The sequence below is a fragment of the Methylosinus sp. shoA genome (assembly GCF_059718125.1).
The window spans coordinates 1,304,218-1,360,881 of record NZ_AP046091.1; the positions used below are offsets into that span (position 1 = coordinate 1,304,218).

General features: G+C 66.2%; 52 protein-coding genes and 2 tRNA genes (2 of these 54 cut by a window edge). 24 read left to right on the forward strand and 30 right to left on the reverse strand.

The genetic code is table 11. The features are described from left to right. From AC6IW9_RS05885 to AC6IW9_RS05910, 6 genes are all read right to left on the reverse strand, one after another. Positions 1-982 carry the 5' portion of a patatin-like phospholipase family protein gene (locus AC6IW9_RS05885; RefSeq protein WP_497770149.1) on the reverse strand. It extends 911 nt beyond the left edge of the window, so the window shows 982 of its 1,893 coding nt (coding positions 1-982); its start codon is at positions 980-982; its stop codon lies beyond the left edge, outside the window. Between the two features lie 113 nt (positions 983-1,095). Then, positions 1,096-2,919, reverse strand: coding sequence for a translational GTPase TypA (gene typA / locus AC6IW9_RS05890; RefSeq protein WP_497770152.1), 1,824 nt, complete (start codon positions 2,917-2,919; stop codon positions 1,096-1,098). Positions 2,920-3,056: 137 nt separating this feature from the next. Next, positions 3,057-3,428 (reverse strand): VOC family protein, encoded by a 372-nt coding sequence (locus AC6IW9_RS05895; protein ID WP_497770155.1) that lies wholly within the window; start codon positions 3,426-3,428, stop codon positions 3,057-3,059. Between the two features lie 111 nt (positions 3,429-3,539). After that, positions 3,540-3,624, reverse strand: a tRNA-Leu gene (locus AC6IW9_RS05900). Between the two features lie 140 nt (positions 3,625-3,764). Then, positions 3,765-4,559: a DUF1217 domain-containing protein gene (locus AC6IW9_RS05905; RefSeq protein ID WP_497770158.1), complete on the reverse strand. Its 795-nt coding sequence runs from the start codon at positions 4,557-4,559 to the stop codon at positions 3,765-3,767. Between the two features lie 54 nt (positions 4,560-4,613). Continuing rightward, a complete protein-coding gene (locus AC6IW9_RS05910) occupies positions 4,614-5,921 on the reverse strand; it encodes a TIGR03808 family TAT-translocated repetitive protein (RefSeq protein WP_497770160.1) in 1,308 nt (435 codons plus the stop codon). A gap of 243 nt (positions 5,922-6,164) precedes the next feature. On the opposite strand from AC6IW9_RS05910, the gene AC6IW9_RS05915 reads away from it, so the two are divergent. Next, positions 6,165-6,653, forward strand: a complete 489-nt coding sequence (locus AC6IW9_RS05915) for a GIY-YIG nuclease family protein (RefSeq protein ID WP_497770162.1) — start codon at positions 6,165-6,167, stop codon at positions 6,651-6,653. A 28-nt stretch (positions 6,654-6,681) separates the two neighbouring features. Continuing rightward, positions 6,682-8,175 (forward strand): histidine--tRNA ligase, encoded by a 1,494-nt coding sequence (gene hisS, locus AC6IW9_RS05920; protein WP_497770165.1) that lies wholly within the window; start codon positions 6,682-6,684, stop codon positions 8,173-8,175. 65 nt (positions 8,176-8,240) lie between these two features. Here hisS and AC6IW9_RS05925 read toward each other — a convergent pair whose 3' ends face one another. From AC6IW9_RS05925 to AC6IW9_RS05935, 3 genes are read right to left on the reverse strand one after another with little or no spacing between them, the layout of a single operon-like run. Further along, a complete protein-coding gene (locus AC6IW9_RS05925) occupies positions 8,241-9,200 on the reverse strand; it encodes an Hsp33 family molecular chaperone (protein ID WP_497770168.1) in 960 nt (319 codons plus the stop codon). After that, positions 9,197-10,150 carry an ornithine carbamoyltransferase gene (gene argF / locus AC6IW9_RS05930; RefSeq protein ID WP_497770171.1) on the reverse strand — a complete coding sequence of 318 codons (954 nt, stop codon included), beginning with the start codon at positions 10,148-10,150 and terminating at the stop codon, positions 9,197-9,199. Before argF ends, AC6IW9_RS05925 begins: the two co-directional genes overlap by 4 nt. Then, positions 10,147-11,343 carry an aspartate aminotransferase family protein gene (locus AC6IW9_RS05935; RefSeq protein WP_497770174.1) on the reverse strand — a complete coding sequence of 399 codons (1,197 nt, stop codon included), beginning with the start codon at positions 11,341-11,343 and terminating at the stop codon, positions 10,147-10,149. The genes argF and AC6IW9_RS05935 overlap by 4 nt, the downstream gene beginning before the upstream one ends. Before the next feature lie 476 nt (positions 11,344-11,819). Between AC6IW9_RS05935 and AC6IW9_RS05940 the strand changes: the two genes are divergently transcribed. The 5 genes from AC6IW9_RS05940 to hemH all read left to right on the forward strand — a co-directional run bounded on the left by AC6IW9_RS05940 (position 11,820) and on the right by hemH (position 15,309). Beyond that, complete coding sequence (locus AC6IW9_RS05940) at positions 11,820-12,362, forward strand: GcrA family cell cycle regulator (RefSeq protein WP_497770177.1); 543 nt, start codon at positions 11,820-11,822, stop codon at positions 12,360-12,362. 232 nt (positions 12,363-12,594) lie between these two features. Continuing rightward, a complete protein-coding gene (locus AC6IW9_RS05945) occupies positions 12,595-13,167 on the forward strand; it encodes a L,D-transpeptidase (protein WP_497770180.1) in 573 nt (190 codons plus the stop codon). A gap of 166 nt (positions 13,168-13,333) precedes the next feature. Further along, a complete protein-coding gene (locus tag AC6IW9_RS05950; protein WP_497770182.1) occupies positions 13,334-13,462 on the forward strand; it encodes a hypothetical protein in 129 nt (42 codons plus the stop codon). Between the two features lie 36 nt (positions 13,463-13,498). Then, the gene (panB, locus tag AC6IW9_RS05955; RefSeq protein ID WP_497770185.1) at positions 13,499-14,311 is read left to right on the forward strand and encodes a 3-methyl-2-oxobutanoate hydroxymethyltransferase; all 813 of its coding nucleotides are present in this window, start codon (positions 13,499-13,501) and stop codon (positions 14,309-14,311) included. Then, on the forward strand, positions 14,308-15,309 hold the full coding sequence (gene hemH / locus AC6IW9_RS05960; RefSeq protein ID WP_497770188.1) for a ferrochelatase: 1,002 nt from the start codon (positions 14,308-14,310) through the stop codon (positions 15,307-15,309). Before panB ends, hemH begins: the two co-directional genes overlap by 4 nt. Positions 15,310-15,318: 9 nt before the next feature. Here the strand turns inward: hemH and AC6IW9_RS05965 are convergent, their stop codons facing one another. After that, positions 15,319-16,119 carry a uracil-DNA glycosylase gene (locus AC6IW9_RS05965; protein ID WP_497770191.1) on the reverse strand — a complete coding sequence of 267 codons (801 nt, stop codon included), beginning with the start codon at positions 16,117-16,119 and terminating at the stop codon, positions 15,319-15,321. 142 nt (positions 16,120-16,261) lie between these two features. Between AC6IW9_RS05965 and AC6IW9_RS05970 the strand changes: the two genes are divergently transcribed. Genes AC6IW9_RS05970 through AC6IW9_RS05985 form a run of 4 tightly spaced genes read left to right on the forward strand, consistent with a single transcriptional unit; the run spans position 16,262 to position 20,008 of the window. Next, on the forward strand, positions 16,262-17,011 hold the full coding sequence (locus tag AC6IW9_RS05970) for an ABC transporter ATP-binding protein (protein ID WP_497770194.1): 750 nt from the start codon (positions 16,262-16,264) through the stop codon (positions 17,009-17,011). Further along, entirely contained in the window at positions 17,008-17,835 is an 828-nt protein-coding gene (locus AC6IW9_RS05975; RefSeq protein ID WP_497770197.1) for an ABC transporter permease, read from the forward strand. Before AC6IW9_RS05970 ends, AC6IW9_RS05975 begins: the two co-directional genes overlap by 4 nt. Positions 17,836-17,857: 22 nt before the next feature. Then, a complete protein-coding gene (locus AC6IW9_RS05980; RefSeq protein WP_497770201.1) occupies positions 17,858-19,291 on the forward strand; it encodes a cryptochrome/photolyase family protein in 1,434 nt (477 codons plus the stop codon). Positions 19,292-19,330: 39 nt separating this feature from the next. Beyond that, complete coding sequence (locus AC6IW9_RS05985) at positions 19,331-20,008, forward strand: hypothetical protein (RefSeq protein ID WP_497770204.1); 678 nt, start codon at positions 19,331-19,333, stop codon at positions 20,006-20,008. A 214-nt stretch (positions 20,009-20,222) separates the two neighbouring features. Here AC6IW9_RS05985 and AC6IW9_RS05990 read toward each other — a convergent pair whose 3' ends face one another. From AC6IW9_RS05990 to AC6IW9_RS06000, 3 genes are all read right to left on the reverse strand, one after another. Then, positions 20,223-21,458: a TCR/Tet family MFS transporter gene (locus AC6IW9_RS05990; RefSeq protein ID WP_497770208.1), complete on the reverse strand. Its 1,236-nt coding sequence runs from the start codon at positions 21,456-21,458 to the stop codon at positions 20,223-20,225. 216 nt (positions 21,459-21,674) lie between these two features. Beyond that, positions 21,675-22,658, reverse strand: coding sequence for a molybdate ABC transporter substrate-binding protein (locus tag AC6IW9_RS05995; protein WP_497770211.1), 984 nt, complete (start codon positions 22,656-22,658; stop codon positions 21,675-21,677). Positions 22,659-22,784: 126 nt separating this feature from the next. Next, positions 22,785-23,702, reverse strand: a complete 918-nt coding sequence (locus tag AC6IW9_RS06000) for a molybdate ABC transporter substrate-binding protein (protein WP_497770214.1) — start codon at positions 23,700-23,702, stop codon at positions 22,785-22,787. A gap of 429 nt (positions 23,703-24,131) precedes the next feature. Between AC6IW9_RS06000 and AC6IW9_RS06005 the strand changes: the two genes are divergently transcribed. The 6 genes from AC6IW9_RS06005 to AC6IW9_RS06030 all read left to right on the forward strand — a co-directional run bounded on the left by AC6IW9_RS06005 (position 24,132) and on the right by AC6IW9_RS06030 (position 32,921). Next, positions 24,132-26,321, forward strand: coding sequence for an O-linked N-acetylglucosamine transferase, SPINDLY family protein (locus AC6IW9_RS06005; protein ID WP_497770217.1), 2,190 nt, complete (start codon positions 24,132-24,134; stop codon positions 26,319-26,321). 303 nt (positions 26,322-26,624) lie between these two features. Continuing rightward, the gene (locus tag AC6IW9_RS06010; RefSeq protein WP_497770220.1) at positions 26,625-29,813 is read left to right on the forward strand and encodes a two-partner secretion domain-containing protein; all 3,189 of its coding nucleotides are present in this window, start codon (positions 26,625-26,627) and stop codon (positions 29,811-29,813) included. A 79-nt stretch (positions 29,814-29,892) separates the two neighbouring features. Continuing rightward, entirely contained in the window at positions 29,893-31,563 is a 1,671-nt protein-coding gene (locus AC6IW9_RS06015) for a ShlB/FhaC/HecB family hemolysin secretion/activation protein (protein ID WP_497770222.1), read from the forward strand. Positions 31,564-31,689: 126 nt separating this feature from the next. Then, entirely contained in the window at positions 31,690-31,872 is a 183-nt protein-coding gene (locus AC6IW9_RS06020; RefSeq protein WP_497770225.1) for a hypothetical protein, read from the forward strand. Between the two features lie 46 nt (positions 31,873-31,918). After that, positions 31,919-32,638 (forward strand): cell envelope integrity protein TolA, encoded by a 720-nt coding sequence (gene tolA, locus AC6IW9_RS06025; protein WP_497770228.1) that lies wholly within the window; start codon positions 31,919-31,921, stop codon positions 32,636-32,638. Positions 32,639-32,744: 106 nt separating this feature from the next. Continuing rightward, positions 32,745-32,921 carry a DUF2239 family protein gene (locus AC6IW9_RS06030; RefSeq protein WP_497772452.1) on the forward strand — a complete coding sequence of 59 codons (177 nt, stop codon included), beginning with the start codon at positions 32,745-32,747 and terminating at the stop codon, positions 32,919-32,921. Positions 32,922-32,974: 53 nt separating this feature from the next. On the opposite strand, the gene AC6IW9_RS06035 is transcribed toward AC6IW9_RS06030, so the two are convergent. Next, positions 32,975-33,484: a DUF2852 domain-containing protein gene (locus AC6IW9_RS06035; RefSeq protein WP_497770232.1), complete on the reverse strand. Its 510-nt coding sequence runs from the start codon at positions 33,482-33,484 to the stop codon at positions 32,975-32,977. A gap of 193 nt (positions 33,485-33,677) precedes the next feature. Between AC6IW9_RS06035 and clcA the strand changes: the two genes are divergently transcribed. Further along, positions 33,678-35,273, forward strand: coding sequence for a H(+)/Cl(-) exchange transporter ClcA (gene clcA, locus AC6IW9_RS06040; RefSeq protein WP_497770235.1), 1,596 nt, complete (start codon positions 33,678-33,680; stop codon positions 35,271-35,273). Positions 35,274-35,288: 15 nt separating this feature from the next. Here clcA and AC6IW9_RS06045 read toward each other — a convergent pair whose 3' ends face one another. After that, positions 35,289-35,780: a hypothetical protein gene (locus AC6IW9_RS06045; RefSeq protein WP_497770238.1), complete on the reverse strand. Its 492-nt coding sequence runs from the start codon at positions 35,778-35,780 to the stop codon at positions 35,289-35,291. Positions 35,781-36,092: 312 nt separating this feature from the next. Between AC6IW9_RS06045 and acs the strand changes: the two genes are divergently transcribed. The 3 genes from acs to AC6IW9_RS06060 all read left to right on the forward strand — a co-directional run bounded on the left by acs (position 36,093) and on the right by AC6IW9_RS06060 (position 40,277). After that, positions 36,093-38,027 carry an acetate--CoA ligase gene (gene acs, locus AC6IW9_RS06050; RefSeq protein ID WP_497770240.1) on the forward strand — a complete coding sequence of 645 codons (1,935 nt, stop codon included), beginning with the start codon at positions 36,093-36,095 and terminating at the stop codon, positions 38,025-38,027. 187 nt (positions 38,028-38,214) lie between these two features. Next, a complete protein-coding gene (locus AC6IW9_RS06055; RefSeq protein WP_497770243.1) occupies positions 38,215-39,105 on the forward strand; it encodes an NAD(P)-dependent methylenetetrahydromethanopterin dehydrogenase in 891 nt (296 codons plus the stop codon). A gap of 143 nt (positions 39,106-39,248) precedes the next feature. Beyond that, positions 39,249-40,277 (forward strand): hydantoinase/oxoprolinase family protein, encoded by a 1,029-nt coding sequence (locus AC6IW9_RS06060; protein ID WP_497770247.1) that lies wholly within the window; start codon positions 39,249-39,251, stop codon positions 40,275-40,277. 12 nt (positions 40,278-40,289) lie between these two features. Here AC6IW9_RS06060 and AC6IW9_RS06065 read toward each other — a convergent pair whose 3' ends face one another. Then, positions 40,290-41,684 (reverse strand): ATP-binding protein, encoded by a 1,395-nt coding sequence (locus AC6IW9_RS06065; RefSeq protein WP_497770249.1) that lies wholly within the window; start codon positions 41,682-41,684, stop codon positions 40,290-40,292. A gap of 186 nt (positions 41,685-41,870) precedes the next feature. Between AC6IW9_RS06065 and AC6IW9_RS06070 the strand changes: the two genes are divergently transcribed. Further along, positions 41,871-42,500 (forward strand): response regulator, encoded by a 630-nt coding sequence (locus AC6IW9_RS06070; protein ID WP_497772453.1) that lies wholly within the window; start codon positions 41,871-41,873, stop codon positions 42,498-42,500. 14 nt (positions 42,501-42,514) lie between these two features. Here the strand turns inward: AC6IW9_RS06070 and AC6IW9_RS06075 are convergent, their stop codons facing one another. From AC6IW9_RS06075 to AC6IW9_RS06135, 13 genes are all read right to left on the reverse strand, one after another. Continuing rightward, positions 42,515-43,009, reverse strand: a complete 495-nt coding sequence (locus AC6IW9_RS06075; protein WP_497770253.1) for a hypothetical protein — start codon at positions 43,007-43,009, stop codon at positions 42,515-42,517. Between the two features lie 311 nt (positions 43,010-43,320). Continuing rightward, positions 43,321-44,352 carry an IS110 family RNA-guided transposase gene (locus AC6IW9_RS06080; protein WP_497764843.1) on the reverse strand — a complete coding sequence of 344 codons (1,032 nt, stop codon included), beginning with the start codon at positions 44,350-44,352 and terminating at the stop codon, positions 43,321-43,323. A 187-nt stretch (positions 44,353-44,539) separates the two neighbouring features. Then, on the reverse strand, positions 44,540-45,064 hold the full coding sequence (locus AC6IW9_RS06085; protein ID WP_497770255.1) for an SRPBCC family protein: 525 nt from the start codon (positions 45,062-45,064) through the stop codon (positions 44,540-44,542). Beyond that, the gene (locus AC6IW9_RS06090) at positions 45,061-46,050 is read right to left on the reverse strand and encodes a vWA domain-containing protein (protein WP_497770259.1); all 990 of its coding nucleotides are present in this window, start codon (positions 46,048-46,050) and stop codon (positions 45,061-45,063) included. Before AC6IW9_RS06090 ends, AC6IW9_RS06085 begins: the two co-directional genes overlap by 4 nt. Beyond that, complete coding sequence (locus AC6IW9_RS06095; protein WP_497770261.1) at positions 46,050-46,664, reverse strand: MxaK protein; 615 nt, start codon at positions 46,662-46,664, stop codon at positions 46,050-46,052. Before AC6IW9_RS06095 ends, AC6IW9_RS06090 begins: the two co-directional genes overlap by 1 nt. After that, on the reverse strand, positions 46,661-47,662 hold the full coding sequence (locus AC6IW9_RS06100; RefSeq protein ID WP_497770264.1) for a vWA domain-containing protein: 1,002 nt from the start codon (positions 47,660-47,662) through the stop codon (positions 46,661-46,663). Before AC6IW9_RS06100 ends, AC6IW9_RS06095 begins: the two co-directional genes overlap by 4 nt. Further along, on the reverse strand, positions 47,659-48,564 hold the full coding sequence (locus AC6IW9_RS06105; protein WP_497770267.1) for a nonribosomal peptide synthetase MxaA: 906 nt from the start codon (positions 48,562-48,564) through the stop codon (positions 47,659-47,661). The genes AC6IW9_RS06100 and AC6IW9_RS06105 overlap by 4 nt, the downstream gene beginning before the upstream one ends. Continuing rightward, on the reverse strand, positions 48,561-49,397 hold the full coding sequence (locus AC6IW9_RS06110; RefSeq protein WP_497770269.1) for a DUF58 domain-containing protein: 837 nt from the start codon (positions 49,395-49,397) through the stop codon (positions 48,561-48,563). Before AC6IW9_RS06110 ends, AC6IW9_RS06105 begins: the two co-directional genes overlap by 4 nt. Then, positions 49,394-50,425 carry an AAA family ATPase gene (locus AC6IW9_RS06115; RefSeq protein ID WP_497770271.1) on the reverse strand — a complete coding sequence of 344 codons (1,032 nt, stop codon included), beginning with the start codon at positions 50,423-50,425 and terminating at the stop codon, positions 49,394-49,396. The genes AC6IW9_RS06110 and AC6IW9_RS06115 overlap by 4 nt, the downstream gene beginning before the upstream one ends. A gap of 126 nt (positions 50,426-50,551) precedes the next feature. Then, on the reverse strand, positions 50,552-50,854 hold the full coding sequence (locus AC6IW9_RS06120; RefSeq protein WP_497770272.1) for a methanol dehydrogenase: 303 nt from the start codon (positions 50,852-50,854) through the stop codon (positions 50,552-50,554). A gap of 63 nt (positions 50,855-50,917) precedes the next feature. Further along, a complete protein-coding gene (moxG, locus tag AC6IW9_RS06125; protein WP_497770273.1) occupies positions 50,918-51,496 on the reverse strand; it encodes a cytochrome c(L), periplasmic in 579 nt (192 codons plus the stop codon). 41 nt (positions 51,497-51,537) lie between these two features. Beyond that, a complete protein-coding gene (gene moxJ, locus AC6IW9_RS06130; protein WP_497770275.1) occupies positions 51,538-52,443 on the reverse strand; it encodes a methanol oxidation system protein MoxJ in 906 nt (301 codons plus the stop codon). A 107-nt stretch (positions 52,444-52,550) separates the two neighbouring features. After that, a complete protein-coding gene (locus tag AC6IW9_RS06135; RefSeq protein ID WP_497770278.1) occupies positions 52,551-54,425 on the reverse strand; it encodes a methanol/ethanol family PQQ-dependent dehydrogenase in 1,875 nt (624 codons plus the stop codon). Positions 54,426-54,768: 343 nt separating this feature from the next. On the opposite strand from AC6IW9_RS06135, the gene AC6IW9_RS06140 reads away from it, so the two are divergent. Beyond that, positions 54,769-55,638, forward strand: a complete 870-nt coding sequence (locus AC6IW9_RS06140) for a serine protease (protein ID WP_497770280.1) — start codon at positions 54,769-54,771, stop codon at positions 55,636-55,638. Positions 55,639-55,654: 16 nt separating this feature from the next. Here AC6IW9_RS06140 and AC6IW9_RS06145 read toward each other — a convergent pair. After that, positions 55,655-55,729 (reverse strand) — tRNA-Val (locus tag AC6IW9_RS06145). 374 nt (positions 55,730-56,103) lie between these two features. Between AC6IW9_RS06145 and AC6IW9_RS06150 the strand changes: the two genes are divergently transcribed. Next, positions 56,104-56,664, forward strand: partial view of a TonB-dependent receptor gene (locus AC6IW9_RS06150; RefSeq protein ID WP_497770283.1) — the start only. Its footprint extends 1,923 nt past the window's final position; the window shows 561 of its 2,484 coding nt (coding positions 1-561); its start codon is at positions 56,104-56,106; its stop codon lies off the right edge, out of view.

Consider the following 56,664-nt stretch of genomic DNA (forward strand, 5'->3'; position numbering starts at 1 on the left):
CTATTTGCCCGGAGGCGTCGCTGCAGATGACATGCGTGCACGGCCTTTGCTCTCCCGGAAGCTCCAGCAGAGCGTCGACGCCCTGATTGTCGAAGACGCCTCCGTCGACCAGCTCGACGACGATCTCTTCACCCCGGCTGTTCCAGCAGATGTCGTGAATGGCGAGCGGCGCGAAGATCCCCGGCACGCAGGCCGAGGCCGCGACCGCATCGGCGAGCGTGAGCGAATCGAGCTTCTCCGCTCGTCTTTTTTCCGCGTTTGCGTCCGGCGCGGGCCGTGCGGAGTGTTTTCCGTCGAAGCGGAAGCAGCCGAGGTCGACAGTCTTGTCGAGGGTCGGACGCCGACGACGGAATTCTCCCACATAGGAGGTGGTGAAGCGCCATGCATGTCCCGTGTTGAGCGTGGTCGCGTTCAGCGTGAGGACGGGTATCTTGAAGGGATTTTCGTCATTGTATTTTTCGACGCTCGGAACATCTTGTCCGCCCGGCCGGATCTTCAGGTCCGCGAGCCGGATGCGATGGTCCTCGCCGGTCCACAGAGGCGCATAGAAATATTTTTGATACAGCTCGGCGATGCGGTCGCTGCGCGAATAATCGTCGCTGACGGCCATCCGCCCGTTCTTGATCGGATCGAGCAGCGTCTGCGTGCGGATGTTCGTCTGCACCGCGCGGAGAAATTCGACCTCGATCTCGGCGACGATGTCGACAAAGGCCTGGGGAGAGGGCCGGACAGGCAATCCGTCGGCGCCGATGCGGCCGCCTTCGAGCAGCTGCTTCACCTTCAGATAATAATAGGCGCCGATGATCGCGCCGCCGGATACGGTGGAGAGAATCTGGACCTGCCACAGCAGTCCGAGCTCCGCCATCCGGGCCAGAACGCCGATATGAAACAACGACGCCCGAAATCCGCCGCCGGACAGAGCGAGGCCGAGCTTGTCCCCTGCGCCGAGGCTCCAGCCGGAGCCCTCACAGTCGTCGCTCATGAATTCCTCCCCGAAGCATGGCTTGAAAGGGAGGAATTGTAGCGGATCTCGACAAAATCACAATTTCCGACCTCGGCCGTCTCCGGCCGAGCGGGAAATCGGCCGTCTCCGATTCAGGCCGTCGCGAGCGATTTGCCGCGTTCCGCCCGCTTGCGATCATTCGGGTCGAGGATCGCCTTGCGCAGGCGGATCGATTTCGGCGTCACTTCGACGAGCTCGTCGTCCTCGATATAGGCGAGCGCCTTCTCCAGCGTCATCTTGATCGGCGGGGTGAGGCGCACCGCCTCGTCCTTGCCGGCGGCGCGGATATTGGTGAGCTGCTTGCCTTTCAGCACATTGATCTCGAGGTCGTTGTCGCGCGTGTGCTCGCCGACGATCATGCCGCGATAGACCTTGCAGCCCGGCTCGATCATCATCGGGCCGCGATCCTCGAGCTTCCACATGGCGTAGGCGACCGCCTCGCCCTGCTCGTTGGAGATCAGCACGCCGTTGCGGCGTCCGGCGATCTCGCCCTTGTAGGGCGCATAGGCGTGGAACAGGCGGTTCATGATCGCCGTGCCGCGCGTGTCGGTCAGCAATTCGCCCTGATAGCCGATGAGCCCGCGCGTCGGCGCATGGAACACGAGGCGCAGGCGATTGCCGCCCGAGGGGCGCATCTCGATCATCTCCGCCTTGCGCTCGGACATCTTCTGCACGACGACGCCGGAATGCTCCTCGTCGACGTCGATGACGACCTCCTCGATCGGCTCCAGCGCTTCGCCGGCCTCGTCCTTCTGGAACACGACCTTGGGACGCGAGACGCCGACCTCGAAGCCCTCACGGCGCATGGTTTCGATGAGGATCGCGAGCTGCAATTCGCCGCGGCCGGAGACGATGAAGGATTCGCCGCCGGGCGAATCCTCGACGCGCAAGGCCACGTTGCCTTCCGCCTCCTTATAGAGGCGGGCGCGGATCATGCGGCTCGTGACCTTGTCGCCTTCGGTTCCCGCGAGCGGGGAATCATTGACGAGGAAGGTCATGGAGAGCGTCGGCGGATCGATCGGCTGCGCCTGCAGCGGCTCCGTCACCTCGAGCGCGCAGAGCGTGTCGGCGACATTGAATTTTTCGAGGCCCGCGATGGCGACGATGTCGCCGGCCTCCGCCTCCTCGATGGGCTGGCGTTCTATGCCGCGGAAGGCGAGAATTTTCGACACACGCCCCTGCTCGACCACCTTGCCGGAGCGGTCCAGCACCTTCACCGGCTGATTGGGCTTCACGCTGCCCGAGAACACGCGGCCGGTGATGATGCGGCCGAGATAGGGATTCGCCTCGAGCAGCGTGCCGAGCATACGGAAGCCGCCCTCTTCGATCTTGGGCTCGGGCACATGGCGGATCACGAGGTCGAACAGCGGCGCCATGTTCTCCTTCGGCCCGTCCGGCTCCTCGGCCATCCAGCCCTGCTTGGCCGAGCCGTAGATGATCGGGAAGTCGAGCTGCTCGTCGGTCGCGTCGAGGGCGGCGAACAGGTCGAACACCTCGTTCACCACCTCGGTGACGCGCGCGTCGGGCTTGTCGACCTTGTTGATGGCGACGATCGGCTTCAGGCCGATCTTCAGCGCCTTGCCGACGACGAATTTCGTCTGCGGCATCGGGCCTTCGGCGGCGTCCACCAGCACGATGGCTCCGTCGACCATGGAGAGGATGCGCTCCACCTCGCCGCCGAAATCGGCGTGGCCGGGCGTGTCGACGATATTGATGCGCGTGTCCTTCCAGGCGATGGAGGTCGCCTTGGCCATGATGGTGATGCCGCGCTCCTTCTCGAGGTCGTTGCTGTCCATCACCCGTTCGGCGACGCGCTGATTCTCCCGGAAGGCGCCCGATTGCTGGAGCAGCCGGTCGACGAGCGTCGTCTTGCCGTGGTCGACATGGGCGATGATGGCGATGTTGCGCAGCTTCATGGAAAGGGCCGATCGGTTCGCGGACGAGTCGCTGCCTGCGCCCCTACGGGGACGCGGCGCCGGCCGCGACTTTTTGCAGTGCGGCATCTCATACAGGAGGGGAGCGGGAATGGGAAGTGCGGCGCGATCTGCGCCAGTTATTGGTGCACGGCCTCGAGCCTATGCCCATCGGGATCGGTCACGAAGGCCGCGTAATAGGTCGATCCATAATGGGGTCGCAAGCCGGGCGGGCCGTCGTCTCGCCCGCCCGCGGCCAGGGCGGCTGCGTGGAAAGCGTCCACGGCTTCGCGATTTTTTGCCTCGAAGGCGAGATGGAAGCCGTGATCCATGCCGATGTCGGACCGAGGACGGGCCTTCAGGGCGAAAGGCTCGCAGCCGTCGGGCGTTCCATATCCGACGGAACTCGGGCCGGTATAGACCCGGCGGTAGCCGAGCGCGCCGAGAACCGCGTCATAGAAGCTCGTCGCACGGGCAAGATCGGATACGCCGATGGACAAATGGCTGATCATTGCTCCGACGCAGAAGATCTCGGCCCCGCTCCCGGCGGAGCCGACGTTACGTCCGGCCGGAGCCGGCTCGCGGCGGCAAAGCCGAAATTAAAGAGCCGGCCTTCTCCAATTTGGTGCGGTCGAGAGGACTCGAACCTCCACTGGTTGCCCAACTAGCACCTCAAGCTAGCGCGTCTACCAATTCCGCCACGACCGCAGTCGCCGACGCTCTAGCGTCGGCAGGCGGCCCGTCTAACAAATCGGCTCGCCGCTGGCAAGCAAGATGCCGACTTCGGAAGCGCGTTCGTCGCGCCGGCTCGGGCCGGAGCAAGAGCGAAGCTTCGCCCGTCCGGCTGGTCAGAGCGAGCTGAAACGCACGCCTTGCAGCCTCTGGAGCAGGCTCGAATCGACGCCGAAGCTCGATCCGCCGGACGAACTCCCGAACAGGGTCGACAGCAGGGAGTTCTGCGAATTGGCGTCGCTGTCGTTGTTGTAGTCGTACATCGCGGCGAATCGCGAGATGAACTGCTGCAGCTTCTTCGGATCCTGGAAATCGGCGAGATCGATCTTGGATTTGAGCATGGTCGCCTGGGTGTCGATCGACTGGGCCGTGGTCAGCGGCGAGATGCCGAGCGCGGTCTGCACCACGGTCAAAATCTTTCTGTCGGCGAGAATGCCGTAAATGCTGGTGATCTCCGGCGCCTTGCGCTGGAAATAGAGCGCGAGCTCGACGCCTGGATTCAGCTCGCCCTGGTCGGTCTCCAGAGCCTGCTCCGCATAGCGGCTCGAGACGGTCTCGACGAGCGTCGAGGAGGAGGTCGTCTCCGCGCCGTTGTCGGCGAAATCGAAGGCCGTGGCGAAAGCCTTGATATTGGAGTTGGCGAGCGTGACGGCGAGCGAGCCGGCGCCGACGCCCTGCTCCAGGACCTTCTTCATCATGCCCTTGGCGTAGGTCATGTCGCCGAGGCCGAAGGCGGTCATCGCATAATCGAAGAGGCGCGCGTCCTTCAGAAATTCGTCGACCGATTTGACCTTGCCGATATTGTCCTGGAAATATTTGGTCTGCGTCGCGACGTCGGGCGACTTGGCGGCGATCGACTGCCATTTCGACTGATTATTGGCGATCTGCAGATAGGTGGAGAGCGTCGTCATGGCGTGTTCCGATCGGCCTTGGACTTTGCGGCCGTCGCGCATGATGCCCCGCGTCTATTGACGCGGCGTTAAGATTTGTCGCGGCGCCCCGGTTTCGATCGTGACGCCGGGATATTTCGCGGCCGCCTCCGGCCGCGCGACGTCTCCGGGGACGATGTCCTGGCCCGCGATCGCCGCTATGGCGGCCTTTCGCGCCCCGCGGATCTCGTTGCGCGCGATCACGGCGCTGCCGACGCTCTCGCCGATCTGGAAGGTCACGCCATAATCATTGTCGATCAGATGATTGTCCTCGACGCGGAGGTTCTGCCGATAGCCGCCGCAGCGCACGCCCATCCAGCCGCCGACCACCGTATTGCCGGCGACGAGCACATTGCTCTCCGCCTCGACGCCGGTGAGCCAGCTCATTTCCGGTCCGAACTCCGCATCCGGATGGGTCTCGTGCAGGCCGGTGATCACATTGCCGGTCACGAGGCCGATATCGGTGCCGCGATCGGCGTTGGCGAGCGCGATTCCGGCGCCGGCGTCGTCGATCCTGTTGTCGCGGAAGGTCGCGCGCTTGGCGCCGAACTCCGCATACATCGCGCGCTCGCCGCACCCCTTGCAGTCGTTGCCGATCACCTCGACGTCATGGCCGGCGTTGTTGCGCACGGCGGTATAGGCGCAGCGGCGGATGACATTGTTCTCGACCCGTACGAAGCCGGCGCCCCAGATGGCGACGCCATTGCCATAGGGGCCGTCGCCGCCCGAGAGATTGCGGATGTCGGCGATCTCGTTGTTGCGGATGCGCGAGCCTTCATACCGTCCGGCAGCGGAGGTCCAGACCTGCACGCCATTGTCGCCGCAGCGGCGAATCTTGTTGCCGTCGATGTCGCCGCCGAGGCCGTCGAGCGAGAAATAGCCGGCGTCGCGCACGTCTTCGACGATATTCTGCGCGAAGCGGCCGCCGCAGCGTCGCAGCGAGACGCCGCGCCCGGCCGAGCGGCGAAATGTGCAGCCGTGGATGGAAAGACGCGGAACGTCGGCGAAATCGACGAGACCCGTCTTTCGATCGAAGAAGGGCGCATCGCCTCCGTCGAAGACGATCCCCTCGAGCGTGAGCGCTGCCGGACCCTCGGCGTGCAGAAGCGGGCCGGGTCCGATGAGCCGCAAGGTCGCTCCGGCGCCGATCAGAATCGCAGGCGCCTCGAGCGTGAGCGATCTCGTGGCGAGGACGCCCCGCGGCAGGCGCACGGCTGCGCCCGTTCGCGCCGCCTCGCGAAGGCGATCGCGCAGCCATTGCGTCGCATCCGGCGCCGCGCGCGCCGGCGCGATGGAGGCCGCGAGCGGCAGCAGGAACAGCTCGCGTCGTGAGAATGGCTCCATATTGCCTATCAAAGGCGCAGCCTGCTCGGTGGCGCGCCTAAAATATGTAGTTGCGTTACATAACGAGTCCGACCATAAAGAGTATGCCCAATGGCAACGTCTTGCAAAGGAAACCAAGGTTCCGCCTCGTCGCGTTTCGTGTAGCGACAGCGCGACGCGCGAAGAGGCGGCTACTTTTCGCACACCCCTCAGCGCGGCCTCTTCCGTCGAGGTCGGGTCGACTTTGCGGCATTGGTTCTCACGGTGTCCACAGCGCCTCCCTGTCTCCGCCTCGGCGGAGACAGGGAGGATTTTCGCGTCTATCCTCCGCCGATGCAATTCGTCGCCGCCGCCTTCGAGGCGCCGCCCGCGCATGGCGCCTATGCGCTGCTCGTCGTGCTGGACGCGGCGCTTTTCGTCAGCGCCGGCCGCCGTTCGGCGACGCTCGGGCCGGACCGCTATATTTATTGCGGCTCCGCCCACGGTCCTGGGGGCCTCCGCGCCCGGCTCGGCCGCCATATGCGTCGCGGCAAGACCAAGCGCTGGCATATCGACCAGCTGACCGAAGCGGGCCGCGTCCTCGGCGCATGGATCGCGCCCGGCGGCGACGAATGCGCGCTCGTCGCTGCGCTCGCCGAGCTGCCTGTTCCGCTCGAGGGCTTCGGTAGTTCGGACTGCCCGCGCTGCCGCAGCCATCTTCTGTGTTGGCCGCAGGGCGCAGCCGCTGCTTTCCTCGCCGCGCAAAAATGCTAGGAAGGGCGCCGATCAAAGGCCTCATCAGATGTCAGACGACAAGAAATCGAAAATCGAGGCGCGCTCGCCGCGCGGCCTCGCCGACCGCGACGCGGCGGAGCTCGTGGCGACCGGCAGAATGCTGGACGTCATCCGATCCGTCTATGAGCTCTACGGCTTCGAGGCGCTGGAGACCCCGGCGATCGAATATACCGACGCGCTCGGCAAATTCCTGCCCGACCAGGACCGCCCCAATGAGGGCGTGTTCTCCTTCCAGGACGACGACGAGCAATGGCTGTCGCTGCGCTATGACTTGACCGCGCCGCTCGCCCGCTATGTCGCGCAGAATTTCGACCGGCTGCCGAAGCCCTTCCGCAGCTATCGCTTCGGGAATGTCTATCGCAATGAGAAGCCGGGCCCGGGCCGCTTCCGCCAGTTCATGCAGTTCGACGCGGATACTGTCGGCGCCGCCTCGCCGGCCGCGGACGCCGAAATCTGCATGATGGCCGCCGAGACGCTGGAGCGGCTCGGGATCGCGCGCGGCGATTACGTCATCAAGATCAACAGCCGCAAGGTGCTGGACGGGGTGATGAAGGCGATCGGCCTCGAGGGCGACGAAAACGCCGGCCGCCGCCTCACCGTGCTGCGGGCCATCGACAAGATGGACCGACTGGGCCCGGAGGGCGTCAAGCTCCTGCTCGGCCCCGGCCGCAAGGACGAGAGCGGGGACTTTACCAGAGGCGCCGGCCTTCCCGACGATGCGGTCGACACCATCCTCTCCTTCACGCTCGGCGGACAATATAAAGACGGCGAGCCGCGCTTCGGCCTGTTCGAGCTGCTCGGCCGCAGCAATGTCGGCGCGGAAGGCGCCGAGGAGCTGCTCGAGATCGAGGATTTGGCGCGCGACTCCGGCTTCGGGCCGGACCGCATCCGCATCGATCCTTCGGTCGTGCGCGGGCTCGAATATTATACCGGCCCCGTCTTCGAGGCCGATCTCACTTTCGAGACCAGGGACGAGAAGGGCCACCCCGTCCGTTTCGGCTCGGTAGGCGGCGGCGGCCGCTATGACGGGCTGATCGGCCGTTTCCGGTCCGAGAACACGCCCGCGACCGGCTTCTCGATCGGCGTCTCGCGGCTCTATGCCGCGCTGAAGCTGGTCGGCAGCCCGATCGTCGCAGCGAGCGAGCGCATGGGCCCGGTGGTGGTGCTGGCGCTCGATCGCGACCGCATCGCCGATTATCAGCGCATGGTCGCCGCTCTGCGCAACGGCGGAGTCGCGGCGGAGCTCTATCTCGGCGCCTCCGGCATGAAGGCGCAGATGAAATACGCCGACAAGCGCAACAGCCCGGCCGTGGTGATCCAGGGCTCGGACGAGCGCGCGAAGGGCGAGGTGCAGATCAAGGATTTGATCGAAGGCGAGCGGGCGAGCGCTGCGATCGCCACGAACGAGGAATGGAAGGCGGCGCGCCCGGCGCAGTTTTCGGCGCCGGAGAGCGAGCTTGTCGGAGAGATCAAGGCGCTGCTGGCGCGTCAGCGCGGCTGACCTTTCGAGCGGAATCGCGCCCGCGGCGCCCCTTCTCCCGCTTGTGGGAGAAGGAAGAGCGCCCGTCAGTCGAAATCCGCCGGATCGAACATCCTGTGCGTCCGGCAGAATTCGCAGGTGACGCCGATCTTGCCGTCGTCGCCCACCATGTCGCGACGGTCCTCGGGCGGGAAGCTGCGCAGCAGATCCGCGACGCGCTCGGTCGAGCAGCGGCAGGCTTCGACGAGCGGCGTCTGCGGAAACACTGTCACGCCGCGCTCGTGGAACAGCGAATAGAGCAGCCTTTCGCCCGAAAGCCCCGGATCGACGATCTCATGATCATGTGTGGTCGAGGCGAGCGACAGTCCTTCGATCCAGGCGTCGTCCTCCTGCCGCTCGACTGCGGCGCCCTCCGGCGCATCGCCGGGATCGAGGTCGCGCGGTCGGGGCGTCGTCGTCGGCAGATATTGCAGCAGCAGGCCGCCGACCCGCCAGCTGCGGCCCGCCGGCGTCACGCTCTCGGCCACGGCGAGTTTGACGAAGCTCGGTATCTGCTCCGATTGGCGGAAATAGCGATGCGCCGCCTCGGTGAGGCTGTCGCCCTCGAGCGCCACCACGCCCTGATAGCGCGCCGCGTCGCCGGGGCGCTCCACCGTGAGCGCCAGATGGCCGTGGCCGAGCAGCGCGCCCTGGGTCGCGCCGGCTCCGATGCGCTCGGCGTCGAAACGGGCGAAACCGCGCAGCCGGCCGGGCGCGTCGCAATCGACGACCAGCATGTCGACCGGGCCGTCGCTGCGCGTCTGCAATTGAAAGCGGCCGTGCGCCTCGAGCATGGAGCCGAGCAGCGCGGCGAGCGCCGCCGCCTCGCCCAACAGGCGCGCGACCGGCGGCGGATAGTCGTAATGCGTCAGGATCGAATGCACGGCGGGGCCGAGCCGCACGAGCCGTCCGCGCAGGTCGAGCGCGTCGACGGCGAAGGGAAGCACGCTGTCGTCCTCGGCGATGGGCGAGGCCGGACGGCCGATCGCGCCGCTCTTCCGCGTCACGGCGACGCGATTCCGAAGCACCAGGCCAGCACGCCCTTCTGCACATGCAGGCGGTTCTCCGCCTCGTCGAACACCACCGACTGCGGACCGTCGATCACCTCGTCGGTGACCTCCTCGCCGCGATGGGCGGGCAGGCAGTGCATGAAGATCGCATCCTTCGCCGCCGCCGCCATCAGCTTGGCGTTCACCTGGAAGGGGAACAGCAGCGCACGGCGGCGCGCCTCCTCCTGCTCGTCGCCCATCGACACCCAGCAATCGGAAATGACCGCGTCGGCGCCGGCGACGGCCTCGTAAGGATCCGAAGTGAGGGTGAGAGCGACGCCATTGGCGCGGGCGAAGTCGACGAGCGCGGCCGAGGGCGCGAGCTCGGGCGGCGTCGCCACATTGATCTCGAACTCGAAGCGCTGCGCCGCATGGACCCAGCTCGCCAGCACATTATTGGCGTCGCCGGTCCAGGCCACGGTGCGGCCTTTGATCGGCCCGCGATGCTCCTCGAATGTCAGCACGTCGGCCATCACCTGGCAGGGATGCGACAGCTTGGTGAGCCCGTTGATCACCGGCACGCTGGAAAAGCGCGCGAGCTCCTGGAGCTGCTCGTGCTCGAGAATGCGGATGACGATGGCGTCGACGAAGCGCGACAGCACGCGGGCGGTGTCGGCGATGGTCTCGCCGCGCCCGAGCTGCATCTCCTGCCCGGTGAGCATGATCGTCTCGCCGCCGAGCTCGCGCATGGCGAGATCGAAGGAGACGCGCGTGCGCGTCGACGGCTTGTCGAAGATCATCGCCAGCGCCTTGCCGGCGAGCGGCCGAAAAGCCGAGGGCGCGCCCTTGACCCGCTTGCGCTTGATCGCCGCCGCCTGGTCGAGGATGCGACGCAGCTCTGTGGCCGGGATCTGGGAAATATCGAGGAAATGACGGACGCCGCCCGTCACCTGCGCATGGGCGGTCATCCGAGAGCTCCCGCTCGCTTCGCCTGCGCGAAGGAGGCGCAGGCGATCTCGAGCCGCCGCACGCCCTCGGCGATCTCGTTCTCCGAGACGATCAACGGCGGCAGCAGGCGCACGACATTGTCGCTCGCCGGAATGGTGAGGAGCCGCGCCGCGCGGGCGGCCGTGGCGAAGGCCATGTTGGGAACGCGCGTCTTGACGCCGAACATCAGCCCCTCGCCGCGCACGCCCTCGATCACGTCCGGGTGGCGGTCTTCGAGCGCGGCGAGCTTCTGGCGGAACAGAGAGCCGAGATGCGCGACGCGCTCCAGGAAGCCCGGCTCGAGCACGACGTCCAGCACGGCGTTGCCGACCGCGGCGGCGAGCGGATTGCCGCCATAGGTCGAGCCATGCGCGCCGAGCGTCATGCCTTTGGCGGCCTCGGCCGTCGCCAGGCAGGCGCCGAGCGGAAAGCCGCCGCCGATCCCTTTGGCGAGGGCGGCGATGTCCGGCGCGACGCCGGCATGCTCGATCGCGAGAAAGCGTCCGGTGCGGCCGACGCCCGTCTGCACCTCGTCGACGACGAGCAGCAGGCCGCGCTCGTCGCAGAGCGCGCGCAGGCCGGCGAGAAAGCCGGGCGGCGCGACGCGCACGCCGCCCTCGCCCTGGATCGGCTCGAGCAGGATGCCGGCGGTCTCGGGAGCGATCAGCGCGCGCACGGCGTCGAGATCGCCGAAGGGCGCCTGGTCGAAGCCGTCGACCGGCGGGCCGAAGCCGTCGAGATATTTCGGATTGCCGCCGGCGGCGATGGTCGCCAGCGTGCGGCCGTGGAAGGCGCCCTCGAAGGTGATCAGCCGATAGCGTTCCGGCCGTCCGTTCGCCGCATGATATTTGCGCGCCGTCTTGATCGCGCATTCGACCGCCTCGGCGCCCGAATTGGTGAAAAAGACCAGATCGGCGAAAGTGGCCTGCGCGAGCCGCTCGGCGAGCCGCTCGGCCGCGGGAACGCGAAACAGATTGGAAACGTGCCAGGGCGAGGCCGCAGCGGCGTTCAAGGTCCCGACGAGATGCGGATGCGCGTGGCCGAGCGAATTGACCGCGACTCCCGAGCCGAAGTCGAGATAGCGTTCGCCGTCATTCGCGACGAGCCAGGCGCCCTCTCCCTTCTCGAAGGCGAGGTCGGCCCGCGGGTAGGTCGGAAACAGCGCCGAAACCAAGTGGATACTCCATTGGCGGGAACCCGCGGCGGCGTCGGCCCTGGAACGCATGGCAGGCGCCAAAAATCGAGGCGCCGCCCTTCGAGGGCGGCGCCTCTCACATTTCAATTCTAGGGTCTCGCCCGACGGCGGTCAAATCTGTTTCGAGAGGCGCTCGGGTCGGCATGGTCGCGCGCGGCAGGCGCGCAAGGATAGGCGCGCCTTCTTCGAAACGGCCGATGACGCGCCGACGCATCCTTCGCGCAATGTCGATAGGAAATATTGCAGTATTACGTTGTGGGGAACGCCTGCGCCACTTGCCAGGGACTCTTGCGCGTGATTCAACTGGTAGAGTAGCGTCTGCGTCGTCGCCCACGACGTTCCGTGCGGCGTTTTTCAACCGAGTGCGAGTGCGTCGTATCGACTCCGGCGATGCCGGTTGCGCGAGCGTTCGCCGATTCTTGCGGCAGGAACCCGGTTATTCGAGGAGGATCCTCATGTCCTGGACCGACGAGCGCGTCGAGCTGCTGCGTAAGCTCTGGAACGAAGGTCTCAGCGCCAGTCAGGTGGCGGCGGAGATCGGCGCCGGCATCACGCGCAACGCCGTCATCGGCAAGATTCATCGGCTCGGCCTGTCGCAGCGCGCCAAGACCCCCGTCGCATCGCGTCCGCGCGTCGCCAAGCCGCCGCGCCTGCAGCAGGGAGGCGGCGCCCTCCGCACGGCGGGCGCGAGCGCGCCGAGCGTCATGGGCAATGTGGCGCTGGCGCTCACGCCTTGCGTGCTGCGCGAGGCCGAGACGCGGCCGCAGGAAGAGGTGGTGATCCCGCTCACCGAGCGCGTCACTATCATGGAGCTGCGGGAATCCATGTGCCGCTGGCCGATCGGCGATCCGACATCGCCGGAGTTCCGCTTCTGCGGCGCGCGAACGCCCGGCGGCGCGGGCGGGCCGTATTGCGGTTTCCACGCGCAGGTCGCCTATCAGCCGGCCCAGGACCGTCGCCGATCCCGCGATGACTTGAAAACAGCCCGTATCGCCTGATCGTCCGGGCCGGGCGCGCTCTCCGGCCCCTCTCTCCGATCGTCCTTTCTCGCGCTCACCCGCACTTTCTTTTTTTACTTTCTTTGCGACTGCCGTTTTCGATGACCCTCGGATCACATGGCCATCACATGGCCGGATCCGACCGAACAGCCGAGAGTCTTCGGACACCCTATCCCACTTCAGCCGCATTCGCCGCCGACAACCGCGCCAATCCGTCCACGAGGAAAGCCCCATGGCCTCGTTTCTCCGGGCGCGGACCGCCGGCGTCCTCGCTCTCGTCTTCGCCCTCTGCGTCCCGGCCGCCGCCAGCCCCTTCGATCGCGGGCCCGTCGCCGATTTCATCAATCAGTTCCGCATCCAGTCCCTCCCGCGGCAGACCGTTCTCTGGAAGCATCCGCAATTTCCCAAGGGCTCGGTGGTCGTCTCCACCAGGGAGCGGCGGCTCTATTATGTGCTGAGCCGTTCCAGAGCCGTCGAATATGGCGTCGGCGTCGGGCGCGAGGGGTTCGAATGGTCGGGCGTGAAGACGATCACCGCCAAGCGCGAATGGCCCGACTGGCGCCCGCCCGCGGCCATGCTGAAGCGCCGGCCGGACCTGCCGCGCCACATGGAGGGCGGCATGGACAATCCGCTCGGAGCCCGCGCGATGTATCTCGGCTCCAGCCAATATCGCATCCACGGCTCCAACGAGCCGGACACCATGGGCGCGGCCGTTTCCTCCGGCTGCATCCGCATGACCAACGCCGATGTGGTCGACCTCTATGATCGCGTGAAGGTCGGGACCAAGGTGTTCGTGTTGAGGTGAAGCTTTCCTAAGCTCTTGCGTCGCCTTCTGGAGCGTGCTTCGAGACGCCCCGCTTCGCGGGCTCCTCGGCACGAGGGTGGGCGTGAGTGGTTTTCGGTCTCCTTCTCGCGCTATTAATCCTCCCTCGTTAGGATGTGGCTCGGTCGGCGTCGCGGGGAGTGAGGTCGTGCATAAGTTCCTTGTTCCGGCGGCCTTGGCCGCGGCGGCCTTTGCGCTGCTTTCCGGCTGCGACAAATGCAGTTATGAGCTGCAGGACATAAGGCTGCCCATGCCGCCGCACGCCTGCTCGCGCTGAAGGCTGCGGCCCGGGCGGCGCAGTCCACGGAAGCCCATGTCCAGAGCCGAGCAGTTCCGTCTCATGAAAACGCGCGGCGAGAAGATCGTCGTGCTGACGGCCTATGACGCGCCGACCGCCAGGGCCGAGGTCGAGGCCGGCGTCGATATCGTCATGGTCGGCGACAGCGTCGGCACGAATGTGCTCGGCTATCGAAGCGAGCGCGAGGTGACGCTCGACGATATGGTCCATCACATCGCCGCGGTGCGCCGGGGCGCGCCCGGCGCCTATATCGTCGGCGATCTGCCCTTCGCCACGTACGATTCCCCGGAGCAGGCCGTGGGGAGCGCCGCGCGGCTCGCGGCGGCGGGCGCCGATTGCGCGAAATTCGAAGGCGCGCGGCCCGAGATCGTGCGCGCGCTGAAAGCCTGCGGACACGACGTCTGTTGCCATATCGGCCTCGAGTCGCAGCATCAGTCCGGCAAGCGCCGGCAGGGCAAGACGGCGCAGGCCGCCGCGAAGCTCCTCGCCGACGCGCTCGCGCTCGACGAAGCGGGACAGGATTTCATCGTGCTGGAGCTCATCCCGCGCGAGCTCGCCGCCCGCATCACGCAGCGGCTTCGCGCCCCGACCATCGGCATCGGCGCCGGCGCGCAATGCGACGCGCAGGTTCTGGTGGTGCATGATCTCGCCGCGCTCGGGCAGCGCGACTTCAAGCATAATCGCCGCTATGGCGAGATCGGCCAGGCGCTGCGCGCGGCCGTCGCCGCTTATGCGCGGGATGTGCGCGAGGGGCGCTTTCCGGCCGAGGAGCACGGTTTCTCGCTCGCGCCGGACGAACTCGCCGCATTCGAGAAAGGACTCGCATGAGCGATACGCCCGTCGGCGCGCTGCTCGTCAATCTGGGCACGCCGCGCGGCGCCGATTATTGGTCGGTGCGGCGCTATCTGCGCGAGTTTCTGTCGGATCGTCGCGTCGTCGATCTGCCGCCGCTGTTGTGGCGCCCGCTGCTCGAATCGCTGGTGCTGACCTTTCGGCCGCTGCGCTCGGCGCGCGCCTATCGCGCCATATGGAACGAAGAGCGCGACGAAGGCCCGCTGAAGACGATCACGCGCGCGCAGGCGGAAAAGCTCGCCGCGCGCTTCGCCGCGCAGAGCGGGCCGCGCGTCATCGTCGATTTCGCGATGCGCTACGCCGGGCCGTCGATCGGGGAGCGGCTGCATTCGCTGTGCGCGCAAGGCTGCGAGCGTATTCTCGTGGCTCCGGCCTATCCGCAATATGCGGCCTCGACCAACGCCTCCGTCGCCGACGAAGCGTTTCGCGTGGCTATGGCGATGCGGGCGCAGCCGGCGCTGCGCATCGCCCCGCCTTTCTACGACGCTCCCGCCTATATCGATGCGCTCGCGACCTCGGCGCGGGCGCAGCTCGCGGCGCTCGATTTCGAGCCCGAGATTCTCGTCGCCTCCTTTCACGGATTGCCGCAGGCGCAGATCGATCGCGGCGATCCCTATCGGCGACACTGCGAGGCGACGTTCGAATTGCTGCGCGTGAAACTCGGCCTGCCGAAGGAGCGCATGCGCCTCGCCTTTCAATCGCGCTTCGGCCGCACGCAATGGACCGGGCCCTATACGGCGAGCGTGGTGCAGGAGCTGGCGGGAAGCGGCGTGACGCGCATCGTGCTGCTGACGCCGGGCTTCGTCGCCGATTGCCTCGAGACCTTGGAGGAGATCGGCGTCGAGCTGCGACGCGCTTTTCTCGACGCGGGCGGTGAAAAATTCGCGCGGCTCGATTGTCTCGACGACAGCGAGGAAGGGATCGACGCTCTGGAGACGATCCTGCGACGCGAGCTTTCGGGCTGGCTGCGATAGCGGGCGCCTTCAGCGAAGCGCTGCGGCGACGGTGCGCAGATCGCGCCAGGCGCGGCGCTTCAGCGCCGGAGTCCTCAGGAGATTGTCGAGCGAGGAGGCGAGCAGCGCGCGCGGCCGGGCGGCGCCCGCGTCATAATCGAACCATTGCCCGCGCAGCCGAGCCACATCGGTCGCCCCGAGCGCCGCGCGCGCCGCGTAATCGCCGAGGACGAGCAGGATTTTCGGGGCGGCCAGCTCCACATGCCGGCGCAGGAAGGGCTGCAGCGCCGTCACTTCGCCGGCGTTGAGCTCGCGCGCGCCGGGCGGGCGCCAGGGCGTCGCATAAGCGAGATAGGCCCCCGATCGATCGACGCCGATCGCCTTCAGCATATTGCCGAGGAGCCGCGCCTCGGCGCCGACGAAGGCTTCGCCGGAGCGCTCGTCCTCCTCTCCGGGCGCGAAGTCGAGGACCATCAGCGGCGCGCCTCGCGTCCCGGCGGAGAAGAGGAAATGCGCCGCCGCCGCCTTCAGTTGCGCGCAGCCGTCGAAAGCCGCGAGCCGCGCGCGCAGCTCTTCGAGATCGCCGGCGCTCGCGGCGGCTTCGCGCGCCTCCCGCGCCGCCGCCTCCGGAAAGATCGGGGCTCCGGCGTTTCGGCGCACCGGCGCCGGTGCGCCCGGAGCGGGCTCGCGGCGCAGCGCCGGGACGGCGGCCGCCACGGGCGGCGGCGCGGCGCTCTCGGCGAAGCGGTCGTGCGGCGTCTCGTCGACGGCGATGTCGACGCCGATCGCGACATACCAGTCGAGCAGCGCCGCGAGGCTGTCGTTGTCCATGGCGGGGAGTGTGGCGAGGGGGCGGGCTCTGTCAAGCGTTCGGGGCGTCGACAGGACGGGCGTTTCGAGTCCCCGGGCCGACGAGATTGCTTTTCTCGCCCCGGTTTCGGATAAGGGCTCGCCCTCGACGAGGTCCCTTCCCATGGCGTCATCCAGCTTCGCCCTGCGCGTAGAGGGCCTCACCAAGTCCTATGGCGCGACCGTCGCCGTGCATCCCGCGAGCTTCGCGCTCGCCGCCGGCTCGGTCATCGGGCTGCTCGGCGGCAATGGCGCGGGCAAGACCACCACCATCGGCATGATCATGGGGCTCATCGCGCCGACCGCCGGCGGAATCGAGATCTTCGGCCGCGATTTTCTCGAGGACCGCTACGCCGCGCTCGGCCGGATGAATTTCGAGAGCCCCTATGTGGATATGCCGCATCGCCTGACCGTGCGGCAGAATCTCACCGTCTTCGCGCGGCTCTACGGCGTCGCCGACGCCAAGGCCAAGATCGCGGAGCTCGCCGAGAGCCTCGCCTTGACGGAGTTCCTCGACAGGCCGAGCGGGCGGCTCTCCGCCGGGCAGAAGACGCGCGTCGCCCTCGCCAAGGCGCTCGTCAATGATCCGGAGCTGCTGCTGCTCGACGAGCCGACCGCCTCGCTCGATCCCGACACCGCGGATTGGGTGCGCTCGCGTCTCGAGGATCATCGCCGCAGGCGCAATTGCACGATCCTGCTCGCTTCGCACAATATGGCCGAGGTCGAGCGCCTCTGCGACCGGGTGCTGATGCTGAAAGCCGGACGGCTCGTCGACGACGCCGCGCCGGCCGAGCTGCTGGCCCGCTACGGCCGCACCAATCTCGAGGAGGTGTTTCTCGACGTTGCGCGCGGACGCGCGGGAGCGACGCCATGATCCGCGAGGAGACCTTTTCTCTGCGACGCGTCGGCGCGATGACGCTGCGCTATTCCTATCTGCTGCGCTCGTCCTATCCGCGCATGCTGGAGATGATGTATTGGCCGCTGGTGCAGATGCTGACCTGGGGCTTTCTCCAGGTCTATCTGCTCGGCCGGCCGGGCGGACTCGCCGGCGCCGACGCGTCGGCGATCGGCGCGGGCTCGCTCGTCGGCGCGGTGCTCCTGTGGGACATTCTGCTGCGCGGGCAGCAGGGCTTCTCCTTCTCCTTTCTCGAGGAGATGTGGGCGCGCAACATCCCCAATCTGTTCATGAGCCCGCTGCGGCCCACCGAATTCGTCGTCTCCATGATGGCGATGAGCCTCATACGACTCTTCGTCGGCATGGTTCCGGTGACGCTCTTGGCGATCTGGTTCTTCGGCTTCAACCTGTGGGCGCTCGGCCTCGCCTTCGCGGCCTTCTTCGCCATATTGATCCTGTTCGCATGGAGCGTCGGCCTGTTCGTCGCCGGCCTGCTCCTGCGCTACGGCCTCGGCGCGGAGAATCTGGTCTGGTCGCTGATGTTCGTCATCCAGCCGCTCGGCTGCGTCTATTATCCGGTCGCCGTGCTGCCCTCCTGGCTGCAGCCGATCTGCTGGGCGCTGCCGCCGACCTATGTGTTCGAAGGGCTCCGCGGCGTGCTGATCGATCAGGCGCTGCGCGTCGATCTGATGGCGATGGGATTGGCGCTCGACGCGGTTCTGTTCGCGCTGGCCTCGTGGTCCTTCTCGCGCCTGATGCAGAGCGCGCGCGAAGCGGGGACCCTGCTGCAAACGGGCGAGTGAGCGTAGCGGCGCGAGGTCGCTGATGACGGCGCCCGTGATCTTCTGGTTTCGGCGCGATCTGCGCCTTTGCGACAATCCTGCGCTCGCCGCGGCGGTGGAGACCGGCGCGCCGCTCGTCGCTCTGTTCATTTTGGACGAGACGGACGATCCCTCGTTCGGCGGCGCCTCGCGCTGGTGGCTGCATCACGGCCTCGCCTCGCTCGGGCGCGATCTCGGCCGGCTCGGCGTTCCGCTGACGCTGCGGCGTGGGCCGGCGATCGAAGCATTGGCGCGCGTCGTCGAGGCGACCGGCGCGCGCGGAGTCTTCTGGAGCCACATCTACGAGCCCGCGCCGCTGCGGCGCGACGCCGAGATCGAAGCGATGCTGCGCCGGCGAGGGGTCGAGGCGCAGAGCTTCGGCGGCGCGCTCTTGTTCGAGCCCGGCGAGATCCGCTCGGCCGAGGGGCGGCCCTTCCGCGTCTTCGCGCCCTTCTGGCGCGCCGCTCTCGCCGCTGTCGCGCCGGGGTCTCCGCGGCCGGCGCCGAGCCGGCTGCGCGTGGCTCCCGCGCCCATGGGCGAAAGGCTCGAGGATTTCGGACTGACGCCGAAAAAGCCCGACTGGTCCGGCGGCCTGCGTGAGACCTGGCGGCCGGGCGAGAGCGGCGCGCGGGCGCGTCTCGACGCGTTCCTCGGGGAGGGCGCGCGCGACTATGCGACGGCGCGCGATTTTCCCGCGCGCGAAGGAGTCTCGCGGCTATCGGCGCATCTGCATTGGGGAGAGATCGGTCCACGGCAGGTCTGGCGCGCGGTCGAAGGGGCCGACGCGCCGCAGAGCGATATCGCCGCGTTTCTGCGCGAGCTCGGCTGGCGCGAGTTCTGCCATCATATTCTTCTCGCTCATCCGAGCCTGCCGGACGCGCCGCTCGACGACGCCTTCGCGCGCTTTCCTTGGGCAAAGGACGACGGAACCCTGTTTCGCGCCTGGGCGCGCGGGGCGACCGGCTATCCGTTCGTCGATGCGGGAATGCGCCAGCTCTGGGTCACGGGCTGGATGCACAATCGCCTGCGCATGGTCGTCGCCTCTTTCCTCGTCAAGCATCTGCTCGTGGACTGGCGCGAGGGCGAGCGCTGGTTCTTGGACACTCTGGTCGACGCCGACCTCGCGAACAACGCCTTCAACTGGCAATGGACCGCCGGCTGCGGCGCCGACGCCGCGCCCTGGTTCCGCATTTTCAATCCCGTGCTGCAAGGCGAGAAATTCGATCCCGAAGGCGCCTTCGTGCGCCGCTTCGTTCCCGAGCTGGCGCGCCTCGACGCGAAGTTCATTCACAAGCCCTGGACTGCGCCGGAACGCGCGCTGCGCGAAGCCTGTGTGCGGCTCGGCGAGACTTATCCGCGCCCGATCGTCGATCATGCGGCGGCGCGGCGTCGCGCGCTCGAGGCGTTCGACTCTTGTCGCCGCGCTCGCCGCGACTAGTTCCCGAGCGATGGTTTTTTAACGCTCGGGGAGATTCCCATGTCACTGACGATCAGAGAGGCTATGTCCATCGACAGCGGCTACGCCTATGGCGGCGCCGCGGATGCAATCGGCGGCGTCGCCACATTGGTCCTCGCCATCTGCGGCCTCGCCGGGATCAACCCGCCGCTGATGGCCGTGGTCGCGACGATCGTCTTCGGCGCGGCTCTGCTGATTCACAGCGCGTCGCTGCGCTCGCGATATGCGCAGGCGTTGGTCTCGCCGGGCGGAGGAACCATGATCGACGACGGCGGCGGCGCCTTCTCCGGCATTTTCCTGGCGGGCGCGGCCGGCGCCGTGCTCGGCGTGCTCGCACTGCTCGGGGTCGAGTCCGGCGTGCTCGCGCCGACCGCAGTGATCGCTTACGGCGCCGCTCTGCTCCTCGGCGCCGCCTCCGCCCGGCGACTGCACGCGCTGCGCCATATGACCGCGGCGGCCGGCGAGCGGAGCGCCGTCGAGGCGATGGCCGGAGAGATGGCCTGCGGCTCGGCGAATATTCAGGCGCTCGGCGGATTGACGGCCATCGTGCTCGGCGTGCTCGCGGTGCTGGGCAAGAATTCGAACGATCTTCTGTTCGATCTGATCGCTCTGCTCACGCTCGCGGTGACGATCATTCTGACCGGAAGCACATTTTGCTCCGCGATGATCGGGACGGCGAGGAGCTGGACGCGGCTCTGAAGGCGGTTCCGCGCCGCATGGTTCACGCGAGGATCAGGCGCCGCCGGGCAGCCGTCCTCTCGCCGCGACGATGCGAACGAGATCGCGGAGATCGTCCAGCTCGGCCGAGATGAACTTCATGGCGAAGCGCTCCTCCGTCGCCATGACTCGGCGGCAATGGCCGGGCTGCGGCGCGGCTGACGCAAAGTTCGCGTGGCCGCCGGCATCCGAACGCTTACGCCTCGGCGCTTTCCGCAGGCTGGCCGCGCACTGCTCTGCGGGCGATGAGCAGGCTTGCGCCGAGCAAGGCCGCCGCCGCCAGATAGCCGGCGCCCGAAAAGGAGCCCGCCGAGATCGACGCCGCCAAAATCTGCGTGAAAAACAACGGCCCCACCATGCCGGAGACGCCGCGCAAGCTCGCCAGCGCGCCTTGCAGCCGACCTTGCTCGGACGCCCCTGCGAGCCTGCTCGCGATTCCTTGGAAGGAGGGCGTGGCCATGGTCCAGAGCGCGATCAGCGGCGGCGCCGCCATGAAGATCTCGCCGGTCGGGGCGAGACCGTAGAGCGCGAAGCCGGCCGCGCCGAAGGCGAGCGCGGCGACCAGCGTCGCGCGCTCGCCGAAGCGCTTCACCGCCGGCCGCACCAGGCCGCCCGAGACGATGGTCTGCGACACGCCGACGATGGCCAGCGCCCAGCCGGTCGTCTCCGCATTCCAGTGATAGCGATACTCCGTATAGAGCACGAACAGGCTCGGCAGCGATTCATGGGCGAGATAAGAGAGGAAGATCGCCGAGGCGAGAAGAGTGAGTGAGCGCTCCCGCCGCAGGAAATCGAGCGAGCCGATCACATTGGCGCTGCGCCAGAGGATGGTCGACGTGCGATGTTCGGGCGCGAGCGATTCCGGCAGGAGGAAATAGCCATAGGCGGCGTTGAGGAGGCTGAGCCCGGCCGCCGCCCAGAAGGGGAAGCGCAAATCATGCGCCCCGAGCACGCCGCCGATCGCGGGACCGAGAATGAAGCCCACTCCGAAGGCCGCGCCGATGAGGCCGAAGCGGCCGGCCCGCTGCTCCGGCGGCGTCACGTCGGCAATATAGGCGGTCGCCGTCGACAGGCTCGCGGCCGTGACGCCCGAGATCAGCCGGCCGGCGAAGAGGAACGGCAGCGACGGGGCGAGCGCCATGAAGATATAGTCGAGCCCCATGCCGAGATTGGAGAGAAGCACGACCGGCCGCCGGCCGAAGCGGTCCGACAACGCGCCGAGCACGGGCTGAAACAGGAATTGCATGAACGCCCAGGCGAAGCCGAACACGCCGGCGATCGACGAGGCGCGCTGCAGATCGCCGCCCTCGAACTCCACGATGAGCTTGGGAAGCACCGGAACCATGACGCCGAGGGCGAGCATGTCGAGCGCGACGGTGACGAGGATGAAGGCGAAGGCCGCCTTGCCCGGCCGTTTGAACAGAAAAGACATGGGGCCGCGTTGATCCGCTGAAGCTCGGGGCCTCGCCAATAGCGCGAAATCGCGCCCTTGCGCAAGAAATCGAGATTGAGCGGCCGCGGGACGCTGCGAATGCGCGCGCATGGGCTTTCGCCGCCTGCGACGAATCGTCGGAGGACACCTGGCGATAGGAGAGCCGCGCGCGGGAAACGGCGGCGGGCGTAAGCCCGCCGCCGCGGCGATCATGCGCTAAGGCGTCGTTCCATAGCAATATTTCGTTCTGAGCGTCGTCCCCTGCCCGTCGCCGCCGCCCAATATGTAATTTTTGAAGTCGAGCACTACGGTTTTCAACGCCGCCGACTGCTGCCGTTCGATGGGTATGCCGTTCTGGACGATCTTCGCATAGGTCTGGGAGGTCGTCGTCGTATGGCCGAAGTTCGGCGAGCTCGCGCCATCGTAGACATATTCGAACGCCTTGGTGATCTTGAACGTGCCGCCGCTCGCCGAGCCGAGCGAGCCGTTGTTGCAGACCTGGGACTTCGCGACGAAGCCATAGGCGTAGCTCGGCGGCGTGACATTGTTCACAGCGTAGAAGGTCAGACCGATATTCGCTTCGGTATGAACATAGGACGCCGGGAAGGCCGCCGGCGGATAGGTGAACGTCGTCGCCGTGGACAGGCCGAGGCTCCAGGGCGCCTGGTTGATGACGGTCCGCGCGGCGGCGCCGTAAGGCGCCCTGGACGGATCGGCGATCACGAAATGTGTGTAGACGGCGCTTCCAGTGGTCGGCAGACCGCAACTGGCGCCGGCGCCGGGCGTCGGGCAGTTGGCGATGTTGACCGACTGCGCCGCCAAAACGAGCGAGCCGGTGGCGTAGAAGAACGGCGTCTCCGTGACGCCGGAAACCACCATTCCGAGCGTGGACACGGCGGCCGGCGCCGCCGTGTCGGCGGAGAGGAACAGATCATAGGGCGCGCCGGTCGTCGTGCCCCCCGCGAGGATCGCGGTCCTCAGATTGCCCGTCGAATTGGACGTCGTCTGGAACGTGTAGGTGTTGCCGTCGCCGAGGTGGTAGGCCTTATATTTCGTGATGATGTCGAGCACCGTGGCGTAGAAGTTCGCCGCGACGCCGACTTTGATCGTATAAGCCGCCGCATGGGCGCTCGGGGCGCTCAGCAGCAAGCAGGCCGCGGAGACGCCGCCGGCCAAAGCAATCGTCTTGTTTCTGAACATGACATTTTCCTTCGTCATTCATTTTGCGGCTGTCGCCTCCTCACGATCCGGAATGCGGACGAGAGTCTGCTCGAGACGCCGCTCTGGTTCATATGCGCTCGCCGGGCCTCCGCCCGGAACGATCGGTCACGGATTGATGGGACTCTCGAAGCAATAGCCCTCGATCAGATCCGTGCCGGCTGTGTGGACCTGGCCGTGCGTGTCGATCGTGCCCGTCAGAAAAGCGATGAAATCACTGAGCTCCGTCTCCTGATCCGCGGTGCGCGTCGACGAGGCGATCTTGATTCCCGTCAGGAGGATGCTTCCGACGGGGGTGTTGGTGCGATGGTCGCGTCGCCAATGATGCCAGTGACGCCGGCGATGATGATGATCGCTGTCGGGCGCGTAGACGTGGTAATAGGATCCCGCCGGATAGGTCGGCTGTCCGCTCGCGTTGAGCGAGCAGATCGCCGAATTGGCGACGAAGCCGAAGGCATAGGAGCCGCTGTCGATCGCCGCGTAGCTCGTGGCGGCGTCGGGCGCCGTCACGACGCGATAGCCGGGGATATTGTGGATGTGCAATGGCGGCTTCGCGAGCACTTTGGCAGCCGCTTTTCCATAAGGATCCGTGGCCGGATCCGGCACGATGATGGTGGTCCAGAGATGGTGCGGCAGGCCGTGGTTGATATTGACCGTCAGCGAGAAGAGCGCGAGGAAATCCTCGGCATATTTGAACGGCGCGCCGACCACGAGGCTGTGGTGGTGCACGAAGAGGTCCAGCGGCTGCTTCTTGCTTCCCGCCAGGAGCAGATCGTATGGGCCGGCGCCCGCGCCGGCGATGATGTCGGCTTCGAGCGTTGCGGAATCCGCGGTCGTGACCACGACGCTGTAGCCGGCTGTGGGATAATGATATTGGAAAGCGGAGACGAGATCGTTCGCCGCCTTGGCGAACGCCGCGTCTACGCCGACGTTTATCGTGGCGGCGGCCAGGGCCGGCGATGCGGCCATGACGAGGGCCGCCGCCGACAATCCCAGCGCCAGCTTCCTGATCTTATTATCAGACATGGAGATTTTTCCCTTGCGTGAAATCCATCGGAGAGGGGAAGGACTTCCCTCGATGCATATTCGACAATAACGTACGCAGTCTGCTGCTCTCCCCGAGAGGGGCAGAGATCAACGACCACGTCCTCCCTTCGGTCGGCTGTTCGACTGACCGACATACGTGCGGGACTCTCTAGCGAGACCCACGCGAAATGTAATATACATATATGACGATTGCCGCTCGGCGTAATGCGAAAAATGACTGCAATACGCCCAAACCGTGACCATGATTTGGCGAATGTCGCTGCACGCGCACGCTCGACGGCGTGCGCCGCCGCCATCGCCGTGGAGAGCGGAAACATTGCGCTTCGCATGTGATATGAAAATAATATACATAACTCGATCGCGGATCGTCCGCCGCCGAACCGCGCCCTCCGGGAGCTTGCAGAACAAATGGCAAAGAAGTCGAGCGTCGCGCAGCCTCTGTCGGCCTTTCGAAGCTCTCCGTTTTCGCAACTCGTCGGCGCGGGGCCGCATGGCCGTCCTCTTCTCGAGACGCCCGACAATCTCGTGCGGCGCGCGCGCCGCCATCATGCGCGCGGGCTGAAGCATGCGAAAGCCGGACGCTGGGAGCTGGCGGCGCGCGAATTCGAGGAGGCGGCGCAGAGCGCGCCGGATCGGCCGGATTTCAATTTCGCTCTGGGCGGCGCGCTGTCCAAGCTCGGCAGGGTCGAGGAGGCGATGGCCGCTTATCAGCGCGAGCTCGCTATATTGCCGGGCGATGCGCCCGCTCTCGCCGAGTTCGGCGGATGCCTCGCGCGACTCGGACGAAGGAGCGAGGCCATCCTGTGCCTCGAGGCGGTGCTGCAGCACCGGCCCGACATGCCCTATGCGCAATATAACCTCGGCCTCGCCCTCCTCACCGAGAATCGTCGCGTCGAGGCGATCGACGCTCTCGGACGCGCGATCGCGCTGAACCCGGCCTATGCCGACGCCTATCGATTGCGCGGGCTCGCCCATGCGATGGGCGGCGACGGCGAGAAATCGGCGATCGACCTCCAGGCCGCCGCCGCGATCGACAGCAACGACCACGAGACGATGCTGCTCGTCGCCGACGTCCTCAACCGCAAGGCGTGCGATCTCGAGGCGGGGCGGCTGTTCGAGATGGCCGCGCGCCTCGCGCCGAAACTCGCCTTTCCGCAATTCGTGTTCGGTCATTACCTCATCGCTCATCGGCGCTGTGAGGAAGGCATGGCTCATGTCGACCGCGCTCTCGCGCTCGACCCGCTGCTGCCCGAGGCCCATGCCGCGCGCGGCTATGGCCTTCTCGGCCAGGGGCGCATCGACGAAGCGGTGGCGAGCTACCATCGCGCCGCCGAACTGCGGCCGGACGACGCTCATCTCGCGGGCAATCTTCTCTTCGCCCTGCAGCACAAGCCCGGCGTGACCGAGGTCGAGCTCTACGACGCGCATCGGAAATGGGCGGGGCTCTATCGCCCGCAGGCGCCGCGCGACCGGCGGAGCTTCGCCAACGACCCCTCGCCCGAACGGCCGTTGCGCATCGGTCTCGTCTCCGCCGACATGCGCCGGCATGCGGTCACCTTCCTCACTCTGCGCGCCTTCGAGGAACTCGCGGCGCGAGGCTATGAAATCTTCTGCTACAAGACGGACCGCAAATTCGCCGACGACGCCTTCAGCGATCGCTACAAGGCGATCGCACGCTCCTGGCGCGACGTGTCCGATCTCGACGACGCCGCCTTCGCCGCGCTGATCGCCGAGCAGAAAATCGACATTCTGCTCGATCTCGCCGGACATACCGCCGGCAATCGCCTCGGCGTCTTCGCGATGCGCGCGGCGCCGGTGCAGTTGAGCTGGGCCGGCTATGTCGGGACGATCGGTCTCGACACCTATGACGGCGTCATCGCCGATCCCGTGGAGATTCCGCCCGGCCGTGATTCCTTCTATGTCGAGCCGGTCATTCGACTGCCAGACTGCTATGTCTGCTATCTGCCGCCCGAACAGGCGCCGGAGCCCGGTCCCCTGCCCTTCTTCGAGAAGAAGACGTTCACCTTCGGCTGTCTGAACCGCCCCGCCAAGCTCAATGCCGGCGTCGCGCGCGCCTGGGCGCAAATACTGGATCGCGCGCCGCGCGCGCGCCTTCTTCTGGCCTATGGCGGGCTGCAGGAGGCGACGACGCGCGATTCCGTTGTCCGGGTCCTGGAAAGCGGCGGCCTCGCGCGCGACCGCGTCGATCTCGTCGGCGAGTCCGAGCAGTCGAAACTGTTGGAGATCTATGCGTCGCGCGTCGATCTGGCGCTCGATCCCTTTCCCTATTCGGGCGGCGTCACGACGCTCGAGGCCATGTGGATGGGCGCGCCGACCGTCACGCTCGTCGGCGACACATTCGCGGGCCGTCATTCCGCGACGCATCTCACCGCGGCGGGGCTCGGCGACTTCTGCCGCCATTCGATCGAAGATTATGTCGAGCTCGCCGCGAACTGGGCGCGCCGGCCGCGAGAACTCGCGGAGTTGCGCGCGCGGCTGCGCGACATGATGCGCAAGTCGCCGCTGTGCGACGCGGAGCGCTTCGGCGAGAATCTGGACATTGCGCTGAGACGGGCGTGGAGAAGCTGGACGAAGTGATCGTTTTCGTCTTCGTCGGCGCGCTTCGGTCCGAGCAGCCCGTTCGCGAAGCATCGACGCCGCGGCGGCCGGTCCACGATATATAGTCGGACCGGTCGAAAATCCGTTCAGGCGAAGCCATACCCATTATGTCCGAATTTTGTTCGCGATGCGCTTATTTTTCGCATTACGTACAGGCGCCATTCATTATATATTAATCATATATATCGAGCGCCGCAGCAGGCGCTCGATATCCTGTCGCATGTGCGCGGTCGAGACCGGTCGCATGCGTATATTGCTGAAAAGTCGGCTGGGGAGATTGTAATGAAGCATATTCGAAGGGGTTGGCGGGCGCACATGGATTTCGTGGACCGGTGCTTTCCCTTCTCCGGCGCTCTCGGCGAATCGGCTCCAATCCTCGGAGCGGCGGCGATGGCGCGAAAGCTAGAGGCCCGGCGGACCAGTTTCGCGACGATGACGGCGGTGGCCGCGCTGCTTGCCGGCGTCCGGCCGGTCGCGGCCGCGCCGACGGGGGGGACGGTCGTCGAAGGCGGCGCCTCCATCTCGCAGAACGGCCCCGCCACCAACGTCGATCAGTCCACCAATCGCGCGATCATCGATTGGCTGGGCTTCTCCGTCGGCGCCGGCGAATCGGTCAACTTCTATCAGCCGACCAATCTCTCGGTGACGCTCAACCGCGTCATCGGAAACGAGACGAGCGTCATCGCCGGCGCGCTCAACGCCAACGGCCGCGTGTTCATCGTCAATTCCAACGGCGTGCTGTTCACCAGGGACGCGCAGGTCAATGTCGGCGGCCTCGTCGCCTCCACGCTCGACATCTCCAATTCCGATTTCATGGCCGGGAACTACCGCTTCTCGGGCTCCTCCACCGCCGGCGTCGTCAATCGCGGCAATATACGCGCGAGCGACGGCGGCTATGTCGCTCTGCTCGGGCGCACAGTGTCCAACGAGGGCGCGATCATCGCGACGCTGGGCTCCATCGCCCTCGCGTCCGGCGACAAGATCACGCTCAATTTCGGCGGCGACTCCCTCGTCGACGTGACGGTCGACAAGGGGACCTACAAGGCGCTCGTCCAGAACAAGGGATTGATCCAGGCGGACGGCGGCCGCGTGGTGATGACCGCGAGGGCCGCCGACGCGGTTCTGTCGGCGCAGGTCAACAACAGCGGGATCGTGCGGGCGCGCACGCTCGCCGATCTGACCGGCGGCGCGGCCTCGCAGGGAGCGGTGCGGATCGGCAAGATCAAGCTCCTCGCCTCGGGCGGAACGACGAAGGTCTCGGGCCGGCTCGACGCATCGGCGCCCCATGGCGGCCGCGGCGGCGAGATCGACACGAGCGGCGACAAGGTGAAGATCGCCGACAGCGCGGTCATCACGACCAGGGCGGCGAGCGGCCGGCATGGCGACTGGATCATCGATCCGGACGGCTTCACCATTGCGGTCTCGGGCGGCGACATCACCGGCGCGGCGCTGAGCCAGCAGCTCGAATCGAACAATGTGACGATCTTTTCGACGCAAGGGAGCGGCGTCAGCGGCGATATCGACGTCAACGACGCGGTGAGCTGGGCGGCGAACACCACGCTCACCTTCAATGCGACGAAGAACATCAACATCAACGACGCGATCTATGCGAGCGGCGAGAGCGCCGGACTCGTGCTGAACTACGGCGATTTCGCCGCGACCGGCTCCGTCGCCGAAGGAGCCGATTACAAGATCGGCGCCGGCGGATCGGTGTCGCTGTTCGGCGACGACGCGAGTCTCTCGATCAACGGGCAGGCCTATACGCTGATCCATGACATGGAGCATCTGGCCGGCCTCAGCGCGCCCGTCCTGGACGCCGATGGGCAATGGAGCATGGATCCCGACGGCAATCCGATCTATACGATCGCCGAAGGCTTTTACGCATTGGCGACCAACCTGGATGCATCGGGAACGACCTATTCCGCTCCGCCGATCATCATGTTTCGGGGAACGCTGGCGGGGCTCGGCCACACGATCGACAATCTGAAGGTCCAGGAGCCTTTGTCCGGACCGACATTCGCCGCGGCGCTGATCGGCACGATCGGGCGCGGCGCGACGGTGCGCGATCTCGGACTGCGCGATGTGGACATCGAGAGCCAGACATTCGCCGCCGGTCTCGCTACGGTCAACGTCGGAACGATCGACAATGTCTTCGTCGCCGGCAAGTTGAAATCCGTCGGCGAAACCGGCGGCCTCGTCACCGAAAACGCCGGCACGATCTCCAACTCCTACACCGATGTCGTGATCACATCATCGGGGAGCATCACCGGCGGCTTGGTCGGGGTCAATTACACCACCATCATCAACTCGACATCCAATGGAACGATCGCAGTCGACGCGCTGACCCTTCCGGACGGCGGATACCAGTCCGCGGACCTTGTCGGGGGATTCGTCGGATATAATTTCGGAACGATCTCGTACTCCCAGTCCAATGTGGACATCACGGGATCGAATATCTCGAAGGTCGGCGGTTTTGCCGGACAAAACGAATGGGGTGGCGTCATCACCAATTCTTCGGCCACCGGAACCATCACGGTGACCAATTCAAACTTCGCCTACCAAGGAGTCGGATATGGCGGCTTCACCGGATCCAACGCCGGCGAGATCGACTCCTCGGCCGCGACCGGCGGCGTGACGATCATCACGGTCGACGGGCCCGCGAATTTCATCTCCTCGTCGGGAATCGGCGGCTTTACTGGAAGCAACACCGGCAACATCAGCAATTCGACCGCGACGGGAGCAGTCGCCGGCGTCGGCGCCGGAACGGATGGACTGGGCGGCTTCGCCGGAACGACCGATGGCGGCAGCATCACGACCTCCTTCGCCGGCGGCGCCGTCAGCGGTCCGCCGGGAGCGCTCATCGCCGGATTCATCGGACAAAACTTGTTCGGCAATACGCAGCTGAGCGGGAACAGCTACAATCCGACCACGACGGGGCAAAGCACCGCCGTCGCGAATGGCGGCAATGGCGACTCGGATGCGGCGAGGGTCGATCGAGCGCCAGACAGCGCCACCGTCGTCAGGAACAGAGGCGGCGATTTCGGAGCGGCCGCCGCCAATGGCGTCGCGCGGGTCGAAGCCGCGCGCGACGCCGCCGCGGTGCGAGCGGCGGAGCGCGCCGAGGCCGTGCAGGCCGCGCCGCGCGTCGCCAATGTGCTGGCGTCCGCAGCGAGCGTGGAGACCGCGTCCGCGCCCTCCTCCGCCGCCTCTGCATCGGCGGGCAAGCGGGCGATCGAATCGCGCACGGAGGCCAAGCTCGACGACAATGTGAAGATCGACGAACCGCCGCAGGAGCCGCCGCCGGCTCAACGCAAGGCGCATCCCAAGCGGCAGGCGGATTCGGCGGCGTCGGCGCACAGGGCACGCGGCGGACAGGGCGGCGGCCTCGGCACGCGCATCCGCAGCATCGATGTCGAAGGGCAGCGTTACGAGCTGAACGGCGGCGGCGCGGCGACTCCGAAAAATCGCTAACGAGTCTCGAAAGGTCTTCAGTCCGATGATATTTCACAGCACGGCCGCATCCCGCGCCGCCCTTCTCTGCGCCTTGTCGATGACGGCGCCGTCGGCTCTCGCTCAAAGCGTTCCGGCGCCTCCCTACAACATCGGCTCGGCCGTGCGCGAGGCGGAGGAGACGCGACGGGCGCCGCCGCCGGCTTCCTCCGCCGCGCCCATCCTGCCCCAGCTCGTGGAGCCGAGGCTCACGCTCCCGGGAAAGGAGAGCCTCTTCGTCCGAAGCTTCGTCGTCGAGGATCATGCGGCCGAGGACGATGCGGCGTTGCGCGAGATCCTGGCGCCTCATGAAGCAAAGAAGCTGACGCTCGCGCAAATCTATGCGGTCGCCGATCAGGTGACCGCCTATTATCGCGCGAAAGGCTATCTGCTCGCCAAGGCCTATGTCCCTGCGCAGGACGCGCGCAAAGGCGCGCTGCGCATCAAGCTCCTCCCCGGCCGATATGGAAGCGTCGTGGTGAAGAACGGCTCGCTCGTCGACGACGATGTTCTGCAGGGCTTCGTCGAGCAGGCGCGCGAAGCGTCGCCGATCATCCAAAAGGAGCCGCTCGAACGCTCGATGTTGCTCGTCTCCGATCTGTCCGGCGCGGCGACGCCGCGCGTCGTCGTCTCCCCGGGCCGCGAGCAGGGCGCGTCCGATCTCGTTTTCGACGTGCCGGAGGACAATCGCTTCACGGGTTATCTGTTCGGCGACAATGTCGGCTCGCCCTACACCGGCCGCGGCCGGCTGAACGGCGGCGTCGCGGTGAATTCGCCCTTCGGCGTCGGCGACCGCCTGTCGGCGTCGGGCATCGTTTCGGAAGACGCCAATCTCGCCAATGCGCGCGTCGCCTATTCGCTTCCGCTCGGACCCGAGGGATTGCGCGCCGAGATCGGCGCCTACCGCACGACCTATGCGCTGACGGGCGTCTATGACGCGCTCGAAGCGACCGGCCGCGCCGAAGCCGTCACCGCGACGCTGAGCTATGCGGCTTTGCGTCAGCGCGACGAGAGTCTCTATCTCTGGGCGAACTTCACCTACAAATGGCTCGACGACAAGATCGCGGCGACATCGATCGCGCGGCGGCGGCTGGCGCTCGGAGCGGTCGGCGTCAATTACGATACGCTCGGCGAACTCTTCGAACGGCCCTTCGTGGTCGGCTCGTCCTTGTCCTTCGCCGGCGGCTCGGTCGAATTTCCCGATGCCGTGCATTACAGAAACAACATCCTCGGCGCGCATACGGCCGGGGACTATTATCGCATCAATCTGTCGGTGAATGCGACGCTGGCGATCGATGAGAATTTCTCCTTCTCGACCACGCTGCGGGCGCAGAAGGCGCTCAACCGCAATCTCGATTCGAGCGAGCAGATCGGCATTGCCGGCTTTTACGGCGTGCGTTCCTTCGACGAAGGCCTCGCCGGCGACAGCGGCTTCGTGGTGACGCCCGAGCTCAAATATGCGCTGCCGACGATCGAGAATTATCGCCACTCGTTCGGCGTCTTCACCGACATCGGCGCGGCCTGGCTCGAGGACGGTTCCTACACGACGACGCAAAGGAGCTATACGCAGATCGCCGCTGTGGGCGCCGGCTATTCGGCGGCTTATGAATATTCGAGCGGACGTTATCTGCTGCTGAAGGCGCAGGTCGCGCACAGCTATGGAAGCAATCACGGCGCTTTCGCCTATGATCGTCACACCAAAGGCCTCGTACAAGTCGGCTTCACGTTTTAGCGCAGAGGGCGCGACGGGGTCCAATGTCTGGGCGCAGCTCGATGGCCTTCTTCCCGCCCCGGACATCGTCGTACTCGCGAACATGCTCGTCGACATGACGCTGCGAGCTTCGTTGCCGTGAGACGCTTGCCCGTCTCGCTGCGGCAGGTTGGCCATGCGCAAGCGGAGAAGCGCAAAGACGACGATCCGCCCGACGATTGCGGCGTCCGCCTCGATGGCGAGCGCGATAGCCGACAGGACCTCGAGCGCCGGCTTGGCGTTCCGGCCGACGCGCGATGCGCGTGCGCGCGGATCGGCTGCGACGGCTGAATTTCACCAAGGTCGCGTTGCAGAGCAGAGTGGTTGTGAAATAGGCATGACGACCGTCATCACCATGTTCGAACCGACGAGGCGCGGGCGGCGCCGCTTCACGCTCTTGCACGGCTTTGTCGTCTCGCTCGCGCTGCACGGCGCCGTCTGGCTGCTGTTCGTCGCCGAATTCTGGCCGGAGGATCAGGAATCTGTCCTGCCGCTCGCCTTCGATCTCGAAGGCGTGCTGTCCGACAGCGAGACGGAAGAGGCGACCGCTCAGGACGTCAAAGGCGTGGAGCAGCCGCCGGAAGACGTCAGCGTCAAGCAAGACGCGACGCCGGTCCCCGAAGAGGACCGCAACGACGAAATCGCGCAGAATCCGAAGCAGGCGACCGACACGCCTCCCCCAAATAAGAAAAAGGCCGACGCCGGCGCGCGTGATACGAAAGGCGAGGAAGAGGAGCGAAAGGCGCAGACGAGCGCCAAGCACGAAACGCAAGAGGACGATCCCGTCAACGCCTACGCCAAGCAATTGGCGAAAAGGATCAGACGGCTGGCCTATGCGGCGAAAGCGCGCGCGGCCGGCCTGCGCGGCACGGCGACCGTCTCCTTCACTATCGCCGCGAGCGGGCAGATCGTCGCGAATACTCTGCGCATCACCGCCAGCAGCGGTCATGCGCAGCTCGATGCGGATGCGCTGAAGACCGTCCGCGCCGCGAGCCCTTTCGCGCCGCCGCCGCGCGAAATGACCGTCGCTGTGGACGTCTTCTCGAACGGGCGCTGAGCCTGCGGCGGAAAAGGAAGCCGAAAGGGAGGAAAATCTCGCGGCCTCGCGGGCGGTTGCGCCGAGGCGTGGCGAGGGGACTCGGATAATATGTCCGGGTCCGGCCCTGCGTCGGGACGCCGCTTATCGGCTCATGGCCGCGATGGCCGGCGATCGAGCCGGATTCGAGGAGGCCGCGAGGGACCTGTTCTCAGGCGAACTCGAGCGATTCGGCGCGCTCGTCGACGCTCGGCCGGCCGATGTCCGGGTTCATGTGAGAGGCCTGGCGTCTCCAGCGCCATAGGCGCGACGAACGCCGCGACCCGAAAAGGGCCGCGGCCTTCCCGTGCGGCAGGATCAATTCTCAGGCGGCCGCCCGCCGCCGGCGCGCCGGCGCGCCTGCATGAAGGATTCGAACTCGTCGCGGTCGCGGGCACGGCGCAGCTCCTCGATATGCTCGGCGAATTCGCGCTCCGCCTCGGCGAGCTTGCGACGCTCCTCCTCGAGCCGGGCGAGCTCGCTCTCACGCCAGTCGTCGAAGGCGACATTTCCCGACGAGCGCATGAAGCCCGGCCCGCGCCAGCCGTCCGAGCGGCTTTGTCCGCTCGCCTCGCGCCAACGCGCCTGCAGATCGGCCGCGCGCTCCTGCGCGAAGGCGAAGACGTCTCCCTCATAGCCGAATTTGCGCTGCCACACCTTGAACAGCAGAATGGCGAGGCCGATCGGCCAGAAGACGATGAAGCCGAGGATCACGGCGAGAAGCTCGACCGGCTTGAAGCCGCGTCCGCAGCCGCCGAATCGCTCGTGCGGGTCGAAGCCTGCGCCGCTCGGGGAATGGCCCATGCGGGAGTGACGATGACAGCCCATGTTCGGACGCTCCGGTTCCTTTGCATCGCGACCGCGCGATCGGACACTCCTTTCGACCGCGGCCGATGTGAATGTTATATACATTAACATCGATGTTTCGCCAAGAGGTCCCCGACGCTTTCGCTTTTCCCGTCGTTCTCTTCTCGCGCGGGCGCCTTATGCTGGCTCGAATTGCGCAGGCTATGAGCCCCCGATGGACGACGAAACGGACCTGTTGCTCGCGGCCTTCGTCGTCCTCGGCTGCCTGGCGCTGCCGGCGCTGCTGCGCCTCGCGCGCGGCCGCCGCCTGCGTGTCGCGCATGGCCAAAAGACAGCCGAGGCGGCGGATGTCCTGTCGCTCGGCGGAAGCCGCCGCCTCGTGCTGACGCACGACCCTCTCGCGGAGCGGCTCATTCTGATCGGCGGGCCGAACGACATCGTCGTCGAGCCGAACATCGACCACGCGCCTCCCGCTCCCGTCGAGCAACCGCCGCCGCCCACGCAGCTTGTCGGGCTGTTTCCCCTCGCGCTTCTGTCGGTCGCGGCGGGCGTGATGGTCGGGCTGCTCTGCGGTTTCTTCCGCCTGGCCCTGCAGCAGGCCGATCATTTGCGCAACGCGATACCGGTCTGGACGCAGGACCAGCCTGCGCTCGGCTGCGCGCTGATGGTCGCCGGCGCGGCCGCCGCGGCGTGGCTCGCCGCCTTTCTCGTGCGGCGAATCGCGCCTTCCGGCGCCGGCAGCGGCATTCCGCATGTCGAATCGGTGCTCCGCCGCGAGGAGCCGCCCGCTTCGCCCGTTCTGCTGCCGGTGAAATTCATCGGCGGCGTCCTGGCCATCGGCGCCGGCCTGGCGCTCGGGCGAGAAGGACCCTCGGTGCAGATGGGCGCGACGCTCGCCCATCAGATCGGCCGCCTGTTCCGCCGTGAATGGCGCGACGCCGAGGCGCTGCTCGCCTCGGGCGCCGGGGCGGGGCTGGCGGCGGCCTTCAACGCGCCGCTCGCCGGCTCGGCCTTCGTGCTCGAGGAGCTGCTGCGGCGCTTCGACATGCGCCATGCGACCGTCGCGCTCGGGGCTTCGGTCGGCGCAATCGCCGTGATGCGCCTCATGATCGGCCCGACGCCGGAACTGCGCGTCGCGCCGCATTTCGCCGTCGACGCGCTCGATATCGCGGGGAGTCTCGCCATCGGCGCGGCGGCCGGCGTGATCGGTCTGGCCTATAATCGCGCCATTCTCGGAGCGCTCGACCTCGCAGACGATCTGCCCTGGAACATCGAGCGCAAGGCGGCGCTGATCGGCGCCGCCGTCGGCGCGCTCGCTTTCTTCGCGCCGGGCGTCGTCGGCGGCGGCGAGAGTCTGACCCAGCGAACGCTCGACGGCGAATTCGCGCTCGCGATTCTGCCGGTCGTTTTCGCGTTGCGCTTTCTGCTCGGCGTCGTCTCTTACGCGGCGGGCGCGCCGGGAGGGCTGTTCGCGCCTCTGCTCACGCTCGGCGCCGAGCTCGGCTTCTTCTTCGGCCTCGCTCTCCACGGCGCCGAGGCGCAGGAGAAGAGCATGGGCTATGCGATCGTCGGCATGGCGGCTTATTTCGCCGCCGTCGTGCGCGCGCCGCTCACCGGAATGATCCTCATCACCGAGATGACCGACAGCTCCGAGCTGCTGCTGCCCATGCTCGCCGCCTGTTTCGGCGCCATGGCGACCGGCGCGGCCTGCCGCAACGAGCCGATCTACGACTCGCTGAGGGAGCGCGCGGCCCGCCTCGCGCGGCGCGCGCAGGCCGGAGCTTCTTCCTCGACGCGCCTTCCCCGATGATCGCGCCGGCGCGTCTCAGGCGGCGTCCGGAACGAGGCCGTCGTCGATCGCCAGCAGGCCTTTGCGACGTTTGCGGTCGCGCGGGCGCGGCGGCTTGCGATTGTAATAGTCGAACAAGACGTCCCGATAGAGCTTCACGACTTGCCGCTCGTCGAGCGCGAACAGCAGGCCGGCGGCGAGACGCAGCAGCAGATAGACGGCGCCTTCGAACAAAAAGGCGCTCGGATGCGTGAACATCACCGGAAGCGCCGAAGCGATGACCGCGCCATACAGAGACGCGATCGCATAGCGCGGATTCTCTCGCGCCCACAGGAACAGACGCAACAGCTCGCGATAGCCGACGAGATTGATGAGCGGCGAATAGAGCTCGACGCTGAACGAGCCGTTTTGGACGTCGACGATCGCCCGGGCGAAGGCGACGATCGCCACGAGGGAATAGAAGATGGTGTCGCAGCGGCGAAGGCAGAGTTCGCGAACCTCATCGAAAGAAAACCCGCTTCTCTTCATGTCGGCTCCTGGAAGGCTGAAGGATGTCGCGCCAAAAGAGCCGCAAATCCGGCGCCGATCATGGTTTCGGCAGGATGAAATTCAGCTCGCGGCATGCGCGCAGCTCCTGTAATACGTAGGATTTGGAAGCGATCTGCGACCCGTTGTCGCGGCGGCGCGGGGCCTCTGCGAAGGGCGAGCGCGGCCTTCGGCGCCGAAACGGCGGGCGCCCTTCGGCGAAAAGCGCCATGGCCTGTGGCGTGAAACCAAGTCATATTCACGACAAAGAAGATGGCGCTCGCAAGCGGCGCCGACGACCGGGAGAACGCTCGAATGTCGGAAAAAATCTATCCCGTGCCGGAGGCGTGGCAAAAGGTCGCGCGGATCGACGCCGAAACATACGAGGAGCTCTACCGGCGCTCGATCGACGATCCGAACGGGTTCTGGGCCGAGCAGGGACGGCGCATCGAATGGATCGCGCCGTTCACGCGCGTCAAGAACGTGAGCTTCGACACGCATAATGTCTCGATCGAATGGTTCGGCGACGGCACGACCAATGTCGCGATGAATTGCATCGACCGCCATCTGCCGCATCGCGCCGAGCAGACCGCCATCATATGGGAGGCCGACGATCCTTCGCTCTCGCGCCACATCACATACGCCGAACTGCACGAGCAGGTGTGTCGCTTCGCCAATGTGCTGAAGGCGCATGGCGTGCGCAAAGGCGATCGCGTGACGATCTATATGTCGATGATTCCGGAGACCGCTTACGCCATGCTCGCCTGCGCGCGCATCGGCGCCGTGCATTCGGTCGTGTTCGGCGGCTTCTCGCCCGACGCGCTCGCCGGCCGCATCGAGGACGCGCAATCGGATGTGGTGATCACGGCGGACGAGGGCGTGCGCGGCGGCAGACGGACTCCGCTCAAGGACAATGTCGATGTCGCGCTGGAGAAGACGCCGGCCAAGACGGTCATCGTCGTCACGCGCACCGGCGCGAAGATCGATATGAAGCCCGGCCGCGATTTCCGCTATGAGGAAGAGGCGAAGAAGGTCCCGGACGACTGTCCCTACGCCGAGGTCGGCGCCGAGGACCCTCTGTTCATTCTCTATACGTCGGGCTCGACCGGCAAGCCGAAGGGCGTGCTGCACACGACCGGCGGCTATCTCGTCTACGCCGCGCTCACCCATGAGCTCGTGTTCGATTATCGCGAGGGCGAGGTGTTCTGGTGTTCGGCCGACGTCGGCTGGGTGACGGGCCATAGCTATATCGTCTACGGCCCGCTCGCCAATGGCGCGACGACTCTGATGTTCGAGGGCGTGCCCAATTACCCGACCGTCTCGCGCTTCTGGGAAGTGGTCGACAAGCACGCGGTCGGCATCTTCTACACGGCGCCCACCGCCATTCGCGCGCTGATGGGCGCGGGCGAGGAGCCGGTGAAGAAGACGAGCCGGAAGTCGCTGCGCCTGCTCGGCTCGGTCGGCGAGCCGATCAATCCGGAGGCCTGGGAATGGTATCACCGCGTCGTCGGCGAGGGCCGCTGCCCGATCGTCGACACCTGGTGGCAGACGGAGACCGGCGGCATTCTGATCTCGCCCTTTCCCGGCGCGACGGCGCTGAAGCCGGGCTCGGCGACGCGGCCTTTCTTCGGCGTGCAGCCGGAGATCGTCGACGCCGGCGGCAATGTGCGCGAGGGCCCCACGGAAGGAAATCTCGTGCTCGCCGACAGCTGGCCCGGACAGGCGCGGACGGTGTTCGGCGATCATGAGCGTTTCGTGCAGACCTATTTCACCGCTTATCCGGGCAAATATTTCACCGGCGACGGCTGCCGGCGCGACGCCGATGGCTATTATTGGATCACCGGCCGCGTCGACGACGTCATCAATGTCTCGGGCCATCGCCTGGGCACGGCGGAGATCGAGAGCGCCCTCGTCGCCCATGACAAGGTCGCCGAGGCGGCGGTGGTCGGCTTCCCCCATGCGATCAAAGGCCAGGGCGTCTACGCCTATGTGACGCTGATGGGCGGCGTCGAGCCCTCCGAGCGGCTGCGCAAGGAGCTGGTCGATTTCGTCCGCAAGGAGATTTCGGCGATCGCCTCGCCCGATGTGATCCAATTCGCCCCCGGCCTGCCGAAGACGCGTTCCGGCAAGATCATGCGCCGCATCCTGCGCAAGATCGCCGAGAACGAATTCGGCGCGCTGGGGGATACGTCGACGCTGGCCGATCCGAGCGTGGTGGAGGATTTGATCCGGAACCGGCCGGCGGGATGAGGCCGCGCCGCCGCGGGACAAGAGGCTGGACATTCGTCCCGTTCTGCGGTCTATGCGTCACGCCATTCGAGAGACCGGGACCCGCCGCGCCCGCTGTCCCGGGATCCGCGCATCCCGAAAGCTCCCGGAGCCCGGACGCTGCCGGCGTCCGCGCGCGCCGCGCCACAGAAGAGGTTAGGAAGTCCCCATGGCCGCCAAAGCGATCCTGCATATGTTGAGCACGCTGAAGCATATGAGCCCCTTCGACGTCAACATGGCGCTCGACGCGGGGTTCGACGCGGCGATCCCCTACACCAATGTGACGCTCGACGAAGTGACCGCCCTGGTGCAGGATGCGATGTTCTCGCGCGCGCCCTCGGCGGCCCTGCGCACCGGAATCTTCTTCGCCGGCCGTGACGCGATTCTCGCGCTCGACATGCTGGAGGCCGCCAAGGGCGCGCTGCTGAAGCCTTTCGAGATCTCGCTCTTCGCCGATCCCTACGGCTCCTTCACCACCGCAGGCGCCATGGTCGCCTTCGTCGAAAAGGTGCTGCGCGAGAAGAAGCAGCGCGAGCTGAAGGGCGCGAAGGTCGTCGTCTATGGCGCGACCGGCGTCGTCGGCTTCTCCTCCGCCGTCATCTCCGCGCTCGAGGGCGCCGAGGTGACGATCGTCGGCTATAGCGGCCTCGACCGCGTCGCCAAGCAGGCGGACGAGATCGAGAAGCGCTTCGGCGTGAAGGTGAAGCCGGCGGACGGCAGCAAGCCTGAGCAGGTCCGCAGCCTGCTGATCGAGAACGAGATCGCCCTCTGCGCGGCGCGCGCCGGCGTGCAGGTGCTCTCCAAGGAGGATCTCGCCGCCGCCAAGTCGCTGCTGATCGCCGCCGACGTCAACGCCGTGCCGCCGCTCGGCGTCGAGGGCGTCGGCCTGCATGACAAGGGCGTGGAGCTGCCCTCCGGCGCCCTCGGTATCGGCGCGCTCGCGATCGGCGACATCAAATACGGAACGGAATCGGGCCTGTTCAAGCAGATGACGACGTCCGACAAGCCGCTCTGCCTCGATTTCCGCCACGCTTTCGCGCTCGCTCGCGAGCTGGTCTGAGTCCGGCTGCGCCGAGGCGATCGGCATAAGATCGATCGGAAGCGACGTCGCCGCCTCCCCCTCGCGAGGGGACGTCGGCGGCGTCATGCCCATCGGCAGAACGCGCCGCTGCCGCTTTTTTCCTATTCAGAGGTCGTTTCGAAATGACGAGCGCGATCGGCTGGGACATCGGCGGCGCGAATTTGAAGGCTGCGCGCGCCGAGGGCGGGCGGATCGTCGCCGCGCTGCAGCTTCCCTGCAATCCGCATTATGGACTGGCGCGGCTCGAGGAGGCGATCGCGACGGCGCGCGATCGGCTGGGCCCCGCCGAACGTCACGCCGTCACCATGACCGCCGAGCTGTCGGACGCCTTCGAGACGCGCGCCGCCGGCGTCGCGACGATCGCCGCCATTTTCCTGCGTGAGGCCGGGGCGACTCACGCTCTCTTCTATGCCGGCGCGCGAGGGCTCGTCCCTTATGCCGCGCTCCCCGCGGCGGGGGCGGCGATCGCTTCGGCCAATTGGCGGGCGAGCGCCGAGCTCGTCGCGCGGACGATTCCCGAGGCGCTGCTGATCGACATCGGCTCCACGACGACCGATCTCGTTCCCGTCTCCGGCGGGCGCGTGACGGCGCTCGGCGGCGGGGACGCCGAGCGTCTCGCCCATGGCGAACTCGTCTATACGGGCCTGTTGCGCGGCGATCCTGCGGCGCCGCTCGCCCTGGCGCCGCTCGCCGGGCGCTGGACGCCGTTATTGCGCGAGAATTTCGCGACCATGGCGGATGTGCATCGCGTGCTCGGCGGGATTTCCGACGGCGCGGACGACGAACCGGCCGCGGATGGCCGCGCCAAGACGGAGGAAGGTTCGATCGCGCGGCTCGCCCGGCTCGCGGGCCGCGACGCGGCCGACGCCTCCCCCGAACAATGGCGAGCCTTCGCCGCCTTTCTGGCGCGGGCGCAAATGCGGGCGATCGAGGATCAGATCGCGCTGCTTCGTTCGCGCGGCGCGATGCGCGAAGACGCGCCGATCGTCGGCGCCGGCATCGGCCGCAGGCTTGTCGCTCGACTCGCGAGCGGGGAAGGGCGGGCCTACCGCGATATGGCCGAATTCATCGACGCAGCGCCGCAGGCCGCGCAGGAGGCCGCCGACTGCGCTCCGGCCGCCGCCCTGGCGCTGCTCGTCGGCGCCGAATAGCGACCAACCAGCTCACGGCTCGCCTTCGCTCTCGTCTGCGATCGGAAGAAAGACGGCGAGGCGCGTGCCCCCTTCGGGCCGCTTCTCGATCGACATGCGGCCGCCGAGCGCCTGGACGCGCTCGCGCATGCCGATGATGCCGAGCCCCAATTGCGGCCGATCCGGGATGCCTTTGCCGTCGTCCTCGACCATGATGCGCAGAGCGGCGCCGCATTCGGTTTCGATGGCTCCGCCGCCGACGGACTCCAGAGGCGCGAACTCGATGCGAATGCTCGCCCGGCTCGCGCCGGCGTGGCGAAAGACATTGGTCACCGCCTCCTGGACCACGCGATAGGCGGTCGCGGCGGTCTGTTCGTCCAGCGTCGACAGATCATGCGGCGCGATCAGCTCGACGGCGACGTCGGGGCGGGCGATCTTCCATGAGGCGATGAGCCCGCCGAGCACCGCGCCCAATCCGAAATCCGCGAGCCCTCTCGGCCGCAATCGTCCCAGCAGCCCGCCGAACAAGCTCTGCAGGGCTTCGCTCGCCCTGCCGATATTGGCGCAGATTTGCCGCAGGCGCGCGGGATCGGGGGCTCCGCTCTCGGAAAGCTCCGTGATCGCATGCGCGCCTGCTCGGATCGAGAACAGGCACGGTCCCGCCTCGTCGTGGAGATCGCGGGCGATCGCCTTGCGCTCGTCGTCCTGCACGCGAACGAGCTCGCTGAGCAGCGCTCTGTTCTCCGCCTTGACCTGATCCAGCGTCGCCGCGAGCGAGTTCACGGCGCCGGCGATCCCACGGAACTCCGTCGCGCCGGCGAGAGGAACGCGAACATTGCTCTTTCCGGCCTCCAGCTCGGACAGCGCCTGCTGCATTCGGCCGAAGGGCTGCAGCGAGCATCTCACGATGATGAGGACGATGGCCAAGATGGCGGATGTCGCGAGCAGGCTGACGAGCGCGAGCCAGGACACGTCCGACCAGATCTCCGCGAGCTCGTCGAGCGGATTGGACATGATGGCGATGCGTCCATAGTCGACGCCGCGGACGCGAACCGGAATGATCGAAACGCGCGGAGGCGCATCGACGAGTCCGGCGAACCAGCCCGGCACGCCGGTCTCGGCCGAAGATCGTCGCGCGAGCGGCTCGATCGGCGACTCTCCCGCGGGCAGCACGCGCACATCGACATGGCGCAGCGTTCCGAGACTCTCGTAGAACCGCCGCAGCGCCGGCGCCGGATCGCTCGTCTCCTGAATGCTCGCGACGGTCATCAGCACGAGTTCGCGCGTCAAGCGCAGGCTCGTTTCGTCCTCGGCGCGAATGCGCGGTCCGGCGTGCAGGACGAGAATTGCGATATCGACCGCCAAAGTCACGAGCAGCACGGCGCCGATGAGCCAGCTCAATCTCGCCTTGAGCGACAGGGACCACATGTGAGACCGCCCGAGTTTCGGAAGGAAAAGGCGTCGGACGGCAGGAGCGGCGAACCCGTGCGACGTGTCGACTTCCGCAGGAGCCTCGCCGGCAAAGCTCGGCCATTCGTCCAAACAACGGAAGATTATTGACAAATCGAACAAGATTTCAACATAGTCTTCGATCTATCGCAAAGAAGGACCATGATGCGCGTCCTCATCGTCGACGACCATCCCATGGTGATCGAGGGATGCCGCGGCATGCTCTCGGGGCAGGCCGACATCGAAGTCATCGAAGCGCATGACGCCGAAGAGGCGCTGAAGTCGCATGCGTCGTCCTCTCCGGACGTGACCGTTCTCGACATCAACCTCCCTGGCGCCTCGGGCTTCGATCTGTTGCACTCCTTGCTCGAGCGCAACAGGGAGTCGAAGATCATCGTGTTTACGATGAACGACGATCCGATGTTCGCGGCGCGCTCCATCGAGCAGGGCGCGCGCGGCTATGTCGCCAAGAACGAGGATCCGGCGAGCTTCGTCAGGGCCATTCGCGCCGTCGCGAGCGGCGAGCGCTATCTCTCCAGCGATCTCGCGCTCAAGGTCGCTTTTTCGGACAAGAAAACCAATAATCCGCTCGATGCGCTCAACGAGCGCGAGCTCGATATTCTGCGCCATCTCGCCGACGGCAAGGACATGACCGAAATGGCCTTCGCCATGAAGGTCTCCTACAAGACCGTCGCCAACAGCTGTGCGTTGCTGAAGCGCAAGCTCGGCGCGCGTTCTCGCTCTGATCTCATTCGAATTGCGGTGGAGAACCGCTTGTCGAAGAGGCTCCGCTGACGTTCGTCGCGGGTTCATGGCCCCGGCGGGCCGAAGCGCTCCTTTAATATGCGCAACGTTTCCGCCCTGTCGGCGCCGCCGCGGCGGAGCGAAAAATAATAGCCGCACAGCTCCCCATAGGTCGCCTTGCCGCGCTCGGCGTCGACGACCGCCGCAAGCCCCTCGATGATCGTCGCATAATCCTCCGTCATGCCCTCCTTGGCGAGCATTTCGGCGAGCTGAGCAGTGCGGTTGGCGACCATGCGCTCGGATTCGAGAAAAGACGAATCCGCTCGCATGAGCGCCTGTTTCAGCGCTTCGACTTGCGGGTCGGCCGGCGTCGCCGTGCGACCCAGTTCCTTGCTCGCCAGCCAGACCGCCGGATCGGCCGCGTCGCGCCGAAGCCAGGCGCCGGGCGTCTCATCCTCGATGCGGACCGAGTCGCTCGACGGCGCCGCGCTCTTGCTCTTGCCGTCGTCGCAAGAGCTCAGCGCGCCGACGCAGCAGAACATGACGGCGATGCGCCCCACCGCAATTCGCGAGGGCTTCCGCGCCCCGTGCGTCATATGTGGACGGCCCCTGATGGCAAGCGGAAAGTTCTGATCTGAACGACGAGGCTGGCTTTCGGTCATATGTCCGGCCTTTTTGCGCGGAGCGAATGTCCGCTGACCCTGATGAGGTCCGATCGCCATGGTCCCGATCATTGCGACGAGCTTTGCGCTCATGACGTGCGGCGGGGTGTCCTCGGCTTTCGGCTGCAACCGAATCGTTCATCACGTCTCTTTCGCGTTCGCCAAGCTCGAAATAGTGAAGCTCCTTCATCGTCTCCCTGGTGGGAGGGCTATGCTCGGGCCCTGGCGAACTTCTCCTTGCGGAAGGCCTCGCCCGTCGTCATGACCGCCCAGATGATCCTGCCGAGCTTGTTGGCCAGCGCCACCGAGACGAAGCGCTCGGGCTTTCTGGCGCGCAAGGCGTTGATCCAGTCGGCCAGCTCGCCCTCGTATTTCTCGGCGACCCGGATCAGCGAGGTCGAGCCCACGACGAGCAGCTTGCGCAGGTAGCGGTTGCCCTGCTTGGTGATCGAGCCGAGTTTTTCCTTGCCGCCGGTGGAGTTTTGCCGCGGGGTCAACCCCATCCAGGCCGAAAAGTCTCGTCCCGCCGCGAAGATGCGGCCATCGGGAACGATCGACCGGACGGCCGTGGCGATGATGGGGCCGACGCCGGGGATCGCGTCGAGCAGGCGCGCGACTTCGTCTTGGGCCAGGGCCTGCTCGATCTTTGCCTCGATCGCCTCGATCGATGTGTCCAGCGAGGCGATCTGCGCGGCGAAAATATCGACGCAGCTCTTGGCGATCTCGGGAAGCGTCGCGTCCTGCCTCGCCCGCTCGATCAGCTCGTCGACACGGCTTATGCCCTTGGCGGCGACGATCCCGAACTCCGACAAATGGCCGCGCAAGGAATTGACGAGCATGGTGCGCTGCTTGACCAGCAATTCGCGCGAGCCGTGCAGCATGAGCGTCGCCTGCTGCTGAGCGCTCTTGACCGGAACGAAGCGCATATCCGGGCGCGACGCCGCCTCGCTGATGGCCGCGGCGTCGGCGGCGTCGTTCTTGCCGCGCTTGACATAGGGCTTGACGTAAACCGGCGGGATCAGCCGCACCTCATGTCCCATCGCCGCGAGCTCGCGGCCCCAGTAGTGCGCCGAGCCGCAGGCTTCCATGGCGACGAGACAAGGCTTGGCGCCGGCGATGAATTCTCGGAACTTCGACCGAGATAGTTTCCGACATACGCAATCTCCGCTTTCGTTCTTGATCGCATGAATCTGAAATGAGCCTTTGCCAAGGTCGACGGCGATTCTGCTAAACTCCTTCATGGACGGCCTCCCTCTCTGTGGCGCTCCGGCGGCCACACTTTGGCACTCTGATGCCCTCGAGGCGGGGCCGTCCACACCATCATTGCGAGGGCCGAAGCGACGAAGCGATCCAGAGCCGTGGAGCGTGTCGCTTCGCCCGCACTGATGGAATGGTCCGCGCTTCGCATCGCCGCCATGAGTCCGGCCTCTATTTTCCTTCGACCTTGTGCTTCAATCCCTGCAGGCCGGAGGACAAGAATTCGGACATGGCCGTGCGGGCCGCGTCGTCGTTGAGATTCTCCGGCGGCTCGTTGCCTGTGTCGCCGCGGTAGAGACGCCCATACCATTGCACTTCGCTTCCGCCGCCCGCCGCGGGCTTGATCGTGAAGGTCACCGAATAGGAGCTGATCGGCAGAACATCGAGATTGGGATCGGCCATGCGATAGGAATATTTGAAAGCGGCGGGATCATATTCGTCCAGGCTCTCCTTCAGGACGCCGCCTTTGCGGAAGGTGAGCTCGCGCTCCGCGCCGATGGCGTCGCCGCCGGCCGCCTTCACGCTCTGAATGGCCGGATGCCAGGCCGCGAGCCCGTCGAATTTTCCGGCGACCGCCCAGACCGCCTTCGGATCGGCGGCGATGGCGATCGATTCATCGACCTTGATCGGCGTCGGACCATGCGCGAGCGCCGGCGATGCGACCAGCGCGGCGAGCAGCATCAGATAGATTTTCATTTCTTCTCTCCTTTCGGGCGCCTGTTCATTCGGCGTGCGGTCGTTCGTTCGAGCAAGGGCGTCGCGACGAATGCAGCGAAAAGCAACGCCCCTGCGGATGCGCCGAAGAAGGGACGCAGATCCAGCATCGCTTCGCGCTGTCGCGGCGTCGCGGCGGATTCATAGGCGCGCGCCAGCGTCGCGGCGCCGTCGAGATGCGCGTAAGCCAATCCGGTCTTCTCCGCGAGCGAGCGAAGATAGGGCTCGCGAACCGACGACATATGTTCGACGCCGGCGACCATCGTTGCGCCGAAGGGCGCATTGCGGGCGTTGTAGCCCTCGCGCTGCTCGGCGCCAGGCGGCGGCAGTCCGTGGCGGTTCTCGTGCGGCACGTCGTCGACGCCGTAGAAGCCGATCTCGCGCCCCTCGTCGTTGAACTTCGGGATCGGCGACAATTGATAGCCGCCGACGCCGACGATCACTCCTCTGGTCTCGCCGGGCCGGCCGTCGAAGACGGGCCCGCCCGAGGCGGGAAGCGGCGGCGCCTCCTGCCCGTCGGTGAAGAACAACAGATCCGCGCGCAGCTCTCTCGCCATCTCGATCGCACGATAGAGGCCGGCGGCGATATGGCTGTCGCCTTCCCAGGCCATGCGCCAGTCGAGCGCGTCGATCGAGCCGCCGAGCTGGGCGAAATTGCCGCAGACCTCGATCGGCTCGTAGAGCAGAAAAGGCCGGCGTTCCGTGAACACGCCGAGCGCGACGCGCGAGCCGCACGGCAGCCCGGCGAGCATCTCCCGCAGCGCCGTCTTCACGGCGTCGATCCGGCTCTGCGGACGGCCGTTCATGGCGTAGTCGCGCGTGTTCATGCTGCCGGTGATGTCGACGACGAGAAGCGCGTCATAGCCGGCGCGAGCGACGGCGATCTGCGGCGCGAAAAAGCTCGTCGCCAGCAGCATCGTCGCGGCGAGCAGCAGATGGAGCCGCGGATCGCGCCAATCGGGCCGCATTACGGGAGGCCTTTCGGCGCGCCGGGCGTGTCGGTCCAGAGCTTCTTGGGATCGGCTTGAAGCTCGTCGCCCTGTTCCTGCTGAAAGCTCGGATAATCGCGAACGAGGCGCGATGCGACGTCGTAATTATACTTTGCGTCCCAGAACCCGGGCGCGAGTTGGAGCGCGCGCCGATAATCGCGCTTCGCCAGATTGACGAAAGGCGGCGCGGCGTCGAGCTCGCCGCGCTCGATGAGGTCGAACGTCTTGCGCAGCAGCGCATTGGCGACGAGATAATGGCCGCGCGCGCGCAGCCCTTCGTCGCCGCGGCGGTCGAGCGCGTCGACCAGGAGGCGCGCGCGATCGACCTCGTCGCGCTTCGTCAGAAAGGCGATGCGCGCGAGCAGCAGCTCGGGCGCGGCGTCTTCGCCGATCTCGATGTCATGACCCGTGCGCAGCCCCTCGATCGTGGCGTTGGTCGCGCGCGCGTCACGCCAGAGCGCGAGCGAGACGAGAGTCCCCGCTGCGAGCGCGCAAAGGACGAGGACGAGCAGCGACGAGCGCCATTCTTTCCATGCGGCCGCCGCCGCTCGGCGCGCGTGCGCAATTCGCTCTCGCAGCGCTTCGGCCTTCATGCGCGTCGCTCGCGAGCCGGCAGTGACGCCTCGCTCAGCTTGGCGAGGAGAAGGGCGAGCGTCGCGCAGAGCGCGGCGCCGAGAAACAGGCCGCTCAGGTCGTCGCGCGGACGCTTTTCGACATAACGGACCGGGCGGCGCTCCAGCCGGTCGATCTGCGCGATCGCTTGTTCGGTCGCCTCGGGTCCTTCGGCCTCGAACGCGCGATAGGGAACGCGCAGCGATTGGAAGAAGAGATCGAGGTGGCGTTCGGGCGCGGCTTGCGGCGTATCGAATTCCGGGTCGGGCTTGTCGTGTATTCCCGCGCTTCCGGCGGTGCGGAGAAAGAGCCAATAGAGATTGACGTTCGCCTTTTTCATTTCCGCCCGCAGATCGTCCTGGATGCGCGGGTCGATGACTCCGGCGCCGTCGGACACCAGCACGATCGCGCGAGATCGATCGGGCTCGCCCGAGCCGATCATTGCGAGCGCCATCGCCAGCCCGCGCCCGATGTTCGTGTAATCGAGGCCCGGCCGATCGACGGCGTCGATCGCCGCCTCGATCGCCGCGCGATGGTCGGACATCGGCATCAGCAGCAGGGGCGCGGTGGAAAAGCCGACGACGCCGACGCGATCATGACCGCGGCGATCGACGAAGCCCTGCAGTAGGCGCCTGGCCGCGGAGGCTTTGGATTCTTCGCCTCCGGCCGGCGTGCGCCCGGCGAAGGTCTCGTTCATGCTGCCGCTGCGATCGATGAGGAAGACGATGTCCGCGCCCTCGCCGAGCCGCTCATATTCTTCCCCCGCACGATAGGGTTCGGCGGCGGCGACGATCGATGCGGCGATCGCGCCGGCTCCGAGCGCCTTCAATGCGATCGAGACGGCTCGCGAAACGGCGTCGCGCGGCGCCGCGGCTATGGACGAAAAACGCGATGCGCGCAGCGCGGATCGCAGCACGGGCGCGAGAGCGAAGGGAAGGAGCGCCAGAACCCAGAGGCTTTCGACGCCGAAGCCGCTCATCCTGCGCGCTCCCGTTCCGCGAGCGCGCGAACGAGACTCGCGAGTTCCGGCATGTCGTAGGCTCTCTCTCGCGCGCCGCCGAAGAACCTATGTCGGGAGACGTCGAAAAAGCGTCGGAGCGGCGCCTCCAGGGGCGCGAATTCCGGATGCGCGGTCAGAAAGGCGCCGAGATCATGGCCGAGGACGCTGCGATTCGCCGTGGCGTCGATCGCGCGATGCACGCTGCGCACAGCAGTGTCGAATTCTTCTTCGTCACAGGGACGCCGCGCCTGAGCGCCGAGACGCCGGGCGAGGCGCGCGAAGCGCCGCGTGCGCCGCCGCTGAAAAGGCGGCCAGGCGCGATCATGCGCCACCGCGGCCAGCGCGAGCAGGGCGGCCGCCGCGAGCGCGATGGTCAGCCGCTTCGGCCCGCGCTCTTCGATAACTGGCGGATCGCCGTCGGGACGCAGATAATCGATCGCCTCCTCGGCCTTCGTGGGCGTGACCTCCCGCAACGGCGCGACGCCGACCGTCCAGGCGGGGATCTGCAGCGTCTCGTCGCCGCCGGGGCGGGAGACGATCAAGCCGAAGCCGGGGATTTTGATGTCTCGCACGTCGAGCGACACATAGAAATTCTGATAGGTGAGATGCAGGCGCCAATGTTTCGCCGCGCCGCCGTCGTCGAGCGGCTCGAGAACGACGTCTCTCAGATCGAGGGAAATCGTCAACGGGCCGGGGTTCGGCAGCGATGCGGTTCGCAGCGTCGCGTCGCCGCTCGCGCGAATGTCGATCCATGCGTGGATGAGATCGCCGACGAAATAGCCGAAGGGCCGCTCGGAATGAATTTGCGCGGTCGCCGCGCGCGTGGCGACCGAAGACAAAAGAAACAGGAACAGCATCGCAAATCGCATCGCGCGCCTCACGCCGCCGCCAATCCTCGGCCGAACGCGATCGCATCGAAGGAATCGCGCAGAATGACAGGGGAGCGCGCGCGGCCGATCGCGAGACGCGCTATCTCGGCGAGGCGGCGGCGCTCGTCGTCCATCCAGCGGGCCTGCAGACCCGGACGCATCGCGGTGAGGCGGCGCGCTCCGGTCTCGGCGTCGACGAGTTCGATGAGGCCCCAGCGCGGCGGGATCTCCTCGGCCTGGTCGATGATCGTCACGGGGATCGCGTCATGAAGGGAGAAGGCCGCGAATACGCGGTCGATCAGCCGCGCCGGCCATCGGAAATCCGAAATCAGGAATACGAGCCGACGCGAGGCGCCGAGCGCGGCCGCGGCGTCGAGAAAGCCGTCCGCGCCATCCCCGGCGCAGGTCTGCGCTCTCAGCCCCTCCGCGGCCTCGAGCGCGAGCCGCCGCGATCCCGTCGCGAGATAGAACATGTCTTTCCGAAGGACGCGGTCGCAGCCCATGAGCCCGAAACGATCGCCGACGCGATTGGCGGAAAAGGCGAGCGCGGCGCAGAGGTCGGCCATGACGTCGAATTTCGCGCCGAAGCCCATGGACGCCGACAGATCGGCGATCGCATAGACGTCGATCGCCTGTCGCTGCTCGAAGCGCCGGACATAGGTCTCGCCGAAAGGATCGCGCAAGGTCGCGCGGACGTCGATGCGGCGGGCGTCGGGATGGCGCAGAAACGGCGTCTGATCGCGAAAGACGCCGAAGCCGCCGACCTCGCTCGACGGATGCGATCCGATCCGGTTCGACCGAAACCGCCCGCGCGGTCGATAGGCGATGTCGAGCGGCTCGGTCATGGCGTCGGCGTCGCGTCGAAGACGGCCCGGCAGAGCCGCTTCACCGGCTCGTCGCCCCGCATCGCATAGATCGGATCGACGAAGATGCGATGCGCCATGACTTCGATGAACACCTCGCGAATATCTTCCGGAAGAAGATAGTCGCGGCCCTCGAGCCAGGCGCGCGCGCGCGCCGCGCGCACGAGAAAGGCGAGGCCGCGCGGGCTCGCGCCGCCCTTGACGAGATGGGCGACGTCGAGATCGGGAAGCGATACGGCTGCGGAAGCGGGGTCGATCAGCGCGGCCCACAGGCGCAGCACATAGCGCTGCAGCGCCTCGCTCGCCCGCACTTGCTCCTGGATCGCGACGGCGACGGCGGCGACGGCGCGATAATCGAACGAGCCGGGCTCGACCCGCCGCACGAGCGCGTCCGGGTCGTGAAACCTCGGATCGAACAGCAGTTGCCGGCGCGTGTCCTCGTCGCGCGGCGCAGCGATGGCGATCTCCATGAGAAATCGGTCCCTCGCCGCCGCCGGCAGCTCGAAAGTCTCTTCGCGTTCGATCATATTGCGGTCGGCGAAGACCTGGAGATGCGGGAAAGCGTATTCACGGTCGAATGCGGAGACGCTGCGCTCGGCCATGAGCCGCAGCAGCAGCGAATGCACCTGCGGGCGCGCGCGGTTGATCTCGTTGAAAAAGAACACAGAGAGCGCATCGGCCCGGCGCAGCAGCGCGCCGGGCTCGACACGGGGCCGGCCGTCGTCGGCGAGATAGGTATGATAGAGAATATCGGTCGGCATCATGTCGACCGTGCCTTCGACACGGACGAATTCGCCGCCGAGGGCGCGGGACACCGCCCGCAGCAGCGTCGTCTTGCCGACGCCCACATCCCCTTCCAGAAGGACATGGCCGCGGGAAAAGATCGACACGGTGATGAGCCGGATCGCGCGCGACTGCCCGATGACGGCTTTTTCGATCTCCTGCTCGAAGCGATGAGCTCTGTCCCGCCAGACAGCGAGCGACCCTTCGAATTCCTTGCTCACGCGCACGCCCTTCGAGCTGCATCGGCAGCGCGGCCACGATCTCGGGAAGGACACGATGCGTTGTTGTCGAGTAACATCGTTGGTCCAGATCGTGGCCGCGTTTCTCGGTCGCCGGGGTCGGCGACGACGTCCTTATTGCGCCGGGATCTTGTCGACCTCGTAGATCCACTTGCCGGACTTCTTGAAATAGGCGACGCGCTTCTTGTTGCGCTCTTCCATCGCCTGGATCGAGGTCTGCTGCTTCGCCAGCTCCTTCGGATCGTGTTTGGGATCGTATTTCGAACCCTCGATCTTGTCCGGGAAGCCGGGCTTGGGCTCCCAGCAATTGCCGGCAGCCTTGCACTTCGTGCCGTCATAGGCGAGCGCCGCTCCGAGCGGAGCCGAGCACAGCGCGGCTGCGAGGGCCAGCGCGACTGTCCGATGCTCAAACTTCATTTGCTTGTCCTCCCTTTCTGATGCGATGCGAAAGCGCGCCCGACCCGCGAAGCGCGCTCCCCTTTATTTCCCTTTCGCTGGGGCGCAGAGGCCCGGCGCGTCGTCTGGGAATGTTTCGCCCTGCCGATAGGGCTTGTAGGCCTTCTTCTGCGCCTCGTTGAACCAGGGCGCCTGGGCGACATCGTCCTTGTAGAGATGACGGATCCAGGCGATCACCTTTAGCATTTCGTCCAGCGTCAGATTTCCGTATTGCGGCCCCATCGACGCCTTCGCGCCGCCGAAAATCGTCGAGAACAGACCCGCGTCGGTCTCGTTCTCGGGATAGGTCCAATAGCTGTCGTTGAGGCCTGGCCCGATCTTTCCTTCGCCGACATGGCCATGGCAGCCGGAGCAGGCGGACAGGAATATCTGCTCGCCCTGCTTCAGGCAGCTTTTATCCTCGATATAGGGATCGACGCCGGTTTCCAGGAATTTCTTCACGCCGGGCGTGTCGCGGTCTTCGGGCAATGCGTCATTGAAGTCCAGAGGATCTCCGGTGATCGTATTGCGAAATGACGGCGCCTCCGCGAGGGCCATAGACGCGACACCGCTCACCAAGGCGCAGCACACCAGAATGGACGCGCTTCTCTTATTCTTGATCACGACTTTTCTCTCTCCTGCTCCGGATCCGCAAGAATGCTCGATCAATGAGCGAGCGAGAGAAGCGGAACGCCTTCCGCTTCGAGAATCGCGTCGATCTTCGGCTTTGCGGTCGTCAACGCGGCGTCGATCTGCGCCAATAGCGCTTGGTCGTCACGGCGGACGCCGACCGACTGATCGAATTGCTGCGGAACCTTTTCTCCACTGCTCTTCGCCGCATCGTCCTGGATTACTTCGATGCGCAGAGCCGTCGACGAGGCCTTCACATAGCGGGCGATATCGGGCGCGAAGGCGACGGCGATGTCGGCGTCGCCGCTCGCGACTTCCTGCACCATGCGGCTCGGATCGATCTGCGTGTACTGATTGCGCGCCGAGCGGAAGTTCACGAGTGAATAGAGATAATTCATATTGTTTTCGTAGAGGCCCATATCCTTCATCAGCGTCTCGCCGGGCGATCCGAAGGCGACCGCGAGATGGCCGAGGCTCTTCAGGCGCGGATCATTCCACGACTTGATGTCCAATCCGCGGTCGGCCCGCGTCACGAACACATAGCCGGCGCGATAATAGGGTTTGGAGCTGGCGACGCGAGGATCGCCCGTGTCGAGGCCGATGACGACGTCGCACTGCTTCTTGTCGAGAAGATCGCGCACGACATAGATCGCCGGCCGATCGGTCCAGACGAATTGCGGCTTGCGTTTCATCGTCTCGGCGAGAACGATCGCGATTCTGTTCTCGAGGCCGGTCTGATCCGCCATGGACAGTGGCGGCTGATTCTTCGACGCGCAAATCCGAAGCGCGTTCGGATCGGCGGCTTGCGGCGCCGTCGCGGGTGCGGACGGCGTAGGCTCGGCGTTTTGAATGCCGAGCGAAGCGGCGCCGGCGGTCGCGCTCCACATCAACTGCAGCGCCGGCAGGCAGGACGTCACGACCGAGCGGATTTTACGAGACATAGTTCACCCTGGGAGCGGATCGCGTAGCAAACACGGGCGTCCGGACACATCGACGTCCGGACGCGGAAGTCGCCGCCGAGTGAGTCGGCGGCGATGCGATCTGGTGGTCAGTTCGCCTTGTACTCGCCGAGGCTCAGATCGTCGTACGGTCCCTGGCCGTTCAGCGAAAAGACCACCACGCCGCCGCCCATCTGCGTGTAGTTGGCGAGCTGCTTGAACGCGCCCACCGCGCCGAGGCCGGCGGTCGGATCCTGCAGGTCGAACACGAGGCCCACTCCCGGCCAGCCGCCGACGCCGTACAGGATGGCGACATATTCGACGCCCTTGTGCTGATAGACGATCGGATGGCCGATGACGCCGGACGGAAGCTTGAACTTCCAGAGCAGGTCGCCGGTGTCGCTGTTGCGGGCCTTGATGAAGCCGTCGAGCGTGCCGTAGAACACGACATTGCCCGCGGTGGCCGCCGTGCCGCCCCAAACGGCGAAACGCTCCATCTTCTCCCATTTGAACTTGCCGGTGATGGCGTTGTAGGCCTTGATCTGGCCGAGGCCCTCGCCCTTCTGCCGGTCGCCCTTCGGACCCGGATACATGTTGAGCGTCGCGCCGACGAAGAACTGACCCGCACGATAGGGAAGCATGAAGGGCTCCCAATCCATGCAGATGTGGTTCACGCCGAGGAAGAACAGCTCCTTGGTCGGATCATAGGAGTCGAGGCCCTGGTTGTGATAGCCCATCGCCGACGGACAAACGTCCTTGGCGAGATGGTCCATGCGCGTGCCATATTCCGGATCGCGAACCGGCAGACCCGACTTCAGATCGACCTTCTTGAACACATTGACCGTATCGTCGATCTTGTCGGCGGAGACCAGCGTGCCGTCGGTGCGGTCGAGCGTGTAGACGATGCCGTTGCGGTCCGGATGGGTCAGCAGCTTGCGCAGCTTGCCTTCCTTGTCCTTCTGCTCGCTCAGCATCATGAAATTGATGCCCGCATAGTCCCACTCGTCGTGCGGCGTTTTCTGATAGCCGAACTTCGCCTCGCCCGTCTCGAGATCGCGGCCCCAAATGGTCATCGTCCATTTGTTGTCGCCCGGGCGCATCGTCTCGTTCCACGGCGCCGGATTGCCGCTGCCGTAATAGACGAGATTGGTGTCCGGATCATAGGCGAACCAGCCCCAATTGGTGCCGCCGCCGATCTTCCAGGCGTCGCCTTCCCAGGTCGACGTGCCGAGGCCCTTCTGACCATAATGCGGATTGGCCTTGTTGAAGTCGTCGCCGATCAACACCTCGGAATCCGGGCCGGTGGCGTAAGCGCGCCACTTCTGCTCGCCGGTGCGCACGTCATAAGCGGTCATATAGCCGCGCACGCCGAGCTCGGCGCCGGAAGAGCCGATGAGGACGATGTTCTTATAGACATGCGGAGCGACGGTGAGCGTCGAGCCGACCTTGTAATCGGAGTTCTCGACTTTCCACACCAGAGCGCCGGTCTCGGCGTTCAGCGCGACGACATTGCCGTCGAGCAGCGTCTTGATGATGAGCGAGGGCGTGAAACCGTCGCCCGGCCAGTAGGCGAGGCCGCGGTTGACGATGTCGCAGCAGGCGACGGCGCGGGCCGCTGCGTTCTGCTTCGGCTTGTCCTGCCACAGGATGCGCGTCGGATCGTCGAGATTGAGCGCGAAAGTGTTGTTGGGGAACGAAGTGTGGATATACATCTTGCCGTCGACGACGATCGGCGAGCCTTCGTGGCCGCTGAGCAGGCCGGTCGAGAAGGTCCACGACACCTTCAGATTCTTGACATTGTCGGCGTTGATCTGCGTGAGCGTGCTGTAATGGTTGGCGCTGTAGTTCTTTCCCTGCATCACCCAATTGTCTTCGCTCTTCGACAGAGCTTCGAGCTTGTCCTCCGCGCGCGCCGCGGCGGAGAGCGCGAACGGCGCCGCGAGCAAGACGCTCATGAGGGATACGGAATTCAGCAGCTTCCTCATCGACGAGTCCTCCTGCGACGGGCGCGCGCGCCTCGCGGCGCTTTCGTCGAGCGCTTTCGTCGCCTCGTGAAATTGATTTGACGGTCGTCTGGTCCGAAACCGTCTTGGTTTTGTCCGTCCCTTCTCCGTAGAGAGCTCGATGACGGAATGGGTGGACCGCGAGCATATAAATTTAGGCGGGTTACTCTGTCTGCATGATTTATCGGTCATGTCGGACGGGAAAAACATGCAACGACAACGGAAAATGTCTCGCGTCGCCGCGTCGCCGAAAACCGGCTACATCTGCGCATGAAATTGCGATGACGCGGCGGTCGAACCCGCGCGCGGAAGGAAAGATCCGATCATGACCTCGAGCGGTCTCTCTGCTTTGCTGTCGCGGGCCGTCGGCGAGTCGTTCGTCTCGCGCGTGGCGATTGCCGCTCCGATCCTTTCGGCGATGCTGGCCGGCGCGCTGTTCGGCGGAGTCGGGCGCGGCTCGCTCTCCTCCTCGGTGCGCGAGGCGGCGCTCTATCCGCGCGACGATCGCCGGATATTCGGCCGCTCCGACGCCGAGCGATATCCCGGCGCGGGCGTGCTCATGTGCTACACCGACGTCGGGACGGTCGAGCGCGCGGCGGCCGGATGGCTGATCGGCGCGCGCGACCTCGTCGTCGTGAACGCCCATAATTTCATCGACCGGCGGGGAGCGCCGACGCGCCCGGTCGGCGATTGCTTCTTTCGCATCGCCGAGCAGGATTTCTATTTCGACCCCGAGAGCCTGAGGCTCGGGCCGCCGGGCGCGGGCGCGCTCCATATTACCGACGATTGGGCGCTGCTCCGGCTCTTATGGCCGGCGCCGGAGGCCATAAAGCCTCAGCCCGAGCCGGATGCGAGCGGCGTCGCGACCGGATCGCACATGAAGGTGGTCATGGTCTCGCCCGCGGGCCACGGCAATACGAGACTCGCGGCGACGCTCGAGGCGTGCGAGATTCATCGGATCGACGAGGCCACGGAGGCGCATATCCGTCGCGCGCGCCACGATTGCAGCGACGGCTACGGCGGCTCCGGCTCCGGGCTCTTCGACGACAGGGATCGGCTGATCGCGATGCACAGCGCCTCGCTCGACATGAACGCGCGGCGGTCGTTCGACATCGAGACGCATTACGGCTCGGCGCTGCTGTTCGAGGGCGACCTGCGCGAGGCGATCAGCCAAGCCCTGCGCGGCCCGAGATGAATGCGGGAGGAAGAAATGGTGGGCGGCACAGGGATTGAACCTGTGACCCCTCCCGTGTGAAGGGAGTGCTCTCCCGCTGAGCTAGCCGCCCGTCTATTCGTTTCCTGTACGAAACGATCCCGTACCCGTCAAGAGCGCGAGCGGCCGCCCGGGAAGAGACGACTCCACCGAATGTCGTCGGCTCGACTCACGATGGACGGCCCCGTCATCGGGGCCTGTTCGCGAGCGCGGAAATGGATCGGCCGCCATCGGTCGGGCCGGTGGACAGAGACATCATATCTATCACATCTGTAGAATAATTTGGTGGTCCCGCAAGGCTCGGTTCTTCATCGGCCTCGGTCTTTCCGGCGTTGCGCTCGTGCAACAGCGCGACAGAAAGATCGGGCTCCGCGGCTCGGCTCTAGACAGAGAAGATTTTTCCGATAGAACTGATAGGAAGAGTGCGGGTGGATAATGGAGGGTTCGATGAAGGGTGCGTTTGGTCGGGCGGTCGGGCCGCGTTCGAAGCTCACGACTCGCGCCGGCTGGCGGCGGGTCGCGCTCGCGACGACGGCGCTCACCGGCGTGGCGTCTTTCGCCGCCGCGCAGGAGACGGCGCCCGCGAGCCCGCCGAGCGGCCAGGCCACCGGCTCGCAAGCCGCCGGCGTACAAGTCGAGGATGTGAAGGTCACCTCTCGCCTGCGCGAAGAGAAGGCCCAGGACGTTCCGCTTCCGGTCGCTGTCGTCGGCGGAAAGACGGCGGATCGCGAGCATATCGAGCGGCTTCAGGAGTTCGCGCAAAAAATTCCGAGCTTTACCTATTTCGTGGGCAATCCGCGCGGCTCCGGCGTCGCCATTCGCGGAACCTCCGGCGCCTTCGCCTCGACGGATGGCGCCGAGAGCGCCGTCGGCTTCATCGTCGACAACGTCTTCTTTACCCACACGGGATTCCAATGGGCGGATTATGTCGACCTGCAGTCGCTCGAGGTCGCGCGCGGCCCGCAAGGGACGCTGCTCGGCAAGAATACGACCGCCGGCGCCGTCGTC

Coding starts and splice junctions, on each gene's coding strand:
- AC6IW9_RS06120 (WP_497770272.1), bottom strand. CDS start 50,854: ATGAAGTTTGAGCATCGGACAGTCGCGCTGGCCCTCGCAGCCGCGCTG.
- AC6IW9_RS05910 (WP_497770160.1), bottom strand. CDS start 5,921: ATGGAGCCATTCTCACGACGCGAGCTGTTCCTGCTGCCGCTCGCGGCC.
- AC6IW9_RS06015 (WP_497770222.1), top strand. CDS start 29,893: ATGACGGCGCCGTCGGCTCTCGCTCAAAGCGTTCCGGCGCCTCCCTAC.
- AC6IW9_RS06045 (WP_497770238.1), bottom strand. CDS start 35,780: ATGAAGAGAAGCGGGTTTTCTTTCGATGAGGTTCGCGAACTCTGCCTT.
- AC6IW9_RS06095 (WP_497770261.1), bottom strand. CDS start 46,664: ATGAAGGCCGAAGCGCTGCGAGAGCGAATTGCGCACGCGCGCCGAGCG.
- AC6IW9_RS05975 (WP_497770197.1), top strand. CDS start 17,008: ATGATCCGCGAGGAGACCTTTTCTCTGCGACGCGTCGGCGCGATGACG.
- AC6IW9_RS06055 (WP_497770243.1), top strand. CDS start 38,215: ATGGCCGCCAAAGCGATCCTGCATATGTTGAGCACGCTGAAGCATATG.
- AC6IW9_RS06035 (WP_497770232.1), bottom strand. CDS start 33,484: ATGGGCTGTCATCGTCACTCCCGCATGGGCCATTCCCCGAGCGGCGCA.
- AC6IW9_RS05990 (WP_497770208.1), bottom strand. CDS start 21,458: ATGTCTTTTCTGTTCAAACGGCCGGGCAAGGCGGCCTTCGCCTTCATC.
- hisS (WP_497770165.1), top strand. CDS start 6,682: ATGTCAGACGACAAGAAATCGAAAATCGAGGCGCGCTCGCCGCGCGGC.
- AC6IW9_RS06085 (WP_497770255.1), bottom strand. CDS start 45,064: ATGAAAATCTATCTGATGCTGCTCGCCGCGCTGGTCGCATCGCCGGCG.
- clcA (WP_497770235.1), top strand. CDS start 33,678: ATGGACGACGAAACGGACCTGTTGCTCGCGGCCTTCGTCGTCCTCGGC.
- AC6IW9_RS05940 (WP_497770177.1), top strand. CDS start 11,820: ATGTCCTGGACCGACGAGCGCGTCGAGCTGCTGCGTAAGCTCTGGAAC.
- AC6IW9_RS06100 (WP_497770264.1), bottom strand. CDS start 47,662: ATGAGCGGCTTCGGCGTCGAAAGCCTCTGGGTTCTGGCGCTCCTTCCC.
- panB (WP_497770185.1), top strand. CDS start 13,499: ATGTCCAGAGCCGAGCAGTTCCGTCTCATGAAAACGCGCGGCGAGAAG.
- AC6IW9_RS06010 (WP_497770220.1), top strand. CDS start 26,625: ATGAAGCATATTCGAAGGGGTTGGCGGGCGCACATGGATTTCGTGGAC.
- AC6IW9_RS05970 (WP_497770194.1), top strand. CDS start 16,262: ATGGCGTCATCCAGCTTCGCCCTGCGCGTAGAGGGCCTCACCAAGTCC.
- AC6IW9_RS06005 (WP_497770217.1), top strand. CDS start 24,132: ATGGCAAAGAAGTCGAGCGTCGCGCAGCCTCTGTCGGCCTTTCGAAGC.
- AC6IW9_RS06090 (WP_497770259.1), bottom strand. CDS start 46,050: ATGCGGCCCGATTGGCGCGATCCGCGGCTCCATCTGCTGCTCGCCGCG.
- AC6IW9_RS05905 (WP_497770158.1), bottom strand. CDS start 4,559: ATGACGACGCTCTCCACCTATCTGCAGATCGCCAATAATCAGTCGAAA.
- tolA (WP_497770228.1), top strand. CDS start 31,919: ATGACGACCGTCATCACCATGTTCGAACCGACGAGGCGCGGGCGGCGC.
- AC6IW9_RS06065 (WP_497770249.1), bottom strand. CDS start 41,684: ATGTGGTCCCTGTCGCTCAAGGCGAGATTGAGCTGGCTCATCGGCGCC.
- AC6IW9_RS06135 (WP_497770278.1), bottom strand. CDS start 54,425: ATGAGGAAGCTGCTGAATTCCGTATCCCTCATGAGCGTCTTGCTCGCG.
- AC6IW9_RS06110 (WP_497770269.1), bottom strand. CDS start 49,397: ATGACCGAGCCGCTCGACATCGCCTATCGACCGCGCGGGCGGTTTCGG.
- argF (WP_497770171.1), bottom strand. CDS start 10,150: ATGACCGCCCATGCGCAGGTGACGGGCGGCGTCCGTCATTTCCTCGAT.
- AC6IW9_RS06140 (WP_497770280.1), top strand. CDS start 54,769: ATGACCTCGAGCGGTCTCTCTGCTTTGCTGTCGCGGGCCGTCGGCGAG.
- typA (WP_497770152.1), bottom strand. CDS start 2,919: ATGAAGCTGCGCAACATCGCCATCATCGCCCATGTCGACCACGGCAAG.
- AC6IW9_RS05985 (WP_497770204.1), top strand. CDS start 19,331: ATGTCACTGACGATCAGAGAGGCTATGTCCATCGACAGCGGCTACGCC.
- AC6IW9_RS05995 (WP_497770211.1), bottom strand. CDS start 22,658: ATGTTCAGAAACAAGACGATTGCTTTGGCCGGCGGCGTCTCCGCGGCC.
- moxJ (WP_497770275.1), bottom strand. CDS start 52,443: ATGTCTCGTAAAATCCGCTCGGTCGTGACGTCCTGCCTGCCGGCGCTG.
- hemH (WP_497770188.1), top strand. CDS start 14,308: ATGAGCGATACGCCCGTCGGCGCGCTGCTCGTCAATCTGGGCACGCCG.
- AC6IW9_RS05980 (WP_497770201.1), top strand. CDS start 17,858: ATGACGGCGCCCGTGATCTTCTGGTTTCGGCGCGATCTGCGCCTTTGC.
- AC6IW9_RS06070 (WP_497772453.1), top strand. CDS start 41,871: ATGCGCGTCCTCATCGTCGACGACCATCCCATGGTGATCGAGGGATGC.
- AC6IW9_RS05945 (WP_497770180.1), top strand. CDS start 12,595: ATGGCCTCGTTTCTCCGGGCGCGGACCGCCGGCGTCCTCGCTCTCGTC.
- acs (WP_497770240.1), top strand. CDS start 36,093: ATGTCGGAAAAAATCTATCCCGTGCCGGAGGCGTGGCAAAAGGTCGCG.
- AC6IW9_RS06000 (WP_497770214.1), bottom strand. CDS start 23,702: ATGTCTGATAATAAGATCAGGAAGCTGGCGCTGGGATTGTCGGCGGCG.
- AC6IW9_RS06060 (WP_497770247.1), top strand. CDS start 39,249: ATGACGAGCGCGATCGGCTGGGACATCGGCGGCGCGAATTTGAAGGCT.
- AC6IW9_RS05965 (WP_497770191.1), bottom strand. CDS start 16,119: ATGGACAACGACAGCCTCGCGGCGCTGCTCGACTGGTATGTCGCGATC.
- AC6IW9_RS06080 (WP_497764843.1), bottom strand. CDS start 44,352: ATGAAGGAGTTTAGCAGAATCGCCGTCGACCTTGGCAAAGGCTCATTT.
- AC6IW9_RS05895 (WP_497770155.1), bottom strand. CDS start 3,428: ATGATCAGCCATTTGTCCATCGGCGTATCCGATCTTGCCCGTGCGACG.